A 57,671-nucleotide genomic window follows, 5' to 3' on the forward strand; every position below is an offset into this window, starting at 1 on the left:
AAACCGTTGCCGCTCATAGTGACCATGATATGGCTAATGAGTGCGAGGTTTCTCTTAACTACGACGTTACAGTGGAGCCGAAGAAACTGATTATCAGTGAAGTCGGTGAAGAAAAGTATCGTATTGAAATGGATAAACTGTTTGTTAATGGCAAGCAGGTTTCACTTAACAACAAACAAAAAGCGCTTGTTAGTCAATACTCTGCAGAGGTGTCTTCACAGGTTCCTGAAGTTATTGCATTAGTAAATGATGCCGTTTCAATGGCGTCTAGCGCAGTAAGTTTAGCGTTAACCCCACTTTTAGGTGACAGCGCAGGGGCTAAGATTGACGAGATGATGGCAGGGCTTGAAGAGCGCATCGAAAGTGTAGCGTATCAGCATGGAGATAAGTTTTACCTTGGTGCGACAGAGTCATCTCTAGAAGATGCGTTTGGTGAAGAGTTTGAACAGGAGATGGAAGAGCTGGTTCAAAATTCACTAGGTAGCATGATGATGAGTTTAGGGGCGCAGATGATGTCGGGTGATGGTGATTCATTTGAGCAAAAGATGGAGTCGTTCTCGGTAAAAATGGATTCAATTGGTGAAGAGATTGAGCTGCAAATGGAGCAGCAAGCCGATGACATTGAAGCGCGTGGCGAAAAGTTATGTGAAAATTTCAAGTCTTTAGTGGTACTTGAAAAGCAATTACGCAATGAAATTCCTCAACTTGCTAATTATCCGTTAGTTGAATCAGCAAATACCACTTTGCTCGAGTAAACATTACTTCACTGGACTCATTACTAAGTCATACGCTTGGTAAAACAATGAAGTAAACCTGTTGCCTTTGACTATTTGCAACGCCCCCTGCATCCCACCTTTGTGCAGGGGCTTTTCCGTTCTAATGCCTTAATAGACTTTCGTATTAGCTTTCCCTTTTGTATATAGCCAAAACTACATATTTGATGAGTTATGGGGATTTTTTGGTATACTTCTAAAAATAAAAATAAAAACCAATAATTGGTTAAATAATAAAACTCTACTCTAGCGTACATATATTCACTTAAGATATTGTTTTTAAATTAAAACAGCATGTCTTAGCGATGGAAGTACTATTACTGTCGTAAACACCTTAAGGCGATTTACATGTTAGAACTTTTAGAACCAATCGCAATTTTCACCCATGTGGCTCGAGCGGGCAGTTTTAGCTCTGCGGCGAGAAAGTTAGGCATATCAAAGTCTAAAGTTAGTACCCAAGTTGCCGATCTGGAACATAAACTGGGTGTTCAGTTAATACAGCGCACCACCAGAAGTTTGAGTTTAACGGAAGCAGGTCAGCTGCTATATACCCAAGGTGAAGCGCTACTAAGGGATGCAGATCAAGCGGTTGCTAGCGTGCATAACCTTAACGACGCTACTCGAGGTGTATTGAAGGTAGGCATTTCTCAGTCTTTCGGTACCATGCATATCATTCCTGCTCTGCCTGAATTTATGGCAAGGCACCCAGAATTAGAACTGCAAGTAAGCTTACTTGACCACAAGGTTGATGTGGTTAGTGAAGGTCTGGACTTACTACTTACCATGTCAGAGCAATTACCGTTAGGTATGGTTGCAAGACCACTAATGAAGTGCCAATTTTTGTTAGCGGCATCACCGTCTTATGTTGAAAAGCATGGTGTGCCAAGTCGCCCTGAGCAGTTAGTGGATCATAATTGCTTAGTATATCAAGGCGAGTGGCATGAACACAGCGTCTGGCAGTTTAAGCAAGGCGATGATTACTGTGAAATTGGCGTAACGGGTAATTTCAGAGTCGACAATGCCCCAGCGCTTAAATCCGCGGCAGTGAGCGGGCTAGGTGTGGTTTATCTAGCAAGTTACCTACTTGAAGATGAGCTTGAAAAGGGAACGCTAGTTCCAATTCTTGAAGATTGGCAATTAACTCATCATTTGCCATTACAGGCTGTTTACCCAAGACGTAAACACTTGGCTCCTAAGGTGAGCGCCTTTATTGATTTTATAAAAGATCATATCGGTACGCCGCCGTATTGGGACACTCCTTTAAAAGAATTGTATGCAAAACGTAAGTAAAATAGGGAAACATTGTTCTATATGTTGAACGGTGAATGCATATTGCTAATGTAGTAAGTGCTTATGTGTATTCTATTCAGTTACTTAATTCATATTCTCATGTTGTTTAGTTAAGTTACACTTAGCCTTAGCTAAACAGCTTGAAATCATTTCGGTTGAACTTTGTTCTCATTTTAATACAATTGCAGGCAGTTGATTCAAAAGCTCTGAGTCCTATAGTGCAATCGAGAATGACCCCTCTCTATTGTGCTATACAGAGCAGCTAAAAAGCATTTTGTATCAATGCTGGCAGACCGTTTAAGAACTAAAACAATGTCAGCCTTCAAACCATCACCTAGTTTGGTTTACCCCGGTTATTTATAGCCGGGGTATTTTTCTTTTTGGGGTTTGCCAAAGTTTAAACCGCATAGATTATTATTGACTGTTCTATTTATTAAACAGTTTCAAGCCTAGCGAAAACTCTAGTTTTCATACTCGCTATTGGCAACCTAGACGTTTAGCGATTGTGCTTTCCCCTTCAGTTTCCGCGATGTCAAACATAAGTCATTAGAACCATGATAGCTTGAATTAAGCGAGGAGCTTAAATCACATCTGCAGTGACATCTCTATTACAGAACAAAACACTTGAAAGTAGGGGCGTAACCACCTTAAGCTGCAGATAATACAGAGTAATATTTAAATTTTACTCTGCTTTGAAGAGCCATTTATTTTGCGAGATGAGTATTACATTGAATAAATTTATTAAGTCACTCTTTTCTCGTTCTGCTGACTCAGCACTACAAGCTACTTCACTACAAGTTACCCCACAGCAAGCCCCCTTGCATGAATACTCTTTTCAGCATTACCGTTTGTACTACGATGGGCTTATTCAACTGCAAATAGTAAACGCTTGTGGGCTCAATGTTGAACTGCATAGCCAATTTGAACTGCTTGGCAGTTGTAACTGTGAGCTCTTGTTGGCGGAGTGGCTTGATAATGAGCGCTTTATCGCTGTGGACTCAAGCGGTCAAATTTTTAGTGCTGTATTTAATGCTGCCAATTCAAGCAAGGTTAGCCTGTCAGCGATAGCATCGCTGCAACTGTACCCGACAGAAGATGCTTGCATCAGCAATGGTAAACTATGGATCGTTGGCGCTAAGCAAGGCGGGCGACGGAGCGCGAAGTCATTATTTTGTGTCGATATTGCGTTAGCGCAAGAGCGTGCCATAAATAGCCTGACAATGGTTAATGATCTTGAGCTCAATATGGCGGACATTACGCGATACGAAATGCCGTTTAAGTTTGTTAATGGCAGCATGGTTTGTGTCGCAGATAATGAATTTGTGTTCTACCAGCGCGAAAAGCGCAGAATGCATCAACTGCAAAGTTTTAACCCTCTCACTTCTGAAACCCAAATACATCCACTTGAGGGCAAGCCTGCACCTACCGAGATCTCGGTGCGTAACACCTTTTTTATGGATAAACGGCGTGGCATTGCACTGCTTGCTAATACCGAAACGCTTAGCATTGCGGCCCCTTCTGCGGAGGCTGCTGAATTATCCACTGAGGCTCTGAGCTTTAATTTTGTGTTACAGCTTATCGATTTTAAACAGAAAAAAGTGCATTGGAGTCGCTGTGTAAGATCGCTTAAACCATCGCAAATTTGCGCCGCTTATCAAGCTGAAGACTTGCTTGAGTCATTAACTGAAATTGCCAATGGCGATACCAGCTCAAGCCATCATGATGAGTTGCAAACCTTTATTGAGTGCTTAACATCGGCAAGTATCGCGGTTGATGGTCATAGTATTTGGCTCGGTTGGCAAGATGGCGTAGCGCAGCAGCTGTCGTTAACTGGGGAGCGCATATCGCCCGAGTTTAAACTGATGCAAGGTAGCAGCAATGGCAAGCTGCGCTCTGTACAAATCTTTGGGCATGAGCCTGTTGTGATTAAAGGCCAAATTGATAAGCAGTTGATAGTGGCAGTTGGTGAGCATGAAGATGCGCGTATTTGGCAGATGGAGCTGGCAGATAAGCTGGGAGCTCCCTCTACGAAACAGGCTGAAAGTCATCACAATACAGCTAGTGGATGTCAGAATCTGAACGAAAGCCACAAAGAAAGCCCTACTAACAGTGTTGTTTCAGTAGTCTGTCAGCAGGTGGAGTTCAGCTTAGCTATGCCGACCAAGCTAACAGTAGTACCTAGCTCGAATGGCCAGGTCGATCTTTGTCTTCAAGATGTCAATGATACTGAAGCAAAGATTAGCTCGCTTGAAAATCTTAATACTCTCATGCCTAAACTTGAGGCGCATTACCAGCAAGGTAAACAGACATCGCTATTCTTTGGCTTTGTTACTCAACAAGTCAACGGGTGTAGCGTCCAAAGTGAGTACGATCTGTTTGCTTCAGCAGCTTACGATGAAAAGGGTGCAGAGCTATTAGGGAGTATTATTAAGCAATTTGCTAGTTGGAACTGCGCCGCCGATTTGTCGGGACTGAAAGGTGCGCCAGTAATGGCCGATGCGGTGCTAGCTTTGGCAGATAAGCGACAGTATTTAGATGTTCTCGCCAAGTACTTTATCGCCATTGGTGGTCAAGAGACTATACATCCATTTCATGTGCATAGGACAATGGCAGTGATCAGGGAGCAACATGCAGATACTCCCGAGCTAGCAGACTTTATGGCGAAGGTACCTTGGCCTTGGAATGATGTCAGTTTTAGCGTGCCCAATGTTGGTGATTATGACTAAATGCTAGAACCTAGAACCTAGAACCTAGAACCTAGAACCTAGAACCTAGAACCTAGAACCTAGAACCTAGAAACTAGAACCTAGAACCTAGAACCTAGAAACTAGAAACTAGAAACTAGAAACTAGAAACTAGAAACTAGAAACTAGAAACTAGAAACTAGAACCTAGCATCCTTTATGGGCACGTAATGTTTCCATAAAGGGTTTTTATTGATTGCCCTTCTTAGAAACGACATGAGACGATGTGGTTGGATTCTTCATAATATGGCCACCTTTAAATCCCTTTATGGTGCCCATCGCTGCGATAATCCAAGCACAAATTAAACCGGTAAACAAAATAATCGCTGCCCACTCAAATGCCGGTAATCCAGTATGTAAGGCCAGTTGCGTTGTTCCTGTCACGCAAGTGCCTACTGGGAAGGTAAATGCCCACCATGTGAGTGCAAAGGGCATTTTCCTACGCAGGGCACGCAGTGTCAGTAAGCTTGCTAGTATCGACCAGAAAAAAGCAAATCCCCAAATAGGAACACCATAAAGAATTGCCATGGTATTCATTCCCGTTGATATTGGTTCATCGACAACAAGTAACGCCACGCTACCGAGGGCGCCCGCTGCAGTAATTGATTGCCCAAGAGGCCCTAATACAATCCAAAGGGTGGGAACGCGTGCGCTGCCAGATGTGCCAGAGTAAGCTAAGCGGCTCCAGATCATTGTGATAATTATTAGTGCACTAAGTAAGCTAATGCCAAACATGGCATAGCAGGCATAAAGAAGCGTTTGTTGTAGGGCAATACTTTCAGCATGGGGGATTAACATTGCACCGATAGCGGCAGAGACCATAGGGGGGACAACGGGCATCAACCAACCACCAAAAGCGGCGTCTTCACGGACCTGATGATGGGTAAAAAGATGAAATGGAATAACAACGGCGGTAACCAGTCCAAGCAGGGTGCCCACTATCCACAGGCTCCAAGCGAGTGTGATGGCTGTATCTGCTGCCATGATTTGCGCGCCGTATAAGAGCGTTCCTCCCGCTATGGTAAGCATCGCCATGGGAGGCGCGCCAAAAAATTGCGACATCACGGGATCGTTAAATTGCCGTTTGATAATGTGGGGCTTGGTAATGGTCTGAACTATTTTCAGTAATACCATAGCGACTAACATCAAGGATGCGAGTAACCAGATAATCAGCCCTATGGTGCTGAGGTGACTGCCAAACATTGGTAACCCGATAGCGGCGTTAGCGATGATGCCTGTTCCCATAACAGAGGCAAACCAGTTTGGGCTTATCTCAGTGCTTAGCTCAACTTGTGTATTCTCAGACATTCGTTCCCTTAACCGCAGCATGTTTATATTTATCATATTAAAACTAAGTTGTTTATGATGATAAGTACAATTTTGAATTGAATTTACTGCTTACTTAAGGCTGTAATCAACGGCTAAGGCGACGAAGCAGGTTAGAACATTTTTGGGCTGGTGCCTTTTGGTTAACTTCGAGATGAAAGAGGGCACAACATAATTGTGCCCTCTTTAGTTTAGATTTCTGTATTGCGCTAGAGCGACTGTGGCTAAGCTAGAGTGGCTGAGCTAGAGTGGCTGAGCTAGAGTGGCTGAGCTCGGCTGACAGGTTTGAATGATAATTAACAAAGTTATTATCAGAACTTATTAACTACTCTGTTCAATCCAAAGATCGATTTCACTTTCGAGTACATCTAACGGCACTGGACCATTTTTAAGGACTATGGTGTGGAAATCGCGAATATCAAACTTATCCCCTAATGCGTGCTGCGCCTTGTCTCTTAGGGCAAGCAACTTAAGCATACCTACTTTATAGGCGGTGGCCTGTGATGGCATCACAACATGGCGCTCAACCATCTTCACGGCATCTGATTTGGCGTTAGGCGTGTTAGAGACATAATATTCGATAGACTCTTCACGGGTCCACTTTTTAGCGTGAATTCCGGTATCAACGACCAAGCGACAAGCGCGCCAAAGCTCCATGGCTAAGCGGCCAAAGTCTGAATACGGGTCTGAGTACATGCCCATCTCTTTCGGGAAGTATTCACTGTACAAGCCCCAACCTTCAATATAAGCGGTGTAGCCACCAAATTTACGGAACTTAGGTACTCCATCAAGCTCTTGGGCGATAGCTATCTGCATATGATGACCCGGCGTGCCTTCATGGTAGGCTAGTGCCTCCATCTGATATTTTGGCATTGCTTTCATATCATAAAGGTTGGCGTAGTAAGTGCCTGGACGACTTCCATCTGGTGATGGATTATTGTAAAACGCCTTACCTGCTGATTTTTCTCTAAAGGCTTCAACTTGTTTAACGATCATCGGTGCTTGAGGCTTCACCTTGAACACTTCATCAAGTCTGCTGCTCATGGTATCAATTAGTGCGGTGGCCTCATCAAGATACGCTTTACGGCCTTTATCGTCATTGGCGTAATAGAACTGTTCATCTTCACGCATAAACTTGAAGAACTCGGTTAATGAGCCTTCAAAGTTAACCTTGGTCATGATATCGCGCATTTCGCTGTGAATACGCGACACTTCAGATAGACCTAGCTCATGAATATCATTGGCCGTCATGTCGGTTGTGGTCGTGCGAGCTAATGCATTGTTGTAATAAGAGTCACCTTGAGGGAACTTCCACGCGCCGTCACGAGTATCGGCTTTAGTTTCAAGCTGTGTCATGTAGGCGATGAGCTTGTCGTAGGCAGGTTTTACATCATTCACTAACGCAGATTTAGCATCTCGTAATAAGCTATCTTTGTCGCTATCGCTCAACTCAAGGCTTGATACTTTGCGTTTAAAGTCAGCCCATAGCGCGCTATCTTGTGCCTTATCGCCCTTATTAGACTCAGCTGTGAAAGGTGCGCCGGCCACGATGTTTTTGCTGTCGGTTATTACATAAGGGAACACAAACTTAGGCGCAATAATGCCCCTAGTTTCACGCGCTTCTAAGGCCGTTTGTAGTTGAGATAATCGCTTAGGCACCCCTTGTAGGCGGCTAATATAGGCTTTGGCATCTTCAACGTTGCCAATTTGGTGCTGGTTAATCAAGAAAGAGGCGATTTGTGAGTGGCCACCATACATCTGGTTGACCGGGTAGCTATGGTAACGCCACTTGTCATCTTTAATGCTTTGAGCAAGCTTTTGGGTTAATAGCTGATAGCTGAGTAGAGTCTGTCTATCGAGCTTACTTGGGTCGATGTTTTGTAGCTGGGTTAAGTGTTTTTTATCTCGTGCAAGGGCGGCATCATCGGCGGCATCACCCATCTCGTCCCATTTGTCATAGTCAGTTTTAATCCCTAGGTGCGTTTGTGAAATAGGGCTCGCCATGACATTTTCCATAAAAATGCTTTCAAACAATAGGTTGGCTTTTTCTGACTCGCTTTCTGCCTTATGAGCAACGCTCTCACTTGAACTTAATAATTGTACAGAGGATGAAGCGGCAATCGCTGTGGTACTAAATGTGGCAGTGGCACTAAATGCAATTGAAAGTGATAGGGCGATAAAGTTGATTTTTGTTTTTATAGGCATTTTGAGGCTTCCTTAGAATTATGATTGTTATCCTAAAGAAGCCGGCGGTTAATTTTTTGATCTAAGTGTTAGCAAATGTTTCACTATTAACCGATGTTAATATCTTTTCTATTGTATTCAACTGATTAAGATGTGCTCGTAAGAGAGTGTGCTCACTACAGAAACTGTGACAGCAGCTCATTGACGAACAGGTGGCCTTTACTAGTAAGCTGCCAATGATCATCCGACTCGGTCATCAAGCCTTTAGCGCAGGCTTGTTTTACTCCGTCAGTTATCGTCTCTCGTGATAAACCGGTGCGCTGCTCAAATTCCACTTTAGGAATAGGGCTCATTAGGCGCAAGCGATTCATTAAATACTCTAAGGCTCTATCTTCTTCAACTACCTCACTGGTTTCATAGGTGTAGTTATCAGCCGCTAAATAGCCTTTAGGGTGCTTAATCTTGACGGTACGAATAATCTTGTTGTCGCTAACGTTATTATCGTTAATTAGGGTGACTTTACCGTGGGCACCACAACCTATGCCAAGGTAGTCACCAAACTGCCAATAGTTAAGATTGTGTCTGCACTGATAGCCCTCTTTAGCGTAAGCCGAGATCTCATATTGCTGATATCCCAGCTCGGCTAGACGCTTTTGTCCCTGCTCGTAGATCTGCCACAAGTTTTCATCATCTGGTAACTGCGGTGGCTTAGAGTGGTATAAGGTATTAGGTTCAATTGTTAGCTGATACCAAGACAAATGCGGCGGTGCCAGTCCTGCTGCTGTTTCAATATCGGCAAGCGCCTCATCAAAACTTTGGTTTGGTAAGCCATGCATCAAGTCTAAGTTAAAGCTCTGGTAACCCGAGACTTTGGCTTTTTGCGCGGCGATATGCGCTTCATCTTTATTATGAATTCGACCAAGTAGATTAAGCTTGTCGGTTGAAAAGCTCTGTACGCCAATAGAAAGACGAGTCACACCGGCTTGGCAATAGGCTTCAAAATCATCATGTTCAAGGGTGCCAGGGTTGGCTTCCATGGTGATTTCAATATTGTCACTAAACGGAATAAGCGCGTCGACTTCACGCAGTAATCGACCAATATGCGCAGCATCGAATAAAGAGGGCGTTCCACCACCGATAAAAATCGTGTGTAGCTGTCTACCTTGTACATAATGCAGATCTTGTTTGAGATCCTTAATCAGTGCATCAACATATTCAGCTTGGGGTAACTCTCCATGCTGGCCATGGGAGTTAAAGTCACAATAAGGGCACTTTTGTACGCACCAAGGAATATGAATATAAAGGCTTAACGGTGGCAGGGTTAACATTAGTTAAAGATACCTTGTTGCTTCATGGCAGCAATTAATAACACTAATGCTTTACCACGATGGCTTAGTTTGTTTTTCTCGTCACTGCTTAGGTTCGCTGCTGCGCATTCGTGTTCAGCGGGAATAAAGATAGGATCGTAACCGTGACCGTTTTCACCTTCTGGAGCGAAGCCTATTGTGCCTTCCCATGATGCTTGGCAAATAATAGGGGTTGGATCTTTAGCGTGACGCATATAGACCAATACACACTGAAAGCGCGCATTGCGTTCAGTTTGACCTTCAAGTGCGTTTAACAGCTTAGTGTAATTTTGCTCATCTTTAGCCCCTTCGCCTGCATAACGCGCCGAATAAATACCGGGTGCACCTTGTAAAAAATCGACCTCAAGACCTGAGTCATCGGCAATGGCTGCAAAACCCGTCACTTCGGCGGCGTGTCTTGCTTTGATAATGGCATTTTCAACAAATGTAGTGCCAGTTTCAGGCACTTCAGATACGTTCAATTCGCTCTGAGCTAAGATCTCAACGCCGTAATCTGCCATCAATTCAGAAAATTCTTTAAGTTTACCTTTGTTGCCGCTGGCAAGGACGATTTGATTCATGGGGTGCCTATAAGATGAGTCATAAAATAATGGCGGCAATAATAGCCGAGATATGGGGTTTTCGATAGTAGCAACAGAATAAAAAACAGGGGCGCAATGCCCCTGTTTACTCATTATAAGCGGCAGTTATTCTACGTAGAATTTTTGTTTGAACGTGAGCGCGGTATTGAGCTTCTTACCGTACTTAATTGCGATTTTAAAGTTAATTTCTTGGTCATCACGATAAGGCACTTCGGCAATGTAGTAGATTGAATCACCCTCACGAATTTCTCTAAATTTTAAGTCGATTCTGGCATCGAGTAAGTTATTGGCGACGCCTGAGATCTCAACGGGTACGGCTGGATGACCTTTGACACTAGTATCGAGCACGGCAATATTAATAATGCCAGTGTAGCTACTGCGTTTGATGCCATAGGACTTGGCAATACTTGGGGTTAGAAAGGTGCTGCTGAGGGCGACATAGTGGATATCGTAATTACCCACTTTTTCTTTTTGTTCGGCAAATGCGTTGCTGCTTAAGCATAAACAGAGCATTAGCATAGTGGTTAAAGACCGTATCATATTCGCTTTCCTTAGGAAGATATCTTGGTAACAGTATAGAACTTAGTTGGACTAAGCGCCTTATACTTCCTATAAGTATAAGGTTACAAAAGGTTTTGTATTTCTGTTGGAATAAGTTTAGGCGCAGTAATCTTGACTTGTTTATGGCGTCCCATCTGGCCTTTCACTATGTCTATATCGCCTTTGGGCACTTTAAAGGCTTTAGATAGATACTTGGTTAAATGGGCGTTCGCTTTACCATCGATTGGTGGTGCAGTAATGGCTATTTTTATCTCTTCACCATGTAGGCCAACAATTTGGTCTCGACTTGCTTTAGGCTGAATATAAAGTTGAAGCAGCAGGTCACCCTGCTGCATTATCGCTGGAGTCACTAAACGCTAGCCCAAAATGGAACGTACTGCGCAAGTAAAATATTCAAGAAATTAAGGATAATCATCATTACCAGTAATGATAAATCTAGGCCACCCATTGGCGGTAATATGCGGCGAATAGGGGCAAGTAGTGGTTCAGTTAACTGGCCCATGACCATCTCAATCGGGTTGCTACCTTGGCTGACCCAACTTAAGATTGCACGTAGGATAAGCATCCAGAAAAGCAATACCCCCGCTTCTTTAACCACAGAGACTAGTGAGATAAGTAGCAGTGTCAGTACATCAATCGCTGCGCCAGCCATCAGGCTTAGGATGACAAACTTAAGGACCACAACCGATATCGCCAGTACGAAAGAGGCGGTATCAAAACTGCCGAAAGAGGGCAGTACTCGGCGTAATGGGCCTACAATCGGGTGGGTGGCTTTTACGATAAATTGGCTAAATGGGTTATAAAAATCAGCTTTGGCAAGTTGTAGCCAAATACGTAATACCACGACCATCAGGTATAGGTCGAATACCGTACCTATCAGAAAACTAAATGCATTCATCTGTTTACTCTACTTTTTACGTTAAATTTAAAAATTAGTACTGCTTTGCCATCTCTTCAGCGCGGGCGATGCAATTGTTCATTGCGCTATCGACTAAGCCTCGTAAATTACCTTTTTCAAACGTCTCAACGGCTTGCGCCGTTGTACCACCTTTTGAGGTGACATTGGCTCTGAGCTGGGCTAGGCTTAGCTCAGGGTTTTGCTTAACCATCAATGCTGCACCAAGGGCTGCTTGCTGCGCCATCTCTCTTGCCACCACTTCAGGCATACCGCCTTTAACTGCGCTTTCCACCATAGATTCTAAAAACAGGAAGAAATAAGCCGGAGAGCTACCAGCAAGGGCGATCACTTGGTTTAAATCATCTTCCTTATCGACCCAAACAACTTCACCGCCAGTGGCCATGAGTGTTTCGCAAATTGCTTTTTGCTCAGCAGATATCTCTTCACCTGCGTAAAGGCCTGTTAAGCCTACACCTATTTGCGTAGGAGTATTAGGCATAGTGCGTATTAGTTTGATCTCTTGCTTAAAATAATCACCATATCGTTTGGCGGTTACACCAGCGGCAATGGTAATAACTAGCTTATTAGACAGATCTAAGCCGCTTAGCTCTTCGCCAACAACTTGCATTAGGTGGGGTTTAACACCAAGCACGATAACATCGGCAGTTTTAGCTGCTTGAAGATTGTTATTGGAAACCTTGATGCCAAAGTCGCTGACCATAGCATCTAGCTTTGGTTGACTTGGGTTGGTTGCCTCAATAAGTTTAGGGTTGTAACCACTGTTAACTAAGCCGCTGACAATGCTGCGAGTCATGTTGCCAGCGCCAATAAAGCATACTTTCTTTTGTGTCATGAAGATCTCTTTTTGTTTTAGTTTGTGTGGCTACTTTGTACTGCTTGGTATTAGTCATTAATATCTGGGCAAAACCCTAAAACTCAAGTGGTTTGCAGATAATTGTATGACGCTTGTAATCATGTTCATATTGCGATTATTTGCCAAGCACTTTTATGTTAAAGCTTATCTGGTTATGCCTTATTGTAATCTCGGGCGCCAAATATCGCACTGCCTATGCGTACCATGGTCGAACCGTGAGCGACGGCTAACTCTAAATCATCACTCATGCCTACAGATAAGGTATCGACACTATCAAAACGCTTAGCGAGCTCTGTATAAAGGCCTTGTAACGCTGAAAGTTCAGCCGCTGCGGTTTGTTCATCAACGTCGGCCGAGGGGATCGCCATCAGGCCGCGTAATGTCAGCTTAGGTAATTGCGCTATTTTTTCTGCAAGGTCAAATACATCATCTACAGCCACCCCTGATTTACTGGCTTCTTGGCTAATGTTGACCTGAATACATACATTGAGTGCTGGCAATGATTCAGGGCGTTGTTCGCTTAAGCGTTGAGCGATTTTTTCACGCTCAAGTGTATGCATCCAGTCAAACAAGCTTGCGACTATTTTGCTCTTGTTAGATTGCAGTGGCCCAATAAAGTGCCATTCGATATCTGGATACGCTTCGCTAAGCGCATTTATCTTAGATTCCCCCTCTTGCACATAGTTTTCGCCAAAGCGACGTTGTCCGGCTTGGTAGGCTTCGATTATGTATTCATTGGGCTTGGTCTTGCTCACGGCCAATAGTTGTACATCTTCTATTCGGCGAGAAGCGTTTTGCGCTGCTTGAGCGATTCGACGCTGGGCGATTGCGAGTCTGTCTGTTATTGTTGTCATGTTGTAAGTTTTTGGTTGAATGGATATCCCAAACTATGGAAATCACAGAGTTACTTGCCTTTAGTGTAAAACACAATGCGTCAGATCTACACCTTTCAGCGGGTGTTTCTCCCATGATCCGTGTTGATGGTGAAGTGAGAAAGATTAACTTGCCTGCTTTAGACCATCAAGGTGTGCATAGCCTAGTCTATGACATCATGAATGATAAGCAGCGTAAAGATTATGAAGAACATTTAGAAATCGATTTTTCGTTTGAAGTTCCAGGGCTTGCACGTTTTCGTGTTAACGCCTTTAATCAGTCTCGTGGTGCGGCTGCGGTTTTTCGTACCATTCCGAGTGATATCTTGAGTTTAGAGCAGTTAGGTGCGCCTGAAATCTTTAAAAAGATCTCCAGCTTTCCCCGTGGTTTAGTGCTCGTTACCGGCCCAACGGGCTCAGGTAAGAGTACCACCTTGGCGGCGATGATCGATTACGTCAATGACAACCGCCATGATCATATTCTAACGATTGAAGATCCGATAGAATTTGTGCATCAAAATAAACAGTGTTTGATTAACCAACGTGAAGTGCACCGCCATACTCACAGCTTTAACGCCGCGCTACGAAGCGCATTGCGTGAAGATCCTGATGTGATCTTAGTGGGTGAGATGCGAGACCTAGAAACCATCCGGCTAGCAATGACCGCAGCGGAAACGGGTCACTTGGTATTTGGTACCTTGCATACGACCTCTGCTGCTAAAACGATTGACCGTATCGTTGACGTATTTCCAGAAGGTGAAAAAGGCATGGTAAGAACCATGTTGTCTGAATCTTTGCAGGCTGTTATCTCTCAGACCTTGATTAAAAAGGTGGGCGGTGGCCGTGTTGCTGCTCACGAGATCATGATGGGAACTCCTGCTATTCGTAACCTTATCCGTGAAGATAAAGTCGCGCAGATGTATTCGGCAATCCAAACGGGTATGGCTCATGGTATGCAGACCCTTGACCAGTGTTTACAGAACTTGGTTAACCGCGGTCAGATCACCCGTGAAGATGCCATGGCTAAGAGCTCGAATAAACAAGCGAACTTTTAGTAAGTCGTAATAAGTATATAGGAATAGTTAGTCTATGGATGTTCGTCCTTTTCTAAAGGTGATGATTGAACGTAAGGCATCGGATCTGTTTATTACTGCAGGTTTTCCGCCAAGCGCCAAGGTTGATGGTGAGCTGCGTCCTCTTGGGGAAAACCCGTTTACTCCGGCGCAGTCGTTAGACTTTGTTGAGTCGTTGATGACAGAGGCACAGAAGTTGGAGTTTCACGAGTCTCGTGAATGTAATTTTGCCTTCGCCGCACAAGATTTGGGCCGATTCCGTGTCAGCGCCTTTTGGCAACGTGAAGCCCCTGGTTGTGTGATGCGCCGTATCGAGACCAAGATCCCTGAGGTCGATGAGCTAATGCTGCCCCCGATCCTTAAAGACTTAGTGATGAGTAAACGTGGTCTGGTGATCATGGTGGGCGGTACTGGCACAGGTAAGTCAACTTCACTTGCTGCTTTGGTTGGTTATCGCAATAACCATGCACGTGGGCACATTTTGACTATTGAAGATCCGGTGGAATTTGTACATGACCACAGGCAGAGCATTATTACGCAGCGTGAAGTCGGTATCGATACTGAGTCCTTTGATGCCGCACTTAAGAGCTCACTACGTCAGGCTCCTGATGTGATTTTGATTGGTGAAATTCGTAGTCAAGAAACGATGGAGTTTGCACTGTCGTTTGCAGAAACGGGTCATCTATGTATGGCGACCTTGCACGCTAACAACGCTAACCAAGCACTCGACCGTATTATGCATCTAGTGCCTGAAAGTAAGCACCATCAATTATTATTTGATCTGTCATTAAATTTACGCGGCATTGTAGCCCAGCAACTGGTGCCTAAGAGTGATGGCACTGGACGACGAGCGGCGATTGAGGTGTTAATTAACACCCCTCGAGTGGCAAGTTTGATTGCTAAAAATGAGCTGCATTTGCTTAAAGATACCATGGCAAAATCAAATGAGCAGGGAATGCAGACATTCGATCAAGCCCTGTTAAAGCTCTACACAGATGGTGAAATTAGTTACGCTGATGCATTGCATCACGCTGACTCGCCAAATGACTTACGCTTGATGATTAAGTTACAGAGTTCAGATCCCGCGAGCAGCAGCTCAATGGACGGTGTGACACTCAATTTAGATTAATTAATAGCTGTTTAATAAAAAACTGGCAATATCCTGTATTGCCAGTTTTTTTGTGAGTAGAACCGATCCTAAAACAGATTGAAACGTATCAGCTGTAAAATTTAAACATTAAGGAGTTATCTTGGCTAAGTATTCAGGGCTGAGCAAGGACGTTGGGCATAGAAAGCGCGGTAAAACAGGGGTGTTGTTAGTTAATTTGGGGACACCCGATGAGCCGACCGCGTCTGCTGTTAGACGCTATCTAGCGGAGTTTCTAGCTGACCCTCGTGTGGTTGAGATCCCAAAGTTGGTTTGGATGATCATCTTGCACGGTATTATTTTACGTGTGCGCCCAGCAAAATCTGCAGCGCTTTATAAGCAGGTGTGGACTGAGCAAGGTTCGCCCTTGATGGACATTACTCGCCGCCAAACTCAAAAGTTGGCTGAGTATTTTTCAAAAGAGGGCAGTGAGGTATCGGTCGATTTTTGTATGCGCTATGGCTCGCCGTCAGTTTCATCGACTCTGCAAAGGATGCATAAGGAGGGGGTAGACAAAATAGTGGTATTACCGCTTTACCCTCAATATTCAGCACCTACAACGGCATCGGCTTTCGATGCGATAGCCAAAGAGTTGGCAAGCTGGCGTTACCTACCTGCGCTGCATTTTATCAATACTTATCATGATAACCCTGACTTTATTGATGCCTTAGCAGCGTCCATTGCCAAAGACTTTGAACTGAATGGTCAGCCACAAAAATTAGTGCTCTCATACCATGGTATGCCAGAGCGTAACCTGCATTTAGGTGACCCTTATTACTGCTTTTGCATGACAACGACTAAGCTGGTGGTTGAAAAGCTAGGACTGAGTGAAGAGCAATATATAACAACATTCCAATCTCGCTTCGGTAAAGCTAAGTGGTTAACGCCTTATACTGATGCGACAATGGCTGCTTTACCTGGTCAAGGTATTAAAGACATTGCTGTTGTTTGCCCAGCCTTTAGTGCCGATTGTCTAGAAACTTTAGAGGAGATTGCGGGGGAGAACCGTGAAATCTTTGAAGAATCTGGTGGTGAACAATATCGTTATATTGCAGCGCTAAATGATGATGACGCTCATATTAAGATGATGGCGAATATCGTTAAACCGTATATTTAAGCTTATACCTGCGTGTGATACAAAAAGGGAGCGACTCATTCAATAGTCGCTCCCTTTTTAATATTGATGTGGGTTACTCAGATTTTGCTCCGAATTACAGATATTGATTCTCGAAATAACTTTCAATAATTAATACCGCTGACATGGCATCGACTTGACCTTTGGTCAGTGCCTTGTAACCACCCATTTCAAAGAGTCTGGCTTTGGCATCGGCAGTGGTGAGACGCTCATCTTGAGTCTCGACTTTTATGCCAAAACGGCCATTTATTCGGTTAGCAAATTTTCTGGCTCGTTGAGTCATCTCTTGTTCTGTGCCATCCATATTGAGTGGTAGACCGACAACAACAAGATCAGGTTTCCATTCGGTGATGAGTGCGCCAATTTCATCCCATTTTGGAATACCATCGACCGCTTTAATTGATAATAGAGGTCGTGCACTCGCAGTGAGCTCTTGACCAATAGCGATACCAATACTCTTGGTACCGTAATCAAATCCTAAGACGCTTTTATCGCCCATCTCTGTGTATTCCTATGTATTTATGCTACTACAGTACCGATTACGGTAATCATGCATGGCCTGTGAGGTTAGAGAGTTGCCAAATATCGAAACCGAGGGATTCAGTTGCTTGTTGCCAGCGCTGCTCGTGCTCAACCTCAAATAGTAACTCTGGGGTTGCTGGTATCGATAACCAGGTATTTTCGATGATCTCTTGCTCTAATTGGCCACGTGTCCAGCCAGAATAGCCGAGGGCAATTAAGAACTTATCTGGTGCCTTGTCTGACCCTAAACAGGTTAGAACATCTTGTGAGGTGGTTAGCATGATTTCATCGCTGACCGCTTCACTATTGGTCCAGCAATCTTGAGTGCTATGTAGTACAAATCCGCGCTCAGGGTTAACCGGGCCGCCAATTAACACTTCTGCAGCTAAAGAGTCGATAGCATCAGGCTCGTCCACGAGCTCCATTTGCTCCAAAAGCTCATCAACAATGATGCCGCTGAGCTTATTAACAACAATCCCCATTGCACCTTTTTCGTTGTGTTCACAGATATAGATCAGTGAGCGCTCAAAGTAGGTGTCCTGCAAAGATGGCATAGCAATTAGAAAGTGATTTTGTAAACTGTCCATAGACTTTTCCATATAAAATAGCGTTTAGCCACCCGCTAATTTGACAGTGTAATTAAGCTTTTCGAGCAAGGTTTTAACCAGCTCTCTGTTATCGGTTTGCACTTCAATATTGAAGTCCTTTACCGTACCACCACAGCCGCATTGTTTTTTCAGTTTTTGTGCCAAGGCTTTTAATTCTTTCTCTTGTAAACCTAGGCCCTTAATAACTGAAACCCCTTTGCCTTTGCGACCCTTGCTGTCGTTATGAATTCTGACAATTCCATCTCCTTCAGGAGCGGATAGGATCTCTTTTTCGGGGGCTATTCTACCGCTATCAGTGCTGTAGACTAAAGATACGTTTGGATCGGATTTCATATAAATGGTCGCTGGTTAACTTATGGCTGCAGTTTAGCAAAGTTGCTGGCGTTACGGGAGAGGAGGAGAATAGAAACTTGTCTGTTTGCTAAGCCAAGTGTTGGCCTAGCAAACAAAAAGATTACAGGTATAGCGCAAGCTCGATAAGGAGCGATGCAAAGGTTAATGTGGCAAGGGGCGCCAAATACTTATGAGCGCTTGGCAAGGCAATAGAGCAAGAGGTCAACACAAAGCCAATTGCTGTACCTGCAAAATGGGTAGTAGGGGCGCTTGCAATTGCAATAATGACCCAGCTAAGCACAACTAACGGCAGTATGACTAATGAGTATTTACTAAGTTTGTCTATTGATGATGCATCGGGTGCTGAGTTTTCCATTACTTTTTCAGAGGTAATTAAAAACACGATAGATGCGATAGTAAACGCTGCGACAAACCAAAGCATAATGACTCACTTAAATTATTTAACTGATAATCATTATCATTAAGGTGGTTTATTAAGTCAAGCATAATGACAAGAGTATTTACTAAAATTGAGTTGTAGATTAATAGATTGCTCTGTAAGCTGGCTTAATAAGTGCTCAAAAGATTATTGTTGGAGAAAACATGAAGAAGCTATTGGTTGTCATTGCTGCACTGGCATTAAGTGCATGTAGTTCCCTTAAAACAAGCTCAGATTATGATCCCGGTGTAAACTTTTCAGATGTGAAGACGTTTGCTTGGGTTGAAAAGAAAACCGCTGATGCGACTTATCATTTAGATGGACTGATGGACCAACGCGTTCGTCAAGCTGTGGATGATCAGCTGCAGTTAAAAGGGCTAACAATGACTGATGCTGCGACAGCAGATGTTTTAGTTAACTACTTAACTAAGGTCGACAAGAAAATCAATGTCGATACCTTTAATACTAACTATGGTTATAACCCATATTATGGCCCAGGCTGGGGTTGGAGTGGCGGCGCTGGTCATAGCCAAACCACGGTTCGCGAATATGAAGTGGGTACTTTAATTCTAGATATGGTGGACCGCAATACTGGGAAGCTTATTTGGAGAGGCTCTGTTGCTGATACGATGCGCGACAAAGATACACCAGAAGAGCGTGTAGAAGTGGTTAACGAAGCGGTCGCTGCGTTGCTACTCAACTACCCGCCAAAGCCTGAAGGCAAGTAAGCTGCTTGTATATGAGCTAATTTGTTGTAAGTTAGCCCAAATAAGAAAAACGGCCAAATGGCCGTTTTTTGTTTTATGGCGCTACGCCACCTTTTTATACTGCTGGTTTAATACACTCTGTTTGAGTTAATTGAGCAAGTTTCTCATCAAGACTCTTAGCTGACGGTTAAGTGGGTTATCTAGTCGGCACTTATGCTGGATAATATCGACATTGGCTTGCCAACCGAGCTGCTCAAAATCAATCTTAAGCTTACACAGCTGCTTTTCTGCAATGGCTTGCTCACACATATGCTGTGGTAGCAAGGCCCAGCCAAAACCTGCTTTCGTTAACTCAAGCAACATGTAGTAGTTATCTGCATGCCACACATCCGGAGAATGAGGAGTATTAAACCAACCTTTTTGGTTTGCTTTAGAACCAATCACTAACTGTCGATGCAGCTTAAGTACGTCAATATGAGATGAGGTCGACTGTGCAAGAGGATGATTAGGGCTTACCAGTAATTCAAACTTCACGGTACCTAATGACTCGAAATCTAAGCTCTCGGAGTAAGTGAGTTCACTGAAAACGATACCTAAATCGGCTCGTTTGCTATCGACCAGATGAATGATATCTAAGCTCGAAGCACATAAGAGCTCAAGCTCGCATTCAGGATATTGATTCGACAAATTACTGAGCATCGCAGTAAATCTGTCATAGGGGATCCCCTCGTCCACGGCGAGCGTGAGCTTTAAGTCCTCCAGCTCATCGAGTGCGGCAACTTGCTGGTTAAGTCGTTGGTGTTGAGCAAGCACAGCTTTTGCTTGGGGCAGTAGTTGCTCCCCTGCGCGAGTCAATACCGGGTAGCGGTGGCTTCTATCAAACAAAGTCTGATTCGTATCGATTTCGAGGTTAATGATGTGCTGGCTAATGGCCGATTGCACCTTGCCAAGCTTTCTGGCCGCAGCAGAAAAGGAGCCTGTCTCAACGGTTGTTACAAATGAGTAGAGCTGTTCAATCGTCAACATATCAGTAAAAGTGATGGTATCTAATTTTTAAGTATCGTAATTAAAGATGATAATGGCTGCAAGTAAATTTTAGGACGCATCATCATGACATTTAAAGACAGAATCATTCACGCCATTCTTTTTGAAGCTATCGCGTTGGCGATTATTGTCCCTGTAGCATCAATGCTATCAGGGACTGAGGCAACCTCTATGATAGCGGTTGGTGTTGGACTGAGCCTTTTTACCGTTGTGTGGAATTACTTTTACAATATCTGGTTTGATAAACAGTTTGGTGCAGACAGGATTAATCGTGGCTTGAAGGTGCGCATTGCACATACTTGCGGTTTTGAAGGTGGGTTAATATTCATTACAGTCCCTGCGATTGCGTGGTTTTTAGAGTTGACACTCCTGCAAGCTTTAGCGATGGAAGCGGCATTTTTAGTGTTTTTCTTCTTCTATGCCGTTGCTTTTAACTGGTGCTACGACAATATAAAACTTAGGTTGAAGATGGCAAGCTAGTGCTTTTTTAAAACGTGAAAAGCCGTTACTACTGAGTAGTAACGGCTTTTTTTACACCTTGGTTTTAGTTAATCCCGCGGTTTTATGAGATAAGAATAGATCCAAGTTAAATCGAAAAGTGCTAAAAGTTTACTATTATTGTAATGCTTAAGTTAATTATTTGGCTGTGTTTTTAGATTGTTTGACGTAAAATGCTGTTTGCTTAACCTGTGATGGTGAGGGATAGATATCACTTGTTAAAACGAACATCTCTAGTCAGATATCAGGCTTATGGCTAAAATCTTAGTGGAGTATGTTAGGTTTAGGTGGGGGTGGCTATGGAAAAGTTGACGTTAATGTTGATTATTAGCATGCTTTTTTCAGCAGGGTTATTAGCCCGCCAATGGCAAGATACTGATCTTGATGGTGTGCCAGATTTAAAAGATGTCTGTGAAGATACTGCACGAGGTCAGATTGTGGATGCTCGTGGCTGTGATAACCGCCAAGCCAGTACGATGACAGTACAGCAGCTTAGGATAATACCAAACTTGTGTTTTGCGACGAGTGACGGGCAACTCTTTCCGGCTAGTTGTACAGAAAAGTCATCTATTACGGTTAAGTTTGAGTTTGCTCAATCTCAAGTGCTCATGTCACAGGTGCAAGCATTTGAAAAGCTGAACCTTTGGTTAGCCGTAACAAGAGTGCCTTTGTTGCTTGTGGGGCACACAGACTCAATCGGTGAAGTGAGTTTTAATCAAAGGCTATCATTAACTCGGGCTGAACAGGTAAAAAAAGTCTTAGTTGAGCAGTTTGGATTTGCAGCCAATAGATTTCAGATTAAAGGTATGGGGAGCCAGTCTCCCATTGCCAGTAATCAAAATGCGTATGGTCGTGAACAAAACCGACGTGTTGAGTTTTTAGTTATTGTTCAATAGTTTTATCATATATTTAAGGGAGTATGTAAATGGATAACTTGCAAGGTTTAATGGACCAGGCACCAGAGCTAATCGTCACCTATGGCATGAAGATACTGTTTGCTATCATCATTTTTGTCATTGGTAAGTTTTTATCGAATATCGCAAAAAAATTAACCACAAAAATATTGAACAAGCGTAAAGTCGATACAACTGTTGTGTCGTTTGTTTCGAATATGGCTTGGGCTTTAGTATTTGTATTTACCATCGTAGCCACGCTGGGGCAAATTGGCGTGCAAACAGCTTCCTTAGTGGCTGTAATTGGTGCCGCGGGCTTGGCAGTTGGCTTAGCACTTCAAGGCTCATTGTCTAATTTTGCTGCTGGTGTGTTAATGGTGCTGTTTAGACCATGCCGCGTCGGAGACTATGTTGAAGCCGCGGGTATTTCGGGGACGGTTGATGAAATTACTATTTTTTCGACCCGACTACTTACCCCTGACAATAAGGTTGTTATCGCACCTAACTCGGCAATGATGCATGGCAACATTGTTAACTATTCTGCGATGGAAACTCGCCGTTTAGATTTAGTGATAGGTGTCTCTTATGATGCAAATCTAGCCGAGACGAAAAAGGTTCTGGCGGGTATTCTTGAAAATAGTCAGTATGTGCTTAAAGACCCTGGATACACTGTTGCAGTTTCAGAGCTTGCTGATTCATCAGTTAACTTTGTGGTTCGCCCATGGGTTAATAGTTCGGACTACTGGCCTGCTCATTTTGAAATTCTTGAGCAGATTAAAGTTGCACTAGATGAAGCTGGAATTGGTATTCCATACCCACAAATGGATCTCTATGTAAAAGAGACTCCAGCCGCTTAATGACTATCAGATAGAATAAAATCTGAGGTAATAAAAAAGGTCGGCATTTGCCGACCTTTTAGTTTCTATAGATTATACCGAATGAGCATTAATGCACGTTATCAGACTGGTACTGATAATCAAATTTTGGCATAGACCACTTAAAGTGAATAGCAAGCATTCTAAAACTAAAGCCAAAGATTAACGAAATGGACAGGTTAATCCACTCAGGTACGCCATAAAACTTCATTGCCACATAAGCCGCGGCGGTTAATAGTGCGACTAAAGCGTAAAGCTCTTTCTTAAAAATTAATGGCACTTGGTTACAGAGAATATCGCGGATAACACCACCAAATACCCCAGTAACGACACCCATAACGATAGCTATTTCAGGGCTAAAACCTAGCATTAAGGTTTTTTGAGCGCCAATAATTGAAAACACAGCCAAACCGATGGCATCGATAGCCAAAAATAGTTTAGACAGATGACGCATAACTGGTGCAATCATTACAGTGAGTAATGAGGCTGCAGCAATGGCAATCAAGTAATGGACATTTTCAATCCAAATCAATGGGTAGTTGCCGAGTAAAATATCGCGCAACGTGCCGCCACCTATGGCGGTAACACAACCTATTATGACTACCCCAAACAGGTCCATCTGTTTTTTACCTGCAGCCAGTGCACCTGTCATCGCTTCGGCAAGAATACCGATAAGCCACAAAAAGCTGATAACTTTAACTTCTAACATAATTTGCACTAGCTAAATAAAAGGGAGACGATTTTCGCTCTTTTTACGTTAAAAATACAATGATAAAAGCTATGTTGTTGCATTATTTTTTCTAATGGTTGTTTTCTTGCTCCTTTCTAAAGTCTACATGTTTGCTAGGTTTTGAGTTTTTCGGGATTAGATTTCTATTTTATTTGTATTCATGTTTGTTAAATTTAGGCGTTAGAGCTACAGGCTGCGCTTTGCTGACTATTTTTTTATGTTTGTAAACTTTGCAATTTGAACTGGCAGTTCATTAAACGCCACAGTAATATTAGCCTTTGTTTGATAATTCCAGATCAAGAGACTTGAGGTTAACAATGATTGATTTTCGCAGTGATACGGTCACTAAACCTACGGCTGCTATGCGCGCCGCGATTAGTCAGGCTGAAGTAGGGGATGATGTTTATGGTGACGATCCAAGCGTTAACTACCTTGAAGATATGGCCGCTGAAATGTTTGGTTATGATAATGCCCTTTTTACCTCTTCAGGCACTCAAGCAAACTTACTTGCGTTGATGGGACACTGTGAACGCGGAGACGAATACCTTTGTGGTCAACAGGCGCACAATTATAAATTTGAAGGCGGAGGGGCGGCAGTTCTAGGCAGTATTCAGCCTCAACCCCTCACCAATCAGGCTGACGGTAGTATCTTACTAACGGATATTGAAGCAGCGATTAAGCCTGATGATATCCACTTTGCCCGCACACGCTTACTGAGTTTAGAGAACACCATTGGTGGAAAGATTGTGCCGCAAGAATATCTTGCCTCGGCGCAAGCATTGGCTTTCGAGCGAGGTTTGAAAATTCACCTCGATGGTGCCCGTGTTGCTAATGCAGCAGTGGCGCAAAACATGCCAATGACAGAGATTACTCAGTATTTTGATTCGGTTTCAATTTGTCTTTCTAAAGGTCTATGTGCACCCGTTGGTTCTATTTTATTAGGTGATGAGCGCTTAATTACTAAGGCGAGACGTTGGCGTAAAGTGTTAGGTGGCGGTATGCGCCAGGCAGGTATTTTGGCATCGGCAGCAACGCTGGCGCTAACAAAGCAGGTAGAACGCTTAGCTGAAGATCATGATAATGCCGCTTACCTTGCAACGGAGCTTGCGACTATCGAAGGCTTCGAAGTCGACATGTCACAAGTGCAGACTAATATGGTGTTTGCAGTGGTGAGTGACAAGATTGATACTAAAGCACTTGCGCTTGATTTGAAGGCCAAAGGTATTTTATTGAGCCCAGGTAAAACTATCCGCTTTGTGACGCACGCGGATATTTCAAGAGCCGATATAACGCACTTTATTAGCGAGCTAAAGGGGCTGTTGAGCCGCGTTTAACTGGTCTGATTTTGCGGATGGAAAGATAAAAACCTAGGTCTACGCCTAGGTTTTTTTATAGCGTGTATTATAACTTGCTTTGATAGGTATTTTGGATTGTTGATAGGGGAAGCTTATGGAGTATCAGAGGCACTTTTTAGGGGCTAGTCGTGCAAACTTAGTGCAATGATACTCAGTTATGGCTCGTTGAGGTTCTGTAAGTTACTGAATATAAAGACTATAGCTGTTGGTACTTTTTTTGCTACTACTAAATAGATATTTAACTTATAGGGCAGCAAAATGAAATATTACAGTCGTCGTTTTATTAAACCTGAGCACTTAAACCCAGCTAACTTTCTTTTTGGTGGGCAGCTATTAAGTTGGATTGATGAAGAGGTTGCCATATTTGCTGGCTGTCAGATGAAAAGCCAACGTCACGTGACTAGAATTATCTCGGAAATCAATTTTTTATCACCTGCGAGGCAGGGAGATGTAATTGAATTTGGCTTAGAGCTGATAAGTGCAGGGGCTACCTCAATCACCATCTCTTGCGAGGTGCGTAATAAGCTCACTCATTTGCCAATCGTGAGAGTCGATAAAATTGTATTTGTGCATGTGAATGAAAAAGGGCAACCCACAGCACACGGTATGCGAGCCAATGCTGCTTAACGTCGAGACTTAATCGTAAAGGCGAATAATTTGGAGAAAAAACAAAAGGCGCAATATTGAATATTGCGCCTTTAGCACGATAGAAACATCTTAATACTCAATATCAGTCTTCGCTAAGATCTTCTTTTACCGAGTTAACCGCATCTCTTGAGGCGTGGCCTATGGCGCGGGTGGTATCTCGAGTGGCATGGCCAATATCAGTTGTCACTTCTTTAGTGGTAGTGCCAATTTGACGTCCAGCGTCTTTCAATTCTGCGCAGCCGGTGAAAACGAGAGTGCAAAATAGCGCTGCTACTAAAGTTAACTTTTTCATAGGGGAGTTGTCTCTTTCTTATAATATTGCTGGCATATTGCCAGTATTATCTAAGCTGCGCTAGGGCAGAACATCACGTTATCAGGGTAGCCTTCTAATAAAGGCTGATTATATTTTTTGTTTGGTGTTACTAAGCAGCTGTTTCTAACTTGAGAATTCATTGCTATAAATCGCCTGCAGCGTGTCACGGCAGTGTCTGCACATACGCCGGCCGCAGGCCATGGGAACCACTTTAGTTGGAGGCCACTCTTAGCCTGAAGATATAGAGCTTGATGGACTTTGTTATCAAACGAAGTTTGATTTGATTTTTAAGTGTCGCAGAACTGAGAAAGCCAACTCAAATTGGCAAGCAAAATGTTGCTGGTGCTAAACCAGCAACATTCACAAAGCTAATTAGTGAAGCTTTAGATGTGGGTGCACTATGCGGCTAATGCCTTTAGCGAACATCAGTAGAGTGCCTTTAATTGGACCGTGTAGTTCAATAAGGTGTCTTCTATAAAGAGAAGTATAAACGAAGCGAGCAATCTTACCTTCAACCATTACGCCACCGCCGATAAAGGACATCAAATTACCTACAGTGTGGAACTTAGATAGGTTAACTAAGGCTCCTAAGTCTTTATATACATAGTTGTTAGCCGCAGGCTTTCCCGCTAACAACAGCTTGATATTATCGGCCGTCATCAATGCCATCTGTCTGGCAGATTGGCCGCGTGGTGGAACCCAGCTGCCATCTTCCTGTGGGCAAGCTGCGCAGTCACCTATCGCGAAAATAGCGGGGTCGCGAGTCGTTTGCATATTTTGGTTAACCATTACTTGATTGATATGGTTGCTCTCTAGACCGCCAATGTCTTTTAAGAAGTCTGGGGCTTTTACACCGGTTGACCAGATCACCATATCCGATGGAATAAACTCACCTTCTGAAGTATGCAGGCCTTCTTCTGTCACTTGGTTAATGCGGGTGTTAGTCATCACTTTAACCCCTATACCCGTTAATTCTTTTGCGACTGAAGCTGAGATCTCTTTCTTTTCGACCTTCGGCAAAATACGCTCATCGGCTTCAATCAGGGTGATCTCTAACAGGCTGCTATCGATTTTATAGCCAAAACCACGTAACTGGCCAACCGCGTGGTGCATCTCGGCCGACATTTCGACACCCGTTGCACCAGCACCTACGACAGCAATTTTAATTTTGTCATCTAACTGATGATGGCTTGCATAGCGCATGAACTTATTTAACAGCATGGTACGAATTTCCATGGCTTGTTCTGTGCTATCTAAAAATACGCAGTGGTCGCGCACACCAGTAATATTAAAGTCGTTTGCGATACTGCCAATAGCAATTACCAAGTAATCGTAGTCAATAAGACGAGCAGGCAGTAATTCGTGGCCTTTATCGTCATTAATGGCCGCCAGCGTGATCTGTTTGGTTTCTCTATCTAGATCTATCATCGCACCTTGCTGAAAGTGATAACCATGGCTTGCAGCATGGCCTCGGTAGCTTATGGCGTCGATACCAATGTCGAGCGCACCCGTTGCAACTTCATGCAGAAGCGGTTTCCAAATATGGCTTTCAGCACAATCCACTAGTGTGACTCTGGCTTTGCCTTTACGTCCAAGCTGGTGGCCGAGTTTAGTGGCGATTTCCATACCACCTGCGCCGCCACCTACGATGACAATATTTGGTATTTCATGCATGAGTTTTATAGTCCTTAATCAGATAAAGCTGAAAATAAATATAGTTTCTAGAGCGTCAATATTAAGCCGTAAACACGGTGACATCAGGTGATTTACATCTGGTTATCTATTGTTCTATATACAGAATACTTGTGATGAAAAGCCAGAAAAGTGTAGCAGCAGATATGGGAAACGGCAATTAGGGCCTTGTTAGTGTAAAAGGCTAGTGAAATGAAGTTAATAGTTTCTAATTGACTGTATTTAAGCTGTTTTTTGTTTTTATTTATAAGTTTTTACGGACTTGGTTTGGGTCAAGTTAGTTGGTGATTTGTGAACTGGGTAGGAGGGGAAAGTCAGAGTTGTGATCTTGCTCTTTTGTTACATCGAAATCAAAAGCGGCATGCTTTAGATTCTAATCACTAAAACATGCCGGCAATTATTAAAGCTTGCTTAAGCGAGACTTATAGTCCTCGATAACGTGCTCCATAATTTCTTGCACCGATGTATCTTTAGTCTTGTTATCCATAAACACTTTGAAAGTCACTAATGCATGTTTGTCATCGTTGAGACGATCATTTTGCATTGTGAAGTAGGCCTGTTCCTGTTCACACTCTCTTACGACAAACCCTTCATGTTCAAATAGTCGGTTGCCAGAATGGCCGTGCCACTTGGTAATTCTGTCGAGGGCTATTTCGCAAGAGCGGTTTAGCTCAACGTGATTTCGCCAGCTTGTTGGGTGTGCAGGATCCTTAACGTGAGGGCATCGGACTGTGTAGTTGTATACATGAGAGATTGCTGTCATAAATTACCTACCTGTTCGCTGTGACTAATGCCATCTTAGGCATTGTTTTTTATCTTGGTCAACCACGTCTGTGGTTTGAGCGTACTTTCTGTGTAGTTCAAGCAAAAATGGGCTAACTAAATATCTACTATTTCTATCGCGCTTTACTATAACGCCTAGTTAACACTCTAGTTGCTGTACCTATTGTTTACCATGACATTCAGCCTAATAACCTTGTCCAAGATCTCACTTTTATCGATAAAGGTAAACTAAGTAGTGGCTTTGCCTAATAAAGCATCAGTTGAAGTGTTTGCATTTCTGCTTGTTAACTCTTGCTGGTAAATAGGGCGAGATTTTTACTAATTAGGGTGCGTTGTTGTGCAACTTGTATATTTGTTGCTAAAAGGTTTTATTTGCTGGGTGGTTAAGCCTATAATTTCAGGATAAAAAATAGCGCAGACCCTATCTACCAGGAGGCTTAAATGGCCGGTTCAACAGTTTCAAACTTTAAGTTGTGGATGTTAATGTTTAGCGCCACGGTACTCACAGCCTGTGGTGACGCGCCCGCGCCGCAACAAGCCATGTTGCCTAGTGTTATTGTCAACACCGCTCATACACAGTTGATAACACCTAAATCTGAAATTGTTGGCCGCACCAGAGCATCAGAAGATGTGATTATCAAATCTCAAATTCAAGGTCAGTTACTCAAGCGCAGCTTTATTGAGGGGGATGATGTTACTGCGGGTGATCTATTATTTGAAATCGATCCAGCGACTTATGAAGCAGAGTTAGCCCAGCAAAATGCGGTATTAAAGCAAGCGATTGCATCAAGAGATGTGGCGGTAATGAACTGGGAACGTGGCCGTCGGTTATTACCCGATGGCATGATTAGTGCGCAGGATATGGATGAGTTGACCAGCCGTAAGCTCACCACGGCAGCGGGAGTGGTTCAAGCCGAAGCCGCCGTGCAATCAGCTGAGCTGCAATTAAGCTATACCAAGGTCTACGCGCCAATATCAGGCCGGATTAGTCACTCAAAAGTCAGTACGGGTGACATCATTACCCCGCAATCAGAAATGGCTAGTCTAGTACAGCTTCAGCCTATGTGGGTAAGCTTTCAGGTGGCAGAAAAGAAGCTGATTTCAGCCCAGCAAAACTTTTCTAAGGCAGCCGATAGAGACGTTAAAATCACCGATATCGTTATGCGTTTAAGATTACCTAATGGCACCATGTTCGATGAAGTTGGTTATATCGACTTTATTGGCAACCGTGTCGACGCTGCGACAGGTACCTTGCCCGTACGTGCAACGTTTAAAAATGACGACAAGCTAATGCTTCCAGGCTTGTTTGTCACCTTAGTGATTGAATCTCCTATCACAGAAAATGCACTACTTATCCCTCAAGCTGCAGTGCAGGAAGATCAGCAAGGCCGTTTCGTGATGGTGCTCAATGAGCAAGATGAAGTACAAAAACGTATTGTTGAGCTGGGTGACCGTTTCGGTGTTGAATGGCGAGTGTTAAGTGGCTTAGAAGATGGTGAACGCATAGTCGTGGAGGGATTACAGAAAATTCGTCCCGGTATCAAGGTTAACCCAGTGGAGCAAGAAGTTGTTCCTTTCAAAGAAGATGAAAAATCATAGTTGGAGCAGACAAGATGGATGCATCTATTCACATCTGCTCAAGCTTTCTAGTTGAGAGCCTCTATGAGCTAAGCCAACCTTTGACAGGGAATATCATGATGAATGAGTTTTTTATTAGAACAGAAGCCCTAAGTTTGCCGCTTTTGACAGGGGAATGTCATGATCAGTGATTTTTTTATTAGAACAGAAGCCCTAAGTTTGCCGATTTTGACAGGGGAATGTCATGATGAGTGATTTTTTTATTAGAACAGAAGCCCTAAGTTTGCCGCTTTTGACTGGGGGAATGTCATGATTAGTGATTTCTTTATTAGCAGGCCAAAGTTTGCTTTTGTGATCTCGACCGTTTTGACTTTGGTTGGTCTGATTGCAATTCCAGTTTTATCCGTTTCTGAGTTTCCAGAAATAGCACCGCCACAGGTCAGCGTATCAACCAGTTACTCTGGTGCTAGCGCCGATATTGTTAAAGACACCGTAGCACAACCTTTAGAAGCCGAAGTTAACGGTGTAGAAGGCATGCTGTATATGGAGTCGAAAAGTGCTAACGATGGTAGTTACTCGTTAAATGTTACTTTTGAGGTTGGCACCGATGCCGATATGGCTCAGGTGAAAGTACAAAACCGAGTGCAGCAAGCTATGCCGCGTCTACCCGAAGAGGTAAAGCGTCAAGGGGTAAAAGTCGAAAAACAAAGCCCTAACATGCTGATGGTGGTCAACCTCGTTTCCCCTAATGAAACCTTTGATTCACTGTTTATTACTAATTATGCCGGTTTAAACGTTAAAGACGCACTTGCGCGTCAATATGGTGTGTCTAAAGTGCAAGTGATTGGTGCACTGGATTATGCCATGCGTATTTGGCTCGACCCTGACAAAATGGCAAGCCTAGCGGTTACTGCGAGCGATGTTATTGCAGCGCTACAAGAGCAAAATATTCAAGTGGCAGCAGGACGAATTGGCGCCGCGCCAGTCGATCCTGAGCAGCAATTTCAGTACACACTGCAGACCAAAGGTCGTTTACAGGACCCTAAAGAGTTTTATGATGTGATGATCCGCGCCAATAACGACGGCTCAAAAGTGGTTGTTGGCGATGTGGCACGAGTCGAGCTTGGCTCACAAACCTATGATGCCCAAGGTAAGCTAAATAACAAGCCTTCGGCAATTATTGCCATCTATCAATCGCCCGATGCAAATGCTTTAGAAGTCGGTAAAGCGATTAAAGCCGAAATGGATAAACTGTCTGAGCGTTTTCCTAACGACTTAGAATATGAAGTGCTTTACGATACAACGGAGTTTGTTGAAACCTCTATTAAAGAGGTGGTTCAAACCCTGTTTATCTCTATTGCGCTGGTGGTTTTTGTTGTGTTTATCTTCTTGCAAGATGTACGTTCAACACTCGTACCTGCTATTGCTATTCCTGTTTCGCTTATTGGTACATTTGCCTTCTTGCTTGCTTTTGATATGAGCATCAATACCGTCTCTTTATTCGCGCTTATTCTCGCAATTGGTATTGTGGTCGACGATGCGATTGTGGTGGTGGAGAATGTCACACGCTTGATGCAAGATGAAGGTTTATCGCCAAAAGAGGCGACCTCTAAGGCGATGAAAGAGGTGACCGGCCCTATTATTGCGACCACTTTAGTCTTGCTTGCGGTGTTTGCGCCTACTGCTGTGATGCCGGGGATCACCGGGCAGATGTATGCCCAGTTCTCCGTGACTATCTGTATCTCTGTACTTATCTCTTCAATTAACGCACTGACCTTAAGTCCAGCGCTTTGTGCATCATTACTACGCCCGCCTAAGACACATACTAAAGGTTTCCATGCTGCCTTTAATAAGTATTTTGGAAAATTTACAGGCAAGTATATGAAGCTAGTGTCGTTGCTGACACGTAAGCTGGTCATCGTTGGCGTGGTGTATGTTGGTCTAATCCTTGTCACCGGCGGAGTCGCAAAAATGTTACCGTCAGGCTTTGTGCCGATGGAAGATAAGAAAGCCTTCATGGTGGATATTCAGCTACCCGATGGCGCCTCTCTTAACCGTACCGAAGATGTGATGCGAGATCTGGTTGAGTTAACGCTTGCCGAACCGGGTGTGGAGAATGTGATCCATGCTAGTGGCTTTAGTATTTTAACCGGTTCAGTCTCATCAAATGGTGGTTTGATGATTGTCACGCTATCAACTTGGAGTGAACGTGAATCACCCGACATGGTTGAGTCGGCGATTGTAGCTAAGCTACAAGCTAAATATGCCGCTAACCCTGCGGTGAAGGCCATGGCATTCTCATTACCACCCATTCCTGGTGTTGGTAGTGTTGGTGGCTTTGAGTTTGTATTGCAAGATACTCAAGGCCGAACACCACAAGAGTTGGCATCAGTGATGCGCGCCTTGATCATGAAAGCCAATGAGCAACCGGAGATTGCTATGGCCTTTAGTAATTTCCGCGCCGATGTGCCACAAATGTTTGTTGATGTTGACAGAGATAAAGCCAAAGCACTTGGGATCTCGTTAAATGAGATATTCTCAACGATGCAAACTATGCTCGGCTCTATGTACGTTAATGACTTTAACCGCTTTGGTAAGGTGTTTAGGGTTATCTTGCAGGCAGAATCTGAGTACCGTAACTCCGACAGAGATATCTCTCGTTTTTATGTACGCTCTAATACTGGCGAGATGGTGCCATTAAGTACGTTGGTGACCGTGACGCCAATTCTCGGGCCTGACGTGATGAATAACTACAACATGTTTAGTTCGACCACTATTAATGGTTTCCCTGCCCCCGGCTTTAGTTCGGGTGACGCGATCACGGCTATGGAGCGTGCAGCCAACGAATCACTTCCTGCAGGTTACACCTTTGAGTGGACAGGACAAACTTATCAAGAGATTAAAGCAGGTAATCTAGCGCCGCTGATTTTCTCGTTGGCGTTAGTCTTTACTTACCTGTTCTTGGTTGCCCAGTACGAGAGTTGGACCATTCCATTTGCCGTTATCCTCGCGGTGCCGATTGCGGTATTGGGAGCATTCCTCAACATCTTATTAGTAGGGTCTGACTTAAACCTCTATGCTCAGATTGGTCTGGTGCTATTGATTGGTCTTGCCTGTAAGAACGCGATTTTGATTGTGGAGTTTGCTAAACAGTTGCACGAAGAGGGTAAGAGTATCCTTGACGCTGCGCAGACGGCGGCCAGATTGCGTTTTCGCGCAGTATTGATGACGGCGTTTTCCTTCCTTTTAGGGGTATTACCATTGGTGATAGCGACAGGAGCAGGCTCTGGAAGCCGCCGTGCATTAGGTTATTCTGTGTTTGGTGGTATGTTAGCAGCGACTATCGTAGGTACGCTATTAGTACCGGTTTTTTACGTTATGATGCAAAAAATGCGTGAAAGGGCCAAGGGGTTGCCTAAAGAAGCTGAGTAGCCTCAAACTCAAGTTCAAGCGCCGCAAAGACACTAGACAGCGGCTTTGTTAAGTCTAAGGTCTGCATTGATTGCAGGCCTTTTTTATACAGAGTTCGAGTCATTAGTATAACGCTATGATTGCTATCAGAAAGGAAAAAACCCACTCCTAAGAGTGGGTTTCTAAGCTTGCTTTAACTTTTGCAGGGAAAAAGCGAACCAGTCGATTATACCAAATATGTATCGCTTTGTATCCATCGCTAGGGTTAAATAATCTTAACATAGCGAGTTACGACTGTATTTAATAAATATTTGGCATTTTTTATTTCTAAAAAATTATACTCCAACTCTGATTGCCAGCAGTAAGGCTAACGATTCTTATTGAATATCAAGGAAATGAAAGGTAGCAAGCCAAATTATGGGAGCAAAATTTACCCCGCTACCGTCCACCTTTCACTTAAGTAATGACTATCAGCACTCGTTGTTAACTAGATTACAGCGCGTTGGTAAAGATTTGGCAGATCTCTTCGTGAGTTGCCTGCTTAGGGTTAGTGAAACCACACGCATCTTTAAGCGCATTATCCGCAAGTGTTGGAATATCTTCTGCTTTTACCCCTAGCTTAGTGAGGTTCTCTGGAATATTTACCGCGACAGATAACTTCTTAATGGCTGTGATTGCGGCCTCAGCACCTTGCTCATCACTCATTGCAGCGACATCTACGCCCATGGCTTTGGCAACATCTTTTAATCGAGCAGGTACAACTTGTGCGTTGTAGGTTTGCACATGAGGTAGCAGCAGTGCGTTACATACGCCATGTGGTAGGTCGTAGAAACCGCCGAGCTGGTGCGCCATTGCATGAACATAGCCAAGACTTGCGTTATTAAATGCCATACCTGCTAGGAACTGTGCGTACGCCATTTGATCGCGCGCTTCGATGCTTTGACCGTTTTCAACGGCTTCAACCAAATTACCTTGAATGAGCTCAATCGCTTTAATCGCACATGCATCCGTTATTGGGTTCGCAGCAATCGATACGTAAGCTTCGATGGCGTGAGTTAGCGCGTCCATACCAGTTGCTGCGGTAAGACCTGCAGGTTTTAGTAGCATTAACTCAGGGTCGTTTACAGATAAAATTGGCGTAGTGTTCTTATCAACAATGGCCATTTTAATGTGACGCTGCTCATCGGTAATGATGCAGAAGCGGGTCATTTCACTTGCAGTGCCAGCGGTAGTATTAATAGCAACGAGTGGAAGTTGTGGCTTGGTTGACACATCTAAGCCTTCGTAGTCTTTAATGCTGCCACCGTTAGTGGCGACTAATGCGATACCTTTTGCGCAGTCATGTGGAGAGCCACCACCAAGAGAGATCACAAAGTCACAGTGATTAGCGGTTAAGATTTTAAGGCCCGCTTCAACGTTGCCCACGGTAGGATTTGGTTGCACGCCATCGAAGATTACAGCCTTGATGTCGTTGCTTGCCAACTTGTCAGTGACCTGGGCTACCAGACCAATATCAACGAGAGGTTTATCTGTAACAATTAATGCATGTTTAAAGCCTAGCGCCTTGATGTCACCAATCGCTTCAGTAACAGCATCTTGCCCTAAGATATTGACAGATGGGATAAAAAATTTAGCAGCCATAAGAATCACCTATTACAAACAATGTTAAAAGTTGTTATCTTTTCTGGTAATTAAAGTACCAACACTAGTTGAATAAAGGTGTGATCAACTTCAAACATGACGCCAACTTAAACAAAAATAGAGCAAAAGTTGGATCTGTCTTACTAATTATGTAATTTTATGACATAGAGACAAGTATTCAGTTAAGCACAATCTTTCAGGTATTCGCTCTACTGTATTTTGATATTACTTTTCGCTCTTAATCTCTTATTTTGTGGCCAATATCGTTCAATATCGTTCAATAACGGTCAGCGGCTGCGCTAATTTTGTGCGGGTGTCTGTCTGACTGTTTAATGCTTTTTTTAGATGTTTAGATTACATCTGTTTGTACTTCCCATTTAAGGTGATGATTTCATTGAACTCAATACTGTCACCTCACTGCAACAAAACTGTCTTCAAGCTGTTATTTGCCTTTGGCATGGTAACTGCTCTATTAAGTTTTTGAATGGCTAAGTGCAAGGATGACAGGTATGGGGCTAGAAAAGTTACTGTATTTGCAAGGCGTAGCGGCAGAGTTTATCGACTGCCATGGCGCGCACATCCAGATCCCTGAGGAGGATAGGGTTAATATATTAGCCTGCATGCTAGCCCCCCATGAGCCGCATAAATGTGAACCCGCAATGGTACGCAGTCATCAACTTCAGTCGTCCCCATGGATAGAGCAAAGAAACTATCTACTTGATGCTAAACCTTGGACACAACTATTACCGGTATTTCAGCATTGCGATATAAACCAGTTAATCCTAGAGGTTTATCTGCCACAAACTTATCGGCAGGTGCTTAATATTAAGCTGCAGCTTGAGTGCGGTGAGTGTTATCAATTTAGTTGTACGCCGCACAGTAACGAGCACTGTGAGGTTATCGGCAACTATCACATTGGTGCAGATGTGTATCTGCATTATCGATTAACAATATCAGCGGCTTTAATGGGTGTTGAGTTACCTCGCATCGGCCTTGGGTATCATGAAGTCACAGTGGAGCTTGTCGAGCCTGATACCTTAGGGGCAATACCTGAAGCGTCATTGACTCAAGCCTTAACTGAATCGAGCACACAGCAGGCTACAGCTTCTTGGCTGGTGGCCCCAAATGAGACTTATCAAGGCGCAGGCTCCCTAAAACAGGCCTCTAAAGCTTGGGGGGGGAGTATTCAGCTCTACAGTTTACGCACTGAAAGCCAGTGGGGAATAGGTGATTTTGGCGACTTAATGCAACTTATCGATATGCTTGCTAAGCAAGGCGGGGCGTTTATTTTACTTAACCCACTACACGCACTCGATATTGCCAATCCAGATGAAGCGAGTCCTTACAGCCCTGATGATCGACGTCGGCTTAATCCACTTTATATTAATATTGAGCAAGTACCTGAGTTTGAACAACTCAAGGTCGATCAGCTATTAACGGTATTGAATCGAGGTTACGGCGCGAGTCAGGCCGATAGACAATCGACAACAGATGCGAATAAACCGTTCGCGAGTCTTGATGCGCTAAAAAGGGTGTTAAACCAATCTAACTGGTTAAATTATCAAGATATTAGCCACTATAAATACATCGTTTATCAACAGTTATATCAGGCATTTTGTCAGCAACACCTAGACGTTAATACACCTAGAGCGCGGCTATTTAAACAATTTGTCAGCGAGCAAGGCGCGGCGCTTAACCCGTTTTGCCAGCATCAGTCTGCAGCCCAAAAGTGTAACCGCGACGAACCGCAGTTTTTTGCTTACTTGCAGTTTATCGCTGAGCAGCAGTTAGCCCAGTGTCAATTGCACGCTAAACAGTTGCAGATGTCTATCGGGCTAGTCCGCGATCTTGCCGTTGGGGTATCGGCCGATAGCTGTGAAGTCGCGTCTCAGCCTGAGTTATTTTGTACCCATGCCAGTATTGGCGCGCCGCCCGATGAGTTTGCACCTCAGGGGCAAAACTGGGGACTGACTCCTTTTGATCCAATCGCGCTTAAATCCACTGGTTATCAGCATTTTATCGATTTATTACGCTCGAATATGCGGTCTTGCGGCGCCCTTCGTATCGATCATGTTATGTCACTACTGCGTTTATGGTGGTGGCCAAAGGATAGCGAGCTTGGTGGCGGGGCTTATGTTTATTATCCGCAGGATTGCTTGATTGCGATTTTATGCATCGAAAGTCAGCGTGCTCGCTGCCAGATTATTGGTGAAGACTTAGGCTTGATTCCGCCAGAAATAGTGTGTCGCTTGCAAGCTGCAGGGGTGATGTCAAACCAATTGTTTTATTTCAATAAGCAAGATGATCAGTTTACTCCCCCGGCGGATTATAAACGTCGTTGTTTAATGATGTTAGCCAATCATGACGTCCCAACATTAAAAGCCTGGTGGCAAGGTAGCGACTTGTACTTACGTCGCTCGCTTGAGCTTATTGATAGTGATGAAGCGCTTAAGTTTGCTCAAGATGAGCGCGCCAAGAATAAGTTGCAACTGCTCAATTTGTTGATCAATCAAGGTGCGATGTCTAGTCAGTGCAAATTACATGAGATTGATTATCCGCAATTGTTACAGGCTTGGATAAAGGTGAGTGCAGCCGGTAATGCTGAATTATTTAGTGTACAGCTGTGCGATCTTACATTAGAGCGTTTAAGCGTTAATGTGCCGGGCACGTGGCAGCAATACCCTAACTGGCAGCGACGCTTACCTAAAACATTAGCTGAGATAGCAAAAGATGACCGCGTGCAGCATTTGATGCAGCAAGTGTCGGCAGGTCGCATGGCGGGTTTTGCCGCTAATACTAAGGACGCAGTTCAACATAGCAGCAGTGACACTGGCTCAGAGCTGTGCAGGGACAAGACGTTCGAGAGTACAAGCTCGTCAATTTCTGAATATTCAAACCACACCAATACGGACAACCTTCTATGAACTCTATTGCTATGACTCAACATGCTAGTGAATTGCAAAGCGGTGGCGATATTGCGCTACTTAATAGCGAATATGTAGACGTATTTGGTTTGCTAGGCATGCACAGTATTAATCAAGGTAAGGCTTTGAGTGTACGTTGCTTCTTGCGTGGTGCGCTAAGTGTTGAGGTCATTTGCTATAAAACAGGTCGTAAAGTTGCCTGCCTAGAGAGACATAATGAAGAGGGGATATTTAGCGGCATTATGGGGCGCAGAGTTAAACCTTTTTTGTATCTATTGCGCGTGCAATACCCTCTGAGCCAAGAAGATATTATTGACCCTTACCAATTCCCGAGTTTGTTAGCTGATGATGACGTATATCTGTTTTGTGAAGGTCGACAAGAGCACGCTTACCAGTTTCTTGGCGCTAACTGGCGCAGCGTTCAAGGTATCGAGGGGGTGCATTTTTGTGTATGGGCTCCCAATGCAAAGCGAGTCTCGCTTCTAGGGGATTTTAATCATTGGGACGGCGCCGTTCATGTTATGCGTCAGCATTTGGCCAATGGTTTATGGGAGATTTTTCTTCCCTGCGCCAAAGGGGGTCAACATTACAAATTTGAAATTGTTAGCTGCCATGGCGAACGGTTAGAAAAGTCCGATCCTTATGCCAAGGCGATGCAAGCTGCGCCAAGTAATGCTTCTTTGGTGCCGCAGCAAACTTTATATCAATGGCAAGATAGCCAATGGCTTCAGGCTCGCGCTAAGGTCAAATGGCATCAAGCGCCGATGTCAATTTATGAAGTTCACTTAGCATCATGGCGGCGTAAAGGTGAGCAGGGTGAAGAGTATTTTGACTATCAAGACTTGATTGAACAGCTTATTCCCTATGTCGTTGATATGGGTTTTACCCATTTACAGTTAATGCCAATCAGCGAGTATCCGTTTGATGGCTCTTGGGGGTATCAGCCTGTTGGCTTGTTTGCGCCTACTTGTCGTTTTGGTGATCCCCAAGCCCTTAAAGCTTTTATTGATGCCTGCCATCAAGCAGGGATCGCAGTGATCTTAGATTGGGTGGCGGCGCATTTTCCAAAAGATCCCCATGGATTAGCTCAGTTTGATGGGAGTTGCCTGTATGAACATAACGATCCTCGCCAGGGGGAGCATCCTGATTGGGACACGCTTATCTATAATTATGGCCGCGGTGAGGTACAAAGCTACCTGTTGAGTAATGCGTGCTATTGGCTCAAAGAGTTTCATTTTGACGGACTCAGGCTAGACGCCGTGTCATCTATGCTTTATCTCGATTACAGCCGAGAACCCGGAGAGTGGCAGCCTAATGAGTTTGGTGGTCGAGAAAACTTAGCGGCCATTGACTTTTTACAGGCGCTGAATCAGCGCATGTACCAAGCGTTTCCGGGGATCTGCATGATAGCCGAGGAGTCTACCGCTTGGCCGGGGGTCACTCATATGCTTGATGCGCAAGACGCCGAGCGACACGGCTCACACAATTTGGGCTTTGGCTTTAAGTGGAACATGGGCTGGATGAATGACAGCTTAGGTTATATTAAGCGCGACCCGATTTACCGAGTACACCATCACCAAGAATTGACATTTAGCTTAGTGTACCAATATACCGAGCAGTTTATTTTGGCGCTTAGCCACGATGAAGTGGTACACGGTAAAGGCTCTTTACTGCACAAAATTCCCAATGATGATTGGCAAAAATTTGCCACCCTAAGAGCCTATTATGGCTTTATGTGGGGTCATCCGGGGAAAAAGTTGCTGTTTATGGGCAGTGAGTTTGCTCAGCGTGATGAATGGAGCCATAACAAGAGTTTAGATTGGCATCTACTGCAATACGCGCCCCATCAAGGAGTGCAATTGTGGCTTAAAGATCTCAATAGACTTTATCAGTCGAGTGAGCAATTGTGGCAGCTAGATGGCGAACCTGACGGGTTTCGTTGGTTAGATTGCAATAACAGCCAAAGCTGTATTTTTAGCTTTATGCGCAGTAGCAGGGCCGTCGATAGTAAACAAGGTGATAGTAAAAAAGGCGAGAGCCCCATTATCTTTATTATCAATATGACGCCACAGGTGCATGAAGGCTTTCGTATCGGTTTACCCGATAAGCATGATTATATCGAATTACTCAATAGTGATAGTCAGGCCTATGGTGGCAGCAATGTCGGCAATAGTGGCGTTATTTTAGCGCAAGAACAGCCCTATCAGGGACTGGCTTATAGTGCTGAGATCACGATTGCTCCACTTGCTTGTTTAGTCTTAGGTCGGGGCTAAAGCGTGCAAGTAATGAAGGGAAGACCTTACCCTCTTGGGGCGACCTTAGATGACAATGGGGTTAATTTTGCGCTGTTTTCTGCCCATGCAACCAAAGTCACGTTGTGTTTATTTGACCGCAGCGGTCGTTTTGAAACCCAGCAAATCGTATTGACCGAAAACACACAACAGGTTTGGCACGTGTATTTGCAAGGCGTAGATGCCGCTCAGGTTTATGGTTACCGGGTTGATGGCTTATATGAACCTCATTCAGGGCACAGATTTAACCCTTACAAACTGTTACTCGACCCTTACGCTAAGCAGTGGGTGGGTGAGTTTATTGAGCACGACAGTCACTATGCTTATCAGGTGCAAACTGCTGATGATGTGGGTTGTGCACATGATAAGAGCGGCAACTATGACAAGAGTAGCGATCAGGATTTATGCTTAGATCTGCGTGATAATAGCCAATATATGCCAAAGTGTAAGGTGGTTGATTGTCGAAATCTGACGCCAATTACACCACTAAATAATGTCGTTCAGAGTGCTCAGAGTGAAAATCAGTGCAGTAATCATAAGGCTAATATTTGTGACAATGAGCCAACAGCACTAGAGCAAAGCATTATCTATGAGCTGCACGTAAAAGGCTTTACTCAGCAGCATCCCCAGATTGAACCACGTTTTAAAGGCACTTTTCTCGGTTTAGCTCAGTCTTGCGTACTGCAATACCTCAAACAGTTAGGGGTGACGGCAGTTGAGTTGTTGCCCGTCCATAGCTTTATCTCCGAAGCTTTTTTGCAAGATAAACAGCTAACCAATTACTGGGGATACAACAGCCTTGGGTTCTTTGCCCCCCACAACGCATATTTAAGCCAAGGTAACATTGACGAGTTTCGCCAAATGGTGAGCGCGCTGCATCAATCCGGTATCGAGGTGATCCTCGATGTGGTTTACAACCATACCGGTGAAGGAAATCACCTTGGACCTACGCTGAGTTTTAAAGGCATAGATAACCTAAGCTATTACCGCTTACTGGCGAACGATAAACGCTTTTATATTAATGACACAGGCTGTGGCAACAGTTTGAACATCACTCACCCGCGGGTGTTACAACTGGTTCTCGACTCGTTACGATATTGGGTCGAGGTGATGGGGGGTGATGGTTTTCGGTTTGATCTGGCCAGCGCGCTTGGGCGAGAGGCCTATGGATTTGATCTGGGATCCGGTTTTTTTGATGCTATCGCGCAAGATCCCGTGCTTAATCGAGTGAAATTGATCGCTGAGCCATGGGACATTGGTCCGGGCGGTTATCAGCTGGGGGGCTATCCACAAGGGTGGAGCGAGTGGAATGATCGATATCGCGATACCTTAAGGCGGTTTTGGCGCGGCGATATGGGCATGTTGCCAGAGCTTGCGCGCCGATTTCATGGCTCAAGTGATCTGTTTGAGCCGTCAAAGCGTGGACCCAGCGCGAGCATCAACTTTATAACCAGTCACGACGGTTTTACCTTACAAGATCTTTTGAGTTACAGCGAGCGTCATAATCACGCCAATGGCGAAGATAATCGCGATGGACACCAAGAAAACGTTAGCAGTAATTACGGCGTAGAAGGGCAGACCGAGCAGGCTGAGATCCAGTCATTACGTCATCGACAGGCGCGTAATATTTTGACCTGTTTAATGTTGTCCCAAGGTGTGCCCATGTTACTGGCAGGCGATGAATTTGGCCACAGCCAACAAGGCAACAATAACGCTTACTGCCAAGATAATCCGCTTACCTGGCTTAATTGGAACCTGGCAGACTGGCAGCAACAACGTTTGCTGTTTACTCAGGCGCTCATCGCGCTAAGAAAACGTTACAGAGCGCTGTGTTACAAGCGTTATATCCATAACGACTCCTCTGATTATTCACCACAGTTACATTGGTTTTGCCGTCAAGCTGAGCCCATGAGTAAGGTGCTTTGGGCTGAAGGACAAACTCGCAGTTTAAGTCTTATTTTAAGTGGTGAATTAGAGGGGACATCGGGTAAGCAACAAGCCTTACTGTTAATGCTTAATAGCGACGAGCAAGCATTACAGTTCACCGCCCCCACGCTAGCCAATTTCTCCCCATGGCAGCGACTTATCGATACTCATAGTGAGCATTTTAGCGGCCAAGTCTGCCTTGACGCAAAGTCGCAGTTTACGCTCGAGCCCCAACAAACCTTATTGTTACAAGACAGAAGTGTAATGTTGTTTTACGCCCAATCTAAAGGAGTGACTGCATGACGACGCCTGTAAAAACAAGCGCTAAGACCTCGCTTAAAAAACAAAGCAAAAATAAAACATCGGCTGTAATCAAGGAGCGGGAGCAAGGCCTAGAAGCGATTCAAGCGATTGACCCTTGCAGTTCGCTCGGGGCTAGAATGCAGCGTCATGTTAATAATGGACTCGGTCGAGACTTACATGACAAGCAAGAGTTGTTTAATGCCTTGGCTTTAAGTGTTAAGGAGCAAATGCTTGAAAGTTGGCGCGCCACTCGTCAAGCCGATTGTCAGTTTGAGCGTAAGCAGGTGGCGTACCTGTCATTAGAGTTTCTTATGGGGCGGGCCATGGGGAACGCCGTTATGAACCTAGATCTGTTGCAGCAAACTAAAGAGGTGTTGCAAAGCTATGCGGTTGAGCTCGAAGAGATTGAGCAGATGGAGCATGACGCAGGATTGGGTAATGGTGGCTTAGGTCGCTTGGCGGCTTGTTTTCTTGATAGCTGCGCCAGTTTAGATCTGTGCGTCACAGGTTACGGCATTCGTTACGAATACGGTATGTTTGCGCAAAAGCTGGTGGAGGGTTTTCAAGTAGAGCGCCCTGATCGCTGGCTTCGAGAGGGCAACCCATGGGAAGTTCGGGTTGCTGAGCATAATGTCACTGTGCCATTTTTCGGCCACACCAGTAGTTATGTTGACCCAAGTGGTCGTCGTAATGTGGTCTGGTTAGATACGCAAGATGTGTTAGCTGTCGCCTATGACATGCCCGTTCCTGGCTATCAAAGTAATCGTATCAATACCTTAAGGTTATGGAAATCAGAAGCTACCGATGATTTTGACTTAGAAGAGTTTAATCAAGGCGATTACACCGAGGCGGTGGCGCGAAAGAACATGGCTGAGCAGATCACTATGGTGCTCTATCCAAACGATGCCAGTGAAAACGGTAAAGAGCTGCGCTTAAGGCAGCAATACTTTCTCAGCTCTGCCAGCTTACAAGATTTACTGAGAACCTGGGTTCAGCGCCGCGGTAATGATTTTAGCCAATTTGCCAAATTTAATGTGATGCAGCTAAACGATACGCACCCGAGCATTGCCATTCCTGAGTTAATGCGGCTGTTAATTGATGAACACTTTTTAGAGTGGGATGCCGCGTGGCAAGTGGTAACACAAACCATGGCGTATACCAACCATACGCTATTACCTGAAGCGCTTGAGCGCTGGCCTGTACGGATGTTGGCGCACATGTTGCCTAGGATTTTAGAGATTATTTATGAGATCAACGCCCGTTATTTAGAGCAAGTGGCGCATCACTGGCCTGGAGATGCACAGCAACTGGCGGCAATGTCGATTATCGAAGAGGGCAGTGAACCCCATGTACGCATGGCCTACCTAGCAATTGTTGCAAGCTTTTCGGTTAATGGCGTGGCAGAGCTGCATAGCAAGCTCTTGGTGTCGGGCTTGTTTAAAGATTTCTATCAGCTATGGCCTGAAAAGTTTAATAACAAGACAAACGGTGTCACCCCAAGGCGCTGGCTAGCCCATTGTAATTCGGAGCTCGCAGCGTTGCTGACCAGGCGTTTGGGCGATGAGTGGGTGACAGATTTGAGTCATCTCAATGCCTTGAATGCCTTTACCGATGACAACGCTTTCCTGCAAGAGTGGCGTCAGGTCAAACAGAATAATAAAGCAAAGCTGGCACAATTGATTAAAGCCGAGTGCGACGTCGATTTTGATGTTGAGATGCTGTTTGATGTGCAAGTTAAGCGTATTCATGAATACAAACGCCAGTTACTCAATATCTTGCATGTTATCCATCTATACCACCAAATTCAGCAAGGCCATACCAGTGAACTGGTCCCCCGCTGCGTACTGATTGGCGGTAAAGCCGCGCCGGGTTATGCCATGGCCAAACTGGTCATTAAGCTTGCCAGTAATGTGGCTCACATGGTCAATTGCGATCCCGCGGTATCTAAGTATTTACGCGTAGCCTTTTTACCCAATTATAACGTCAGTGCGATGGAAAAAATCTGCCCAGGGACGGATCTGTCAGAGCAAATTTCGACAGCAGGTAAAGAAGCGTCGGGCACTGGCAATATGAAGTTTATGATGAATGGTGCCATTACCATCGGCACCTTAGATGGTGCCAATGTTGAGATGCTCGAAGAGGTGGGCAAAGACAATTTTTTCCTGTTCGGGCTAGATGCTCAAGAGGTGATGCGTCAGCGCCAAGATTATTGTCCGCAGCATTTTATTGATGCTTCTCCGGCTTTAAGTGAAGTGTTGGCGCTACTTAAAAGTGGTCATTTTAGCCTGCTTGAACAAGGGATCTTCTCACCAATCATTGATGCCATCACCAATAAAAATGACCCATGGATGATAGCCGCTGACTTTGAGTCATACCGTTTAGCGCAAGAGAAAGTGTCCAGAGCCTATAAAAATCCGAACACATGGACACAAATGAGTATCCGTAACACCGCTGCAAGCGGTCGTTTCTCTAGTGATGTCACCATCGCTAATTATCGTGACGAAATCTGGAAGGCTTAACCATGGAACAGATACTGACTCAGATAAATAACGCACGACATAATCTCGATTTTTGTTCAAGGAGTGAACGCTAATGACTATCACCAACCCACGTTATATTAGTAACTTAACCCGCGATACTTATGCCATTATTCTTGCGGGGGGCAGAGGTTCTCGCTTACATGAACTGACGGACTGGCGCGCTAAACCTTCATTATATTTTGGAGGCAAATTTCGCATTATCGATTTTCCGTTATCTAACTGTATTAATTCTGGGATCCGCAAGATTGGTGTGGTGACTCAATATAAATCTCATTCACTGATCCGTCATGTGATGCGCGGTTGGGGGCACTTTAAGAAGGAACTGGGTGAGTCGGTTGAGATCTTACCTGCATCACAACGTTACTCGGAAAACTGGTACCAAGGTACAGCTGATGCTGTGTTTCAGAACATTGATATTATTCGCCACGAGTTGCCCAAATACGTGATGATATTATCGGGCGATCACGTATATCGCATGGATTATGCGGGACTGCTAGCAACCCATGCTGAATCGGGGGCTGATATGACGGTTTCCTGTTTAGAGGTTCCGGTTGCAGAGGCTGCAGGTGCATTTGGGGTGGTTGAAGTAGATGAAACCAAACGTATTTTAGGTTTTGAAGAGAAACCTGAACTACCTAAGCATTTACCTGAAGATCCTGAAATGTGTTTAGCCTCTATGGGCAACTATGTGTTTAATACAGAGTTCTTATTTGATCAACTTAAGCGTGATGCTCAAAACGAAGATTCAGATCGGGATTTTGGCAAGGATATCATTCCAGCCATTATTAAAGAGCACCAAGTGTTTGCCCACCGTTTTCGCAGTGCCTTTCCGAACGAGGAAGCTTACTGGCGTGATGTGGGGACATTAGATTCGTTTTGGCAAGCCAATATGGAGCTGCTATCACCGACACCAGCACTTAACCTTTATGACGCCAAGTGGCCGATTTGGACGTATCAAGAGCAACTGCCGCCAGCTAAATTTGTATTTGACGATGATGAACGTCGCGGCATGGCATTGGACTCGATTATTTCTGGTGGCTGTATTATCTCTGGCTCAACGGTGCGCCGCAGTGTGCTATTTAATGAAGTGCGAGTGTGTTCATTTTCCAGTGTCGAAGACTCGGTTATCTTGCCTGATGTGGTGGTGCTACGAAATTGCAAAATCAAAAATGCGATTATAGACAGGGGCTGCATTATTCCCGAAGGGACTGTGATTGGCTATAACCAAGAGCATGACAAAGCCAAAGGCTTTAGAGTTTCGGAAAAAGGTAAAGTGTTAGTCACGCGAGATATGTTGGGCTTACCTGTGGGGTATGAGTGATTTATGCCGCCGCACAATAATATCGACAACCAGACTCAGGCGCTGAACGTGGGTAATGGTCTGAGCCAAAACCATACGCTAAGCAATGAGCTTAATCGTGCGCCTACTGAGGCTACCCAGGCTCGGGTATTAATGCTGGCCGCTGAAAATGGTGCCATTGCTGGTGCGAAAGTTGGCGGCATGGCCGATGTGATCAATGACTTACCTGTGGCATTAGCGGAGCTCAATATTGCCGTTGATGTGGCTATGCCCAGTTTTGGCTCATTGATAGCGGCCGCCAATGCACATTGGCTGGCAGATGTTGACGTTGAGTTTTCAGGGGAAAAGCAACAGGTCGGCGTGTACCGCGCACTAAACCCTAAGCTTGCTAATAGTCATTTCTACTTATTTGAACATCCACTTTTTCATGGCAGTCATGGCGCTTATTCTCAAGGTGAGGCCTCTAGACCATTTGCAGAAGATGCCACTAAGTTTGCCTTGTTTAATCTTGCTGTTGCAGAAGCGCTGCGCATCGATTTTCTAACTGAAGACGGAGCGCAGTACTTTGCTGATAAACCGAGTCATATTCATCTGCATGATTGGCATAACGGATTATTTGCAGTGCTGCGTGCCTTCGATAGTCGCTATGGTTTTTTGCAAGATTTACCTTGTGTGTTCAGTATTCATAATTTGGCATTGCAGGGGATTAGGCCTTTTAACGATGAGGCATCGTCATTTGCAGCTTGGTATCCGTACTTAAGTGCCGAGCTTACTGAACAGCAATGCAGCTTGATTAAAGATCCACGCTATAGCAACTGCATTAACCCAATGCGGGCTGGTATTGTACTCAGTGATAAGGTTCACTTGGTATCGCCAAGTTATGCTTTAGAGGTGCTCAGCCCCTCATTACCCGAACAGGGGTTCTTTGGTGGCGAGGGCTTAGAGCTGGACTTGCAACATCAGCGTAATCGCAACAACCTGGTGGGTATACTTAATGGCTGTATGTACCCACAAGCACTGGCAGATGTTGAAAAAGAGGTCGAACAAGGCGGTGATAACGAGCATTGCAGCAATGTAGATGCTGAAGTTACCAAGCAAGAGGCTAACAAGAAAAAGCCTAGCAAGAAAAAGCCTAGCAAGAAAGCCAATCAACAAGGCCGAGTCGATTTAACTAAGCAGTTTATCGATCAGGCGTTAAACACGATTATTCAATGGCAGGTGGGCAAGGCACAGGTAAGAACGCAAGACTTTATTGCTCAATGGCGTTTGCAGCAATGGTTGGCAGAGGTGACTCATCATATCGATTTAAACAGTGCCAATGCAAAAGAGGCCACTCACACTGAAGATACTAGGTTTATCATGACCTCAGTTGGTCGCCTAACGGACCAGAAGGTGATGTTGCTGCGTAGCCGTTTTGAGCTCGACAATGACGACTGCACTTTACGAGGCCGCACGGTATTAGAGGCCTTGCTGATGCGCATGGCTGCTTTCGATGTTAATGCACGTTTTGTCATGCTGGGGAGCGGTGATGCAAAAATTGCCCGCGAATTTTCAGACATAGCGGCTAAACATCAACAGTTTATTTTCTTAGATGGTTATGATGAACCGCTATCCGATAAACTTTACAAGCTTGGCTCTCTATTTTTAATGCCCAGCTCGTTTGAACCTTGTGGGATCAGCCAAATGTTGGCGATGCGCGCGGGGCAGCTCTGTTTAGTTAATCGGATCGGTGGGCTTAAAGATACGGTACATCATCTAGAAACAGGTTTTACCTTTGAGGGGGGTGATATTCCATCTCAGGGCGCGGCGCTATTGCAGGCCTTTGATGAGGCTATCACTATGGTGGGAAGTTTACGTTGGAATGCTATGCAGCAAAGCGCCAAGGCGCAGAGGTTTGATTGGCATTCACAGGCAAAGCGTTATCAGGCGTTGTTATACGACTGCACTTGAACAATAAGCTGTTAACGGGCTTGTAGCAACTTACCTGAAAAGTAATGGCTGTTAACTGGATAAATAAATTATGGCGGACAGATAGTCCGCCATAACACTTGTCGCTCACTCAAAAAATGTAACGGTTACAGCAGTAAGCTGTCATTGATTTCGTGGAACTGTTCAGTTGAGTCAATCAGTGATTTAGCCGTTAAACTTGGCACGCCATAAACTTGGGTTTCAACACCATATCGTTGTTTTATTTTTTGCATTAACAGATCAAAGTCACCATCGCCAGATAGTAAAATCACCGCGTCGACTTCACTTGCGGCTTCCATGATGTCAATGGTAATACCTACGTCCCAATCGCCTTTAGCTGAGCCATCGCTGCGCTGAATAAAAGGCTTAAGTTTTACCTCAAACCCTATGTGTTTTAATGCATCTTGAAACTTGAGTTGGCCATCATCACCGCGATGAATGGCATAAGCGGTCGCTTGAACTATGTCACCTTCATAGCCTAAATGTTGCCACAGTTTGCGGTAATTAAATTGCCGTCCGTATGCTTGGCGGCAAGTGTAATAGATGTTTTGTACATCAACAAAAAGGGCAATTTTTTTCACAGAGTACTCATTGGGTTAGCGTGCTATAGCTTAATGATGACAATTGTCGTTGCTGCACTAGGGTGACTTTTCATAGGCAAGCAAAGACAATAGCGCAGCTTGGCTATTGAGTGAAGCTCTGTTGCGATAAATCTAGGATTAAATGTAGAGATCTACCTCGTGATAGTCATCTTGGCGACGGTCATAGGCATGTAAAGGAGAGTGATGGGGGAACTGTTCTTGATTGTACTCTAGGCGGCGATCTGCAATAAATTGACCATTAATACACACGGTTTCATAGATTTTGGAGTTGTTTTTGCGCTTAAAGCCATTTCTAAATTCAGTTTCTTGCATAGCAGTTACCAAGGGGTTAAGGCATTGCTCTAATGGTTGACCGCTAATGGTGAGTAATGCTTGATAAGCTTAAGTGTAGACGGCTTTTGATGTTGAGGATGGAGGTAATGTTGCTGTTACAGCAGTACAGCTGCAAGATGGCTCTCAGTTTGAACAAGTTCAATACACTCTGTCGAATGTAATAAAGAGAAATAATTGAGACACACAAAATTGTTAGATAGAGGCTCGTCTAGGTTGAACGTAGCGAGCTATGAGAACTGGAGAGCATTATGGTTGTCATCGTTTTACGTTTCAAAAGCGTAATCTCACCACGAAGCGCTGCGCTTTCACGAAGAACACGAAGGTAAACCTCCAAGTTCTCAAACGGCTTGAGCTGTTGCCTTTCTTCGAGCCCTCGGTGTCCTTCGTGGTGAGCTGCCTTCGCTATAAATGATGTTGAGGATGTTCAAACTATACTGTCCTCAACAAATGTTTTGTTTTAATTAAAACAAAAGGAGCCCATAGAGCTCCTTTTTAGTTTAAAAGCGAGGTGTTGAACTTACTGCTGAGTAGGGGGCATTTGCGCGTGCTCAGCAATCGCTTTATCAAGTTGTGACTCGACAAAACCTGGTGACTTGGTGGCTCCTGAAATCAAGCGGTACATAGCAGGGATGACTAGCAAGGTGATAAAGGTGGCGAATGCCATACCAAAGAACACCACTGTACCTACCGCAATACGGCTTTCAGAGCCTGCACCCGTCGACAAGATCAACGGAATAGCACCAATTAAGGTGGTAAAGGCTGTCATTAGAATTGGGCGCAGACGTCTTGCTGACGCATCAATAATAGCTTGCTCAATCTCAAGACCTTTATCACGTAGTTGGTTGGCAAACTCTACAATTAGAATACCGTTTTTAGTCACCATACCAATTAGCATAATCATGCCAATTTGGCTGTAGATATTTAAGCCTTGTCCGGTGAGATACAGACCCAATAGGCCACCAAATACGCCCATAGGTACGGTAAACATCACCACTAACGGGTTAATAAAGCTTTCAAATTGCGCCGCCAGCACTAAGTAAGCCACTAATAGCGCCAAACCAAAGACGATAAAGATACTGCTTTGGTTTTCTTTAAAGTCTTTAGACTCGCCAGTGTAAGCAACCGTGATATCACTTGGTAGTAACTCAATTGCTTTTTGATCTAAGAAATCTAACGCCTCACCCAAGGTATAACCTTCGCCTAAGTTGGCTTTTAAGGTAATCGACTTTTGCTTGTTGTTGTGACTGAGCTTTAGCGCTGAGGCGACTTCTTCAATATGAGTGATCGTATCTAAGGTGATAAGCTCACCTTTGTTAGATCGCATATAGATTTGGCTTAAATCGGCCACGTTACTAAAACTGCTTTCATCGCCACGTAGGTACACATCGTATTCTTCACCACGTTCAACAAAGGTGGTTTCACTGCGACCACCAAGCATGATCTCTAGGGTCTCAGAAACTTCAGCAACACTTATCCCAAGCTCTGCTGCACGTTCTTTATCAACGGTCACTACCAGCTCAGGTGAGGTCTCTTTATAGTCAATTTCAGGGCTTTCAAATATCGGGCTATAAAGGGCTTCTTCTTCAAGCATGGTCGCCCACTTAAACAGCTCTTGATAATCACTGCCGCCAAGTACAAATTGTACCGGTTCACTTGAGCCGCCTCTAAAGCCAGGCAGTAATGGCCTGACCATCACATCAGGAATACCTTTTAAGGCGTTTGAAATAACGCCTAACGCTTGCTGCGCGTTAACCGTTCTGTCATTCCAGTCTTCAAGTTGGATAATCACAAAACCAGTTTGGTCGCCAGCACGGCCACCAAAAGCGGGGGCTTGAATACTAAAAGACTTCACTACGCCTTGGCCGAGTAGCGGCATCAGTTTGTCTTCAGCTATCTCCATATTGGCTGCCATACGGTTATAACTGGTGCCTTCAGCGCCTTTAATAAAGGCAAAAATTACGCCTCTATCTTCTTGTGGTGCGAGTTGTGCCGGAACCTGTTGCATTAACCAACCACTGCCAAGTACACAGGCAATAATCACTAATGGCGCCGCAAGCCGCAATGAAACAGCCTTAGTTACCATTTTTCGGTAGTTATCTTCAAGGCGCCTAAAGGCGTTATCAACGATTAAATTAAAGCGATTAGGTTTAACGTTTGCCTTAAGAATTTTACTACCAAGCACTGGTGTTAGGGTTAGGGCTATAAGCGATGAGAATAGTACTGACACCGCTAACATTACTGAGAACTCAGTAAATAGCAGGCCGACCATGCCTTCCATAAACGAGATAGGCAAAAACACCATGACCAATACGGCAGTGGTGGCCATAACCGCAAAGCCGACTTCACGTGTACCGTTATAGGCCGCTAGGATTGGCGGCTCGCCTTTTTCTATATGGTGGAAGATGTTCTCTACCACTACGATAGCGTCATCAACCACTAAACCGATTGATAAAATCAACGCCATCAGGGTGAGTAGATTAATCGAGTAGCCAAGCATATTGGCGGCAATAAAAGCTGAAATTAGCGATACCGGTACAGTAACCGCTGGGATCAATGTTGCTCGCGCTTGGCCAATAAAAATATACAGTACTAAAATAACTAACAAGGCCGTTACCGCTATGGTGCTAAAGACTTCATCAATCGAACGGTCGATAAACACGGTTGAGTCATAATCAACAATCAGCTTTGTGCCCTCAGGTAAAAACTGCTGAATCAGGTCAACTTGTTTATGCACATCTTGCGCAACTTCCAGTGGGTTGGCATCTGATTGCGCCACCACGCCTAAACTGATGTTGACTACGCCATCGCTTTTAAAGGTTGAGTTTTCGTTCTCAGCGCCAATAAAGACTTTAGCGACATCTTTTAAATAGATATGTGAGCCATCGGCAGCGGTGCGAACAACCAAGTATTCAAAGTCAGCGGGGGTTTGATATAAACGTGCGGTGCGCACTGCCATCACAGTGGTGTCGTTACGAACTTCACCGCCAGGTGTTTCGACGTTTTCTTTATTAAGCACCTTAACAATATCAGCGGCAGTCACATTACGACCCGCCATGAGATCTGGGCTAAGTTGCACATACATGACTTTATACAAGCCACCAGATATATCAACGCTGCTCACACCCGATATGAGGCTAAATCGATCTTCTAGTACGCGCTGGGCGTAATCGGTTAGCTGGGTTCGGTCCATCACTGACGAGCTTAAATTGACGTAGACCGAAGGCTCGCCAGTGCCGTTGTCTTTTGACACGATAGGATCGTTAGCTTCATCAGGCAAGCGGCGCTGTGCACGCGCTACTGCGTCACGTACATCACTGACACCTTCAGTGAGGTTCCAGCCTAAAAGAAAGGTCACAGTAATGCGTGACATACCGTTACGAGTGACTGATTGAATTTGGTCGACACCACTAATACCGGTCAGCTCACTCTCTAGTGCAGTGGTGATCTGACTTTCCATGATAGTCGCCGATGCGCCTTCATAGGTGGTCATTACCGTCACCACCGGGCTTTCTACATCAGGCATCTCGCGTACGGCAAGTTTAGTAAAGGATACTGCGCCAAAAACACATAATAATAAACTCAGTACAATGGCAACAACCGGGCGTTTTACCGAAACATCAGACAACCACATTTAGATGCTTCCTCTTGCTTGTTGTTCTTTATCCGCTTTTTTGTCGGTTTCTTTGTTAGCGAGAGCTGACGGGGCTAAATCATCTACACGTAGGCCATCACGCATATTGACTAGGCCTTGAACCACGACTTTGTCACCAATGTTGAGTCCGTCGGTGATTAGCACTTCATTATCGATGCGAGCACCTAGAGTCACTTTGGTGCGGGTAGCAATACCATCTGCTCCAACAACATAAACGAAGCGATTAGTGCCTGAGTATTCTAGCGCCTGCACGGGAATCACTGGCTCAGACACACTGGGGAACAACATGGTCGCCGACATCATCATACCCGGTTTTAGCTGGTGGTTTGGATTGTCAAACTGCACCCTAACTCTAAGGTTTAAGGTGTCATGATTCACACGAGAATCAATGGCGATAACCTTACCGATAAAGTCTTTCTTTGGCCAAGCACGGCTTTTTGCGCTGACTTTCATGCCAACGCTGAGTTGTGACAGGTAATTTTCTGGCACCTGCAGATCAAGACGCATGCTAGATAAATCATCTAAGGTTAATAACTCTGTGCCAGCACTCACCATCTTACCTTGACTAAAATCGATAAGCCCCGCAGTACCTGCAAATGGAGCACTTAGGTAGTGGTAATCAAGATCGGCCTGGGCTGCGGCTAAACGTGCAAGGGCGACATCAACACTGGCTTTTTGGGCATCAATTTCAGTTTTGGTTATAGCGTTTTTATCTAGCAGTTTTACAAAATCTTTTAACTTACGTTTCTCATCGGCTAAATAGGCGGCTGCCTCAGCTAGAGCGGCTTGTGCTTTGGCGTCATCAAGCTGAATAAGGATCTGGCCGCTAGCAATCTCTTGCTCTGTACTGACTTGAATCGATTTGATCTTACCTGCTATTTGCGGGGCAATATAAACGGACTGCTCCGCATCAAGTTTACCGATTAGTGACAGAGACTGGGAAAGTTCATGTTGCTCAACAATACCAGTAACGACAGGCACTGTGCGAACAGGTCTTTCTTTGGTGTCAGTTCGCTTAGCTTCAGTCAAACTACTGAAGGTTATTGCGCCTGCAACAATCAATAATACGGGAATAAGAATATAGGAGGATTTCATGATGATTACTTACACAGCCAAAGTTGAGATTATTTTAGTTAAAATTCCGAGCTCATAGGGTAAAGCAATGTAAAGTAAAGAAAAGTAGAAGTTAATACTTTACCTTTTACGATCAACTCGTTATCAATTTTAACTAATTGAAACCTTTGTTACGGCTTTTGCTAGGTTTGTATTTTATCGGTCGGTTAGCGGGGAAGGTTATCTATGAGCTAGGGAGCAGTAGTCGGTAAAGCTGAGGGATGGCAAAGAAGTTAAATTATGTGGGGTTAAATTATGTGGAGTGAAGTTGATCATAACAGGGCTGTTGCTTAGCGATAGTTAACTGGCCAATATTCAAACTAAAGCTAACCAAGCATTAACTAGCAAACTTGGCTCTAGGTTCTAGGTTCTAGGTTCTAGGTTCTAGGTCCTAGGTCCTAGGTCCTAAGTTCTAAGTTCTACGTTCTGCGCTCTGCGCTCTAACTTAATGCACTGGCAGCAAACATCCCCCTAGTGCACTAGATAGCAAGCGAAAGGCTAGAGTGCTTGACGAGAACCATCGAAAAGACCGCGTACTAATTTATTGTTTTCAATTAGTAACAGCTCACCCTGTTCACCGCGCTTAATGCTACTGTCGACGGCGATGACTTTATTATTAAATAGTCCGAGCACCTGCTTTTGAGATGTATGGCCTACGGTGATATGTTTGACATCGAAATAGGCCAGTATTTTATCGAGCTCTGCTTCGGTAAACGCCTCAGAAAAGTAACCGCGATACCAGGTTGGACCGTTACCATAAAACAGGAAGCTCAATAACTCATCTTGTTTAAGCTCCGCTTTAGGCCTGCCTATGTTAGCGCGAAATAGCTGGTTAGCCTCTGCGATAGTTAACTGACGCTCAAGCCACTCACTGCTTATGCCGCCATGCATATACAGCACGTCATCAATCTTAACTAGGGTATTTTTACTTCTTAGCCACTGGCCGATTTCGGTGTCATCGGCGTAGAGTGCGTCGTTACTTCTATCGAGCAGCTCGCTGGCTAAGTCGTAACGTTCATGTACGTATCTTAAGTCGCCACCGAGTACCATCTGTTCATGATTGCCCATGAGTAAGTGCAGCATACCGCCTGCGGCTTTGGCTTGTCGGTCTAGTTGGTACATAAACCACAATACTTCATTTACCTGATCGCCTCGGTCAAACATGTCCCCGGTCATCACCATATGACCCTCACCAAAGGCCCAGTTTTTATCGGCATCGATAATATTTTGGTTTTTAAGCAAGGTTATCAACACATCGTACTGACCATGTACATCACTGAGAGCGACCACTTTTTTTATCCCGCTGTAGCTATCTGGCATCACTTGTTTGATGGCATCACTCAGTATGGGTTGTGGTAGTTTGCCGCAGTCTTCGGGACGTGTAAGTTTATGCTCACTAACCTCAGTGGATTTAAGTTCTGCATTACAGATCCAATAAGCGATCTGTTTATGTGATTTGTCTGATTTTTGTGGCTTTGAGTTTGCCGTGGCTGTTTGGTTCGTCATCGCTTCGTGGATCAAATAAGGCCCATCGTTCTGATAGTTTTCATTGGCGCTAAGCTGACTTGACAGCAAAAGCAGTAATGCAGCATAGAGTATGGCTTTAGACATAATGTAATCGTTCTTATAGTTAGCTTTTATTGTTAAGGTTTATTTTTAAATAAAGTTTACTCATTACCAGCCAATAAGGTAGCGGCTGCGCTTACTGAGTAACTTTTTAATGATGATGGCAATCATGTAAGAGATAGCAACAATCACTAAGGTGACGATTAAGGTGGTAAAGATATTACCTTGCCCTGCTAGACCTAAAAAGTCAGGGCTATCGTAAATCATCCACCATGGCGTGGTGATCCAAGGATGAATAAAGTAAATCGCAAAGCTGACCTCGGCGAGTTTTTGCAGTGGCTTAATCGATATATGCTCAAACTTATTTAAAATCGCCAGTATGACGAGGGTTAACAAGATTTTTTGTGGCAGCATTAAATCAGGCACAGTCATCTCAAATGGGGCTTTGTTGAGCACGCCGGCGCCAAAATAGTGGGCTTGAATCAGTGCTAGCGCAACGCCTGCTATTAACATAGGGAGCCAATACTTATCGATAAACGGAAATAGCTTATCGCGATGGGCTGAGCCCCAAACGCCCAGCAGGTAAACTGGCAAGAAATAGACTAAAGATTGAATTGCATTCAGGTTTGATATTGGGCGGTGAACCAGGATGGCAATCAGCAGTAAGGGGATGGCGTAATAGAGCACTTGCTGTTTTCTGATTAAGTACATCACCCAGGGCGATAGCGCGAACAGCATCATGCCCATGGGAATGTACCAGTAAGCGGTAAGAGTACGTCCGGTGATGACATACCAGCTAGCAGCTTGTATTGGGGCAGTGATGTCTGCGATCTCTTTATGCATCATAGGATCGGTACCGACAGTGATATGCCAAATAATCCAAGGTAATGAAAGTAGCAGGTAGGGCACAAAAACAAACTTGGTTTTGCTCTTCATGTATTTTTTATAATCCCAGCGATGATAAAACACATGATGAAATAGAAAGCCGGAGATAAACACGAAAAACACCGTGCCATTCATCATCAAGTTGAACCAGGCTTTGTCGGCAAAGGTTTCAATTTGCCAACCCGCTGGGCGGTAGCAATGGGCCATAACGATAAAGATAATCGCAATACCACGAAAGTGGTTGATGCTATTTAAAAAAGCTTTCGGCTTGGGAGCGTGAGCCGTGGCTTCAGCATCAGCTTTGACCGAGGGGGCAGTGTCTAAGTTATCGGCTGCAACTGCGAGCGGGTGTTTGTCATCCATTGTTTTGTTCGTCCATAATTTTTCGTCGTTTAATGTCGGTAGCTTTTTGTTGCTTAATGTATCGAATGCACGACTTGTTTTTATTGGCTATTTTATACCGATAGCTATCTTCGCATAATTACTCGGCTTTTTGTTATTGAATTGGGGGTTATTTGTTTATGAACGGGTCGCTGAGAATGGCAGGTTTAGGCTTACTTTATTGCAAAAAACAAAAAGGAGGCCGATGGGCCTCCTTTTTAAATCGTCATGGGATGTTACTTAACCATGCGCTTGTATTTTAAGCGGTGTGGCTCAACCACATCGGTACCCATGGTTTCTTTCAACCATGTTGAGTATTCGGTGTAGTTACCCTCATAGAAGTTCACTTTACCTTCATCGCGGTAATCCAGAATATGGGTCGCGATTCTATCGAGGAACCAACGGTCGTGCGAAATCACCATGGCACAACCAGGGAACTCAAGAAGCGCTTCTTCGAGTGCACGTAATGTTTCAACGTCCAAGTCGTTGGTTGGTTCATCGAGTAACAGTACGTTTCCGCCAGCTTGCAGCAGTTTAGCTAAATGCACGCGGTTACGCTCACCACCTGATAATGTACCGATAATCTTTTGCTGATCGCCACCACGGAAGTTAAAGCGGCCTACGTAGGCGCGGCTCGGAATTTCAGTGTTGTTGATGCGCATGATATCTTGGCCATCAGAGATCTCTTGCCAAACGGTATTCTTGTCATTCATCGAATCACGGAACTGTTCAACAGAGGCGATTTGTACTGATTCACCTAGCTCAACTGTGCCGCTGTCTGGCTGCTCAGCACCTGAAATCATCTTAAATAATGTTGATTTACCCGCACCGTTTGCGCCGATAATACCGACGATTGCCCCTTTGGGTACTGAGAAGGTCAAGTCATCGATAAGTACGCGGTCGCCATATGATTTTGTCAGGTTAGTAATTTCAATAACCTTGTCACCGAGACGAGGCCCAGGTGGAATAAATAGCTCGTTGGTCTCGTTACGC

46 protein-coding genes (2 of these 46 running past the window's edge) are annotated in these 57,671 nt (G+C 44.4%); 20 read left to right on the forward strand and 26 right to left on the reverse strand.

Going from position 1 to position 57,671, the window contains the following annotated elements; genetic code table 11:
• The 3 genes from ACVBIL_RS00550 to ACVBIL_RS00560 all read left to right on the forward strand — a co-directional run.
• Positions 1–755 carry the 3' portion of a YggN family protein gene (locus tag ACVBIL_RS00550; RefSeq protein ID WP_447165043.1) on the forward strand. 61 nt of this gene lie to the left of the window's left edge, so 755 of the gene's 816 nt are visible here — the last part of the coding sequence; its start codon lies beyond the left edge, outside the window; its stop codon occupies positions 753–755.
• A gap of 366 nt (positions 756–1,121) precedes the next feature.
• Positions 1,122–2,063, forward strand: a complete 942-nt coding sequence (locus tag ACVBIL_RS00555) for a LysR family transcriptional regulator (RefSeq protein ID WP_447165044.1) — start codon at positions 1,122–1,124, stop codon at positions 2,061–2,063.
• A gap of 728 nt (positions 2,064–2,791) precedes the next feature.
• On the forward strand, positions 2,792–4,789 hold the full coding sequence (locus ACVBIL_RS00560) for a hypothetical protein (protein WP_447165045.1): 1,998 nt from the start codon (positions 2,792–2,794) through the stop codon (positions 4,787–4,789).
• Positions 4,790–4,995: 206 nt separating this feature from the next.
• Here ACVBIL_RS00560 and ACVBIL_RS00565 read toward each other — a convergent pair whose 3' ends face one another.
• From ACVBIL_RS00565 to ACVBIL_RS00605, 9 genes are all read right to left on the reverse strand, one after another.
• The gene (locus tag ACVBIL_RS00565; protein WP_447165046.1) at positions 4,996–6,114 is read right to left on the reverse strand and encodes a TDT family transporter; all 1,119 of its coding nucleotides are present in this window, start codon (positions 6,112–6,114) and stop codon (positions 4,996–4,998) included.
• A 339-nt stretch (positions 6,115–6,453) separates the two neighbouring features.
• Entirely contained in the window at positions 6,454–8,337 is a 1,884-nt protein-coding gene (locus tag ACVBIL_RS00570; protein WP_447165047.1) for a DUF885 domain-containing protein, read from the reverse strand.
• Between the two features lie 155 nt (positions 8,338–8,492).
• The gene (gene hemW, locus ACVBIL_RS00575; protein WP_447165048.1) at positions 8,493–9,644 is read right to left on the reverse strand and encodes a radical SAM family heme chaperone HemW; all 1,152 of its coding nucleotides are present in this window, start codon (positions 9,642–9,644) and stop codon (positions 8,493–8,495) included.
• Positions 9,644–10,243 carry an RdgB/HAM1 family non-canonical purine NTP pyrophosphatase gene (rdgB, locus tag ACVBIL_RS00580; RefSeq protein ID WP_447165049.1) on the reverse strand — a complete coding sequence of 200 codons (600 nt, stop codon included), beginning with the start codon at positions 10,241–10,243 and terminating at the stop codon, positions 9,644–9,646. The genes hemW and rdgB overlap by 1 nt, the downstream gene beginning before the upstream one ends.
• A gap of 126 nt (positions 10,244–10,369) precedes the next feature.
• Positions 10,370–10,804, reverse strand: a complete 435-nt coding sequence (locus ACVBIL_RS00585; protein ID WP_447165050.1) for a DUF4426 domain-containing protein — start codon at positions 10,802–10,804, stop codon at positions 10,370–10,372.
• 83 nt (positions 10,805–10,887) lie between these two features.
• Positions 10,888–11,160 carry a DUF167 family protein YggU gene (gene yggU / locus ACVBIL_RS00590; RefSeq protein WP_447165119.1) on the reverse strand — a complete coding sequence of 91 codons (273 nt, stop codon included), beginning with the start codon at positions 11,158–11,160 and terminating at the stop codon, positions 10,888–10,890.
• 14 nt (positions 11,161–11,174) lie between these two features.
• Positions 11,175–11,723 (reverse strand): YggT family protein, encoded by a 549-nt coding sequence (locus ACVBIL_RS00595; protein ID WP_447165051.1) that lies wholly within the window; start codon positions 11,721–11,723, stop codon positions 11,175–11,177.
• Positions 11,724–11,757: 34 nt separating this feature from the next.
• Complete coding sequence (proC, locus tag ACVBIL_RS00600; RefSeq protein ID WP_447165052.1) at positions 11,758–12,576, reverse strand: pyrroline-5-carboxylate reductase; 819 nt, start codon at positions 12,574–12,576, stop codon at positions 11,758–11,760.
• A gap of 173 nt (positions 12,577–12,749) precedes the next feature.
• The gene (locus tag ACVBIL_RS00605) at positions 12,750–13,451 is read right to left on the reverse strand and encodes a YggS family pyridoxal phosphate-dependent enzyme (RefSeq protein ID WP_447165053.1); all 702 of its coding nucleotides are present in this window, start codon (positions 13,449–13,451) and stop codon (positions 12,750–12,752) included.
• A 35-nt stretch (positions 13,452–13,486) separates the two neighbouring features.
• Between ACVBIL_RS00605 and ACVBIL_RS00610 the strand changes: the two genes are divergently transcribed.
• The 3 genes from ACVBIL_RS00610 to hemH all read left to right on the forward strand — a co-directional run bounded on the left by ACVBIL_RS00610 (position 13,487) and on the right by hemH (position 16,806).
• Positions 13,487–14,524: a type IV pilus twitching motility protein PilT gene (locus ACVBIL_RS00610; RefSeq protein WP_447165054.1), complete on the forward strand. Its 1,038-nt coding sequence runs from the start codon at positions 13,487–13,489 to the stop codon at positions 14,522–14,524.
• Between the two features lie 34 nt (positions 14,525–14,558).
• Entirely contained in the window at positions 14,559–15,671 is a 1,113-nt protein-coding gene (locus tag ACVBIL_RS00615; protein WP_447165055.1) for a PilT/PilU family type 4a pilus ATPase, read from the forward strand.
• Between the two features lie 121 nt (positions 15,672–15,792).
• Positions 15,793–16,806, forward strand: a complete 1,014-nt coding sequence (hemH, locus tag ACVBIL_RS00620; protein ID WP_447165056.1) for a ferrochelatase — start codon at positions 15,793–15,795, stop codon at positions 16,804–16,806.
• Between the two features lie 94 nt (positions 16,807–16,900).
• Here hemH and ruvX read toward each other — a convergent pair whose 3' ends face one another.
• From ruvX to ACVBIL_RS00640, 4 genes are all read right to left on the reverse strand, one after another.
• The gene (gene ruvX / locus ACVBIL_RS00625; RefSeq protein WP_447165057.1) at positions 16,901–17,323 is read right to left on the reverse strand and encodes a Holliday junction resolvase RuvX; all 423 of its coding nucleotides are present in this window, start codon (positions 17,321–17,323) and stop codon (positions 16,901–16,903) included.
• Positions 17,324–17,372: 49 nt separating this feature from the next.
• Positions 17,373–17,933 carry a YqgE/AlgH family protein gene (locus ACVBIL_RS00630; protein ID WP_447165058.1) on the reverse strand — a complete coding sequence of 187 codons (561 nt, stop codon included), beginning with the start codon at positions 17,931–17,933 and terminating at the stop codon, positions 17,373–17,375.
• Positions 17,934–17,957: 24 nt separating this feature from the next.
• Entirely contained in the window at positions 17,958–18,287 is a 330-nt protein-coding gene (gene yciH / locus ACVBIL_RS00635; protein WP_447165059.1) for a stress response translation initiation inhibitor YciH, read from the reverse strand.
• A 121-nt stretch (positions 18,288–18,408) separates the two neighbouring features.
• Positions 18,409–18,729 carry a hypothetical protein gene (locus ACVBIL_RS00640; RefSeq protein ID WP_447165060.1) on the reverse strand — a complete coding sequence of 107 codons (321 nt, stop codon included), beginning with the start codon at positions 18,727–18,729 and terminating at the stop codon, positions 18,409–18,411.
• Between the two features lie 161 nt (positions 18,730–18,890).
• On the opposite strand from ACVBIL_RS00640, the gene ACVBIL_RS00645 reads away from it, so the two are divergent.
• Positions 18,891–19,454 carry a DUF4136 domain-containing protein gene (locus ACVBIL_RS00645; protein ID WP_447165061.1) on the forward strand — a complete coding sequence of 188 codons (564 nt, stop codon included), beginning with the start codon at positions 18,891–18,893 and terminating at the stop codon, positions 19,452–19,454.
• A gap of 126 nt (positions 19,455–19,580) precedes the next feature.
• Here the strand turns inward: ACVBIL_RS00645 and ACVBIL_RS00650 are convergent, their stop codons facing one another.
• A complete protein-coding gene (locus tag ACVBIL_RS00650; RefSeq protein WP_447165062.1) occupies positions 19,581–20,459 on the reverse strand; it encodes a LysR family transcriptional regulator in 879 nt (292 codons plus the stop codon).
• A gap of 84 nt (positions 20,460–20,543) precedes the next feature.
• Here ACVBIL_RS00650 and ACVBIL_RS00655 point away from each other — a divergent pair, with 84 nt between their 5' ends.
• From ACVBIL_RS00655 to ACVBIL_RS00665, 3 genes are all read left to right on the forward strand, one after another.
• Positions 20,544–20,957, forward strand: coding sequence for a PACE efflux transporter (locus ACVBIL_RS00655; RefSeq protein WP_447165063.1), 414 nt, complete (start codon positions 20,544–20,546; stop codon positions 20,955–20,957).
• A gap of 317 nt (positions 20,958–21,274) precedes the next feature.
• Complete coding sequence (locus tag ACVBIL_RS00660) at positions 21,275–21,871, forward strand: OmpA family protein (RefSeq protein ID WP_447165064.1); 597 nt, start codon at positions 21,275–21,277, stop codon at positions 21,869–21,871.
• Between the two features lie 29 nt (positions 21,872–21,900).
• Positions 21,901–22,725 carry a mechanosensitive ion channel family protein gene (locus ACVBIL_RS00665; RefSeq protein ID WP_447165065.1) on the forward strand — a complete coding sequence of 275 codons (825 nt, stop codon included), beginning with the start codon at positions 21,901–21,903 and terminating at the stop codon, positions 22,723–22,725.
• A gap of 88 nt (positions 22,726–22,813) precedes the next feature.
• Here the strand turns inward: ACVBIL_RS00665 and ACVBIL_RS00670 are convergent, their stop codons facing one another.
• Positions 22,814–23,452, reverse strand: coding sequence for a trimeric intracellular cation channel family protein (locus ACVBIL_RS00670; RefSeq protein ID WP_447165066.1), 639 nt, complete (start codon positions 23,450–23,452; stop codon positions 22,814–22,816).
• A 338-nt stretch (positions 23,453–23,790) separates the two neighbouring features.
• On the opposite strand from ACVBIL_RS00670, the gene ltaE reads away from it, so the two are divergent.
• Together ltaE and ACVBIL_RS00680 are read left to right on the forward strand one after the other, a co-directional pair.
• Complete coding sequence (gene ltaE, locus ACVBIL_RS00675; protein ID WP_447165067.1) at positions 23,791–24,807, forward strand: low-specificity L-threonine aldolase; 1,017 nt, start codon at positions 23,791–23,793, stop codon at positions 24,805–24,807.
• A 279-nt stretch (positions 24,808–25,086) separates the two neighbouring features.
• Positions 25,087–25,455, forward strand: coding sequence for an acyl-CoA thioesterase (locus tag ACVBIL_RS00680; protein ID WP_447165068.1), 369 nt, complete (start codon positions 25,087–25,089; stop codon positions 25,453–25,455).
• 103 nt (positions 25,456–25,558) lie between these two features.
• On the opposite strand, the gene ACVBIL_RS00685 is transcribed toward ACVBIL_RS00680, so the two are convergent.
• The 3 genes from ACVBIL_RS00685 to ACVBIL_RS00695 all read right to left on the reverse strand — a co-directional run bounded on the left by ACVBIL_RS00685 (position 25,559) and on the right by ACVBIL_RS00695 (position 28,244).
• Complete coding sequence (locus ACVBIL_RS00685) at positions 25,559–25,768, reverse strand: hypothetical protein (protein WP_442529678.1); 210 nt, start codon at positions 25,766–25,768, stop codon at positions 25,559–25,561.
• 393 nt (positions 25,769–26,161) lie between these two features.
• Complete coding sequence (locus ACVBIL_RS00690) at positions 26,162–27,463, reverse strand: NAD(P)/FAD-dependent oxidoreductase (protein WP_447165069.1); 1,302 nt, start codon at positions 27,461–27,463, stop codon at positions 26,162–26,164.
• Between the two features lie 418 nt (positions 27,464–27,881).
• Positions 27,882–28,244 carry a cytoplasmic protein gene (locus ACVBIL_RS00695; protein WP_447165070.1) on the reverse strand — a complete coding sequence of 121 codons (363 nt, stop codon included), beginning with the start codon at positions 28,242–28,244 and terminating at the stop codon, positions 27,882–27,884.
• Positions 28,245–28,705: 461 nt separating this feature from the next.
• Here ACVBIL_RS00695 and ACVBIL_RS00700 point away from each other — a divergent pair, with 461 nt between their 5' ends.
• Both ACVBIL_RS00700 and ACVBIL_RS00705 read left to right on the forward strand, forming a co-directional pair.
• Positions 28,706–29,863, forward strand: coding sequence for an efflux RND transporter periplasmic adaptor subunit (locus ACVBIL_RS00700; protein WP_447165071.1), 1,158 nt, complete (start codon positions 28,706–28,708; stop codon positions 29,861–29,863).
• Positions 29,864–30,151: 288 nt separating this feature from the next.
• Entirely contained in the window at positions 30,152–33,274 is a 3,123-nt protein-coding gene (locus ACVBIL_RS00705) for an efflux RND transporter permease subunit (RefSeq protein ID WP_447165072.1), read from the forward strand.
• Between the two features lie 471 nt (positions 33,275–33,745).
• On the opposite strand, the gene yiaY is transcribed toward ACVBIL_RS00705, so the two are convergent.
• Positions 33,746–34,894: an L-threonine dehydrogenase gene (gene yiaY, locus ACVBIL_RS00710; protein ID WP_447165073.1), complete on the reverse strand. Its 1,149-nt coding sequence runs from the start codon at positions 34,892–34,894 to the stop codon at positions 33,746–33,748.
• 509 nt (positions 34,895–35,403) lie between these two features.
• Here yiaY and malQ point away from each other — a divergent pair.
• From malQ to ACVBIL_RS00740, 6 genes are all read left to right on the forward strand, one after another.
• Positions 35,404–37,818 carry a 4-alpha-glucanotransferase gene (malQ, locus tag ACVBIL_RS00715; RefSeq protein WP_447165074.1) on the forward strand — a complete coding sequence of 805 codons (2,415 nt, stop codon included), beginning with the start codon at positions 35,404–35,406 and terminating at the stop codon, positions 37,816–37,818.
• Positions 37,815–40,091: a 1,4-alpha-glucan branching protein GlgB gene (gene glgB, locus ACVBIL_RS00720; protein ID WP_447165075.1), complete on the forward strand. Its 2,277-nt coding sequence runs from the start codon at positions 37,815–37,817 to the stop codon at positions 40,089–40,091. Before malQ ends, glgB begins: the two co-directional genes overlap by 4 nt.
• A 12-nt stretch (positions 40,092–40,103) precedes the next feature.
• On the forward strand, positions 40,104–42,338 hold the full coding sequence (gene glgX / locus ACVBIL_RS00725) for a glycogen debranching protein GlgX (protein WP_447165076.1): 2,235 nt from the start codon (positions 40,104–40,106) through the stop codon (positions 42,336–42,338).
• The gene (locus tag ACVBIL_RS00730; protein ID WP_447165077.1) at positions 42,335–44,857 is read left to right on the forward strand and encodes a glycogen/starch/alpha-glucan phosphorylase; all 2,523 of its coding nucleotides are present in this window, start codon (positions 42,335–42,337) and stop codon (positions 44,855–44,857) included. The genes glgX and ACVBIL_RS00730 overlap by 4 nt, the downstream gene beginning before the upstream one ends.
• A gap of 79 nt (positions 44,858–44,936) precedes the next feature.
• Complete coding sequence (gene glgC / locus ACVBIL_RS00735) at positions 44,937–46,199, forward strand: glucose-1-phosphate adenylyltransferase (protein WP_447165120.1); 1,263 nt, start codon at positions 44,937–44,939, stop codon at positions 46,197–46,199.
• 3 nt (positions 46,200–46,202) lie between these two features.
• The gene (locus tag ACVBIL_RS00740) at positions 46,203–48,128 is read left to right on the forward strand and encodes a glycogen synthase (RefSeq protein ID WP_447165078.1); all 1,926 of its coding nucleotides are present in this window, start codon (positions 46,203–46,205) and stop codon (positions 48,126–48,128) included.
• Positions 48,129–48,253: 125 nt separating this feature from the next.
• Here the strand turns inward: ACVBIL_RS00740 and ACVBIL_RS00745 are convergent, their stop codons facing one another.
• The 7 genes from ACVBIL_RS00745 to ettA all read right to left on the reverse strand — a co-directional run.
• The gene (locus ACVBIL_RS00745) at positions 48,254–48,727 is read right to left on the reverse strand and encodes a LabA-like NYN domain-containing protein (protein WP_447161896.1); all 474 of its coding nucleotides are present in this window, start codon (positions 48,725–48,727) and stop codon (positions 48,254–48,256) included.
• A gap of 138 nt (positions 48,728–48,865) precedes the next feature.
• Positions 48,866–49,060 (reverse strand): hypothetical protein, encoded by a 195-nt coding sequence (locus ACVBIL_RS00750; RefSeq protein WP_447165079.1) that lies wholly within the window; start codon positions 49,058–49,060, stop codon positions 48,866–48,868.
• Positions 49,061–49,598: 538 nt separating this feature from the next.
• Complete coding sequence (locus ACVBIL_RS00755; protein ID WP_447165080.1) at positions 49,599–52,712, reverse strand: multidrug efflux RND transporter permease subunit; 3,114 nt, start codon at positions 52,710–52,712, stop codon at positions 49,599–49,601.
• Positions 52,713–53,828, reverse strand: a complete 1,116-nt coding sequence (locus tag ACVBIL_RS00760; RefSeq protein ID WP_447165081.1) for an efflux RND transporter periplasmic adaptor subunit — start codon at positions 53,826–53,828, stop codon at positions 52,713–52,715. It abuts the gene before it with no gap.
• Between the two features lie 516 nt (positions 53,829–54,344).
• The gene (locus ACVBIL_RS00765) at positions 54,345–55,457 is read right to left on the reverse strand and encodes a metallophosphoesterase (protein ID WP_447165082.1); all 1,113 of its coding nucleotides are present in this window, start codon (positions 55,455–55,457) and stop codon (positions 54,345–54,347) included.
• A 63-nt stretch (positions 55,458–55,520) separates the two neighbouring features.
• Positions 55,521–56,660, reverse strand: coding sequence for an acyltransferase family protein (locus ACVBIL_RS00770; RefSeq protein WP_447165083.1), 1,140 nt, complete (start codon positions 56,658–56,660; stop codon positions 55,521–55,523).
• A gap of 254 nt (positions 56,661–56,914) precedes the next feature.
• A protein-coding gene (gene ettA / locus ACVBIL_RS00775) for an energy-dependent translational throttle protein EttA (RefSeq protein ID WP_447165084.1) crosses the window boundary here: on the reverse strand, positions 56,915–57,671 show its end. 911 nt of this gene lie beyond the right edge of the window; 757 of the gene's 1,668 nt are visible here — the last part of the coding sequence; the start codon falls outside the window, past its right edge; it ends in the stop codon at positions 56,915–56,917.

This window comes from Shewanella sp. 125m-7, from assembly GCF_052977045.1.

Excerpts from the sequence above, each read along its gene's own strand:
- ACVBIL_RS00700 (WP_447165071.1), top strand. The coding sequence starts at position 28,706 with ATGGCCGGTTCAACAGTTTCAAACTTTAAGTTGTGGATGTTAATGTTT.
- hemW (WP_447165048.1), bottom strand. The coding sequence starts at position 9,644 with ATGTTAACCCTGCCACCGTTAAGCCTTTATATTCATATTCCTTGGTGC.
- ACVBIL_RS00605 (WP_447165053.1), bottom strand. The coding sequence starts at position 13,451 with ATGACAACAATAACAGACAGACTCGCAATCGCCCAGCGTCGAATCGCT.
- ACVBIL_RS00650 (WP_447165062.1), bottom strand. The coding sequence starts at position 20,459 with ATGTTGACGATTGAACAGCTCTACTCATTTGTAACAACCGTTGAGACA.
- ACVBIL_RS00740 (WP_447165078.1), top strand. The coding sequence starts at position 46,203 with ATGCCGCCGCACAATAATATCGACAACCAGACTCAGGCGCTGAACGTG.
- proC (WP_447165052.1), bottom strand. The coding sequence starts at position 12,576 with ATGACACAAAAGAAAGTATGCTTTATTGGCGCTGGCAACATGACTCGC.
- ACVBIL_RS00615 (WP_447165055.1), top strand. The coding sequence starts at position 14,559 with ATGGATGTTCGTCCTTTTCTAAAGGTGATGATTGAACGTAAGGCATCG.
- rdgB (WP_447165049.1), bottom strand. The coding sequence starts at position 10,243 with ATGAATCAAATCGTCCTTGCCAGCGGCAACAAAGGTAAACTTAAAGAA.
- ACVBIL_RS00630 (WP_447165058.1), bottom strand. The coding sequence starts at position 17,933 with ATGGACAGTTTACAAAATCACTTTCTAATTGCTATGCCATCTTTGCAG.
- ACVBIL_RS00555 (WP_447165044.1), top strand. The coding sequence starts at position 1,122 with ATGTTAGAACTTTTAGAACCAATCGCAATTTTCACCCATGTGGCTCGA.
- ACVBIL_RS00705 (WP_447165072.1), top strand. The coding sequence starts at position 30,152 with ATGATTAGTGATTTCTTTATTAGCAGGCCAAAGTTTGCTTTTGTGATC.
- yggU (WP_447165119.1), bottom strand. The coding sequence starts at position 11,160 with ATGCAGCAGGGTGACCTGCTGCTTCAACTTTATATTCAGCCTAAAGCA.
- ACVBIL_RS00640 (WP_447165060.1), bottom strand. The coding sequence starts at position 18,729 with ATGCTTTGGTTTGTCGCAGCGTTTACTATCGCATCTATCGTGTTTTTA.
- glgB (WP_447165075.1), top strand. The coding sequence starts at position 37,815 with ATGAACTCTATTGCTATGACTCAACATGCTAGTGAATTGCAAAGCGGT.
- ACVBIL_RS00665 (WP_447165065.1), top strand. The coding sequence starts at position 21,901 with ATGGATAACTTGCAAGGTTTAATGGACCAGGCACCAGAGCTAATCGTC.
- ACVBIL_RS00595 (WP_447165051.1), bottom strand. The coding sequence starts at position 11,723 with ATGAATGCATTTAGTTTTCTGATAGGTACGGTATTCGACCTATACCTG.
- ACVBIL_RS00680 (WP_447165068.1), top strand. The coding sequence starts at position 25,087 with ATGAAATATTACAGTCGTCGTTTTATTAAACCTGAGCACTTAAACCCA.
- yciH (WP_447165059.1), bottom strand. The coding sequence starts at position 18,287 with ATGAAATCCGATCCAAACGTATCTTTAGTCTACAGCACTGATAGCGGT.
- ACVBIL_RS00660 (WP_447165064.1), top strand. The coding sequence starts at position 21,275 with ATGGAAAAGTTGACGTTAATGTTGATTATTAGCATGCTTTTTTCAGCA.
- ACVBIL_RS00690 (WP_447165069.1), bottom strand. The coding sequence starts at position 27,463 with ATGCATGAAATACCAAATATTGTCATCGTAGGTGGCGGCGCAGGTGGT.
- ACVBIL_RS00610 (WP_447165054.1), top strand. The coding sequence starts at position 13,487 with ATGGAAATCACAGAGTTACTTGCCTTTAGTGTAAAACACAATGCGTCA.
- malQ (WP_447165074.1), top strand. The coding sequence starts at position 35,404 with ATGGGGCTAGAAAAGTTACTGTATTTGCAAGGCGTAGCGGCAGAGTTT.
- ACVBIL_RS00565 (WP_447165046.1), bottom strand. The coding sequence starts at position 6,114 with ATGTCTGAGAATACACAAGTTGAGCTAAGCACTGAGATAAGCCCAAAC.
- ACVBIL_RS00750 (WP_447165079.1), bottom strand. The coding sequence starts at position 49,060 with ATGCAAGAAACTGAATTTAGAAATGGCTTTAAGCGCAAAAACAACTCC.
- ACVBIL_RS00670 (WP_447165066.1), bottom strand. The coding sequence starts at position 23,452 with ATGTTAGAAGTTAAAGTTATCAGCTTTTTGTGGCTTATCGGTATTCTT.
- ACVBIL_RS00585 (WP_447165050.1), bottom strand. The coding sequence starts at position 10,804 with ATGATACGGTCTTTAACCACTATGCTAATGCTCTGTTTATGCTTAAGC.
- ACVBIL_RS00755 (WP_447165080.1), bottom strand. The coding sequence starts at position 52,712 with ATGTGGTTGTCTGATGTTTCGGTAAAACGCCCGGTTGTTGCCATTGTA.
- ACVBIL_RS00760 (WP_447165081.1), bottom strand. The coding sequence starts at position 53,828 with ATGAAATCCTCCTATATTCTTATTCCCGTATTATTGATTGTTGCAGGC.
- ACVBIL_RS00645 (WP_447165061.1), top strand. The coding sequence starts at position 18,891 with ATGAAGAAGCTATTGGTTGTCATTGCTGCACTGGCATTAAGTGCATGT.
- ACVBIL_RS00765 (WP_447165082.1), bottom strand. The coding sequence starts at position 55,457 with ATGTCTAAAGCCATACTCTATGCTGCATTACTGCTTTTGCTGTCAAGT.
- ACVBIL_RS00655 (WP_447165063.1), top strand. The coding sequence starts at position 20,544 with ATGACATTTAAAGACAGAATCATTCACGCCATTCTTTTTGAAGCTATC.
- ltaE (WP_447165067.1), top strand. The coding sequence starts at position 23,791 with ATGATTGATTTTCGCAGTGATACGGTCACTAAACCTACGGCTGCTATG.
- glgX (WP_447165076.1), top strand. The coding sequence starts at position 40,104 with ATGAAGGGAAGACCTTACCCTCTTGGGGCGACCTTAGATGACAATGGG.
- ACVBIL_RS00570 (WP_447165047.1), bottom strand. The coding sequence starts at position 8,337 with ATGCCTATAAAAACAAAAATCAACTTTATCGCCCTATCACTTTCAATT.
- ACVBIL_RS00770 (WP_447165083.1), bottom strand. The coding sequence starts at position 56,660 with ATGGATGACAAACACCCGCTCGCAGTTGCAGCCGATAACTTAGACACT.
- ruvX (WP_447165057.1), bottom strand. The coding sequence starts at position 17,323 with ATGGGCGATAAAAGCGTCTTAGGATTTGATTACGGTACCAAGAGTATT.
- ACVBIL_RS00730 (WP_447165077.1), top strand. The coding sequence starts at position 42,335 with ATGACGACGCCTGTAAAAACAAGCGCTAAGACCTCGCTTAAAAAACAA.
- ACVBIL_RS00695 (WP_447165070.1), bottom strand. The coding sequence starts at position 28,244 with ATGACAGCAATCTCTCATGTATACAACTACACAGTCCGATGCCCTCAC.
- yiaY (WP_447165073.1), bottom strand. The coding sequence starts at position 34,894 with ATGGCTGCTAAATTTTTTATCCCATCTGTCAATATCTTAGGGCAAGAT.
- ACVBIL_RS00685 (WP_442529678.1), bottom strand. The coding sequence starts at position 25,768 with ATGAAAAAGTTAACTTTAGTAGCAGCGCTATTTTGCACTCTCGTTTTC.